Annotated in this window: 52 protein-coding genes (2 of these 52 cut by a window edge); 31 read left to right on the top strand and 21 right to left on the bottom strand. The window is 33.6% G+C overall.

Translation table 11 applies throughout. From position 1 onward, the window contains the following. The 3 genes from ACE94K_RS16340 to ACE94K_RS16330 all read left to right on the top strand — a co-directional run. Window positions 1-311 carry the final stretch of an NADPH:quinone oxidoreductase family protein gene (locus tag ACE94K_RS16340; protein WP_378174676.1) on the top strand. Its footprint begins 667 nt before the window's first position, so 311 of the gene's 978 nt are visible here — the last part of the coding sequence; the start codon falls outside the window, past its left edge; the stop codon is at window positions 309-311. A gap of 140 nt (window positions 312-451) precedes the next feature. Continuing rightward, the gene (fabG, locus tag ACE94K_RS16335; RefSeq protein WP_378174673.1) at window positions 452-1,189 is read left to right on the top strand and encodes a 3-oxoacyl-ACP reductase FabG; all 738 of its coding nucleotides are present in this window, start codon (window positions 452-454) and stop codon (window positions 1,187-1,189) included. Between the two features lie 121 nt (window positions 1,190-1,310). Further along, entirely contained in the window at window positions 1,311-1,778 is a 468-nt protein-coding gene (locus ACE94K_RS16330; RefSeq protein ID WP_378174670.1) for a MaoC family dehydratase, read from the top strand. 47 nt (window positions 1,779-1,825) lie between these two features. Here ACE94K_RS16330 and ACE94K_RS16325 read toward each other — a convergent pair whose 3' ends face one another. The 3 genes from ACE94K_RS16325 to ACE94K_RS16315 form a co-directional block, all read right to left on the bottom strand. Further along, the gene (locus ACE94K_RS16325) at window positions 1,826-2,818 is read right to left on the bottom strand and encodes a T9SS type A sorting domain-containing protein (RefSeq protein WP_378174667.1); all 993 of its coding nucleotides are present in this window, start codon (window positions 2,816-2,818) and stop codon (window positions 1,826-1,828) included. A gap of 235 nt (window positions 2,819-3,053) precedes the next feature. Further along, the gene (locus tag ACE94K_RS16320) at window positions 3,054-5,717 is read right to left on the bottom strand and encodes a hypothetical protein (protein ID WP_378174664.1); all 2,664 of its coding nucleotides are present in this window, start codon (window positions 5,715-5,717) and stop codon (window positions 3,054-3,056) included. Continuing rightward, entirely contained in the window at window positions 5,707-6,474 is a 768-nt protein-coding gene (locus ACE94K_RS16315) for a DUF805 domain-containing protein (RefSeq protein ID WP_378174661.1), read from the bottom strand. The genes ACE94K_RS16320 and ACE94K_RS16315 overlap by 11 nt, the downstream gene beginning before the upstream one ends. Before the next feature lie 171 nt (window positions 6,475-6,645). Between ACE94K_RS16315 and ACE94K_RS16310 the strand changes: the two genes are divergently transcribed. Together ACE94K_RS16310 and ACE94K_RS16305 are read left to right on the top strand one after the other, a co-directional pair. Continuing rightward, window positions 6,646-7,470 (top strand): alpha/beta hydrolase, encoded by an 825-nt coding sequence (locus ACE94K_RS16310; RefSeq protein WP_378174659.1) that lies wholly within the window; start codon window positions 6,646-6,648, stop codon window positions 7,468-7,470. Window positions 7,471-7,706: 236 nt separating this feature from the next. After that, a complete protein-coding gene (locus tag ACE94K_RS16305) occupies window positions 7,707-8,108 on the top strand; it encodes a C39 family peptidase (RefSeq protein WP_378174655.1) in 402 nt (133 codons plus the stop codon). 51 nt (window positions 8,109-8,159) lie between these two features. Here the strand turns inward: ACE94K_RS16305 and ACE94K_RS16300 are convergent, their stop codons facing one another. After that, a complete protein-coding gene (locus tag ACE94K_RS16300; protein WP_378174652.1) occupies window positions 8,160-10,040 on the bottom strand; it encodes a histidine kinase dimerization/phospho-acceptor domain-containing protein in 1,881 nt (626 codons plus the stop codon). 438 nt (window positions 10,041-10,478) lie between these two features. Between ACE94K_RS16300 and ACE94K_RS16295 the strand changes: the two genes are divergently transcribed. Further along, window positions 10,479-11,690 carry a hypothetical protein gene (locus ACE94K_RS16295; protein WP_378174649.1) on the top strand — a complete coding sequence of 404 codons (1,212 nt, stop codon included), beginning with the start codon at window positions 10,479-10,481 and terminating at the stop codon, window positions 11,688-11,690. Between the two features lie 11 nt (window positions 11,691-11,701). On the opposite strand, the gene ACE94K_RS16290 is transcribed toward ACE94K_RS16295, so the two are convergent. Genes ACE94K_RS16290 through hutH form a run of 5 tightly spaced genes read right to left on the bottom strand, consistent with a single transcriptional unit; the run spans window position 11,702 to window position 18,296 of the window. Next, window positions 11,702-12,346 carry a hypothetical protein gene (locus tag ACE94K_RS16290; protein ID WP_378174646.1) on the bottom strand — a complete coding sequence of 215 codons (645 nt, stop codon included), beginning with the start codon at window positions 12,344-12,346 and terminating at the stop codon, window positions 11,702-11,704. Between the two features lie 55 nt (window positions 12,347-12,401). Further along, on the bottom strand, window positions 12,402-13,355 hold the full coding sequence (gene hutG, locus ACE94K_RS16285; protein WP_378174643.1) for a formimidoylglutamase: 954 nt from the start codon (window positions 13,353-13,355) through the stop codon (window positions 12,402-12,404). 48 nt (window positions 13,356-13,403) lie between these two features. After that, a complete protein-coding gene (locus ACE94K_RS16280) occupies window positions 13,404-15,434 on the bottom strand; it encodes a urocanate hydratase (RefSeq protein WP_378174640.1) in 2,031 nt (676 codons plus the stop codon). A gap of 28 nt (window positions 15,435-15,462) precedes the next feature. Continuing rightward, a complete protein-coding gene (hutI, locus tag ACE94K_RS16275) occupies window positions 15,463-16,713 on the bottom strand; it encodes an imidazolonepropionase (protein ID WP_378174637.1) in 1,251 nt (416 codons plus the stop codon). A gap of 2 nt (window positions 16,714-16,715) precedes the next feature. Then, on the bottom strand, window positions 16,716-18,296 hold the full coding sequence (hutH, locus tag ACE94K_RS16270) for a histidine ammonia-lyase (protein WP_378174634.1): 1,581 nt from the start codon (window positions 18,294-18,296) through the stop codon (window positions 16,716-16,718). An 84-nt stretch (window positions 18,297-18,380) separates the two neighbouring features. Here hutH and ACE94K_RS16265 point away from each other — a divergent pair, with 84 nt between their 5' ends. Continuing rightward, window positions 18,381-19,259, top strand: coding sequence for a LysR family transcriptional regulator (locus ACE94K_RS16265; protein WP_378174631.1), 879 nt, complete (start codon window positions 18,381-18,383; stop codon window positions 19,257-19,259). Between the two features lie 38 nt (window positions 19,260-19,297). Here the strand turns inward: ACE94K_RS16265 and ACE94K_RS16260 are convergent, their stop codons facing one another. From ACE94K_RS16260 to ACE94K_RS16240, 5 genes are all read right to left on the bottom strand, one after another. Then, window positions 19,298-19,666 (bottom strand): SnoaL-like domain-containing protein, encoded by a 369-nt coding sequence (locus ACE94K_RS16260; RefSeq protein ID WP_378174628.1) that lies wholly within the window; start codon window positions 19,664-19,666, stop codon window positions 19,298-19,300. 96 nt (window positions 19,667-19,762) lie between these two features. Further along, on the bottom strand, window positions 19,763-21,070 hold the full coding sequence (locus ACE94K_RS16255) for a cryptochrome/photolyase family protein (protein ID WP_378174625.1): 1,308 nt from the start codon (window positions 21,068-21,070) through the stop codon (window positions 19,763-19,765). A gap of 1 nt (window position 21,071) precedes the next feature. Next, window positions 21,072-21,770 (bottom strand): SDR family NAD(P)-dependent oxidoreductase, encoded by a 699-nt coding sequence (locus ACE94K_RS16250; RefSeq protein WP_378174622.1) that lies wholly within the window; start codon window positions 21,768-21,770, stop codon window positions 21,072-21,074. A gap of 9 nt (window positions 21,771-21,779) precedes the next feature. After that, the gene (locus ACE94K_RS16245) at window positions 21,780-22,274 is read right to left on the bottom strand and encodes a cell division inhibitor (protein WP_378174619.1); all 495 of its coding nucleotides are present in this window, start codon (window positions 22,272-22,274) and stop codon (window positions 21,780-21,782) included. A 92-nt stretch (window positions 22,275-22,366) separates the two neighbouring features. Then, window positions 22,367-23,029, bottom strand: coding sequence for an MIP/aquaporin family protein (locus ACE94K_RS16240; RefSeq protein WP_378174616.1), 663 nt, complete (start codon window positions 23,027-23,029; stop codon window positions 22,367-22,369). A 120-nt stretch (window positions 23,030-23,149) separates the two neighbouring features. Here ACE94K_RS16240 and ACE94K_RS16235 point away from each other — a divergent pair, with 120 nt between their 5' ends. Then, window positions 23,150-23,989 carry a DUF2911 domain-containing protein gene (locus ACE94K_RS16235; RefSeq protein WP_378174613.1) on the top strand — a complete coding sequence of 280 codons (840 nt, stop codon included), beginning with the start codon at window positions 23,150-23,152 and terminating at the stop codon, window positions 23,987-23,989. Window positions 23,990-24,050: 61 nt separating this feature from the next. On the opposite strand, the gene ACE94K_RS16230 is transcribed toward ACE94K_RS16235, so the two are convergent. From ACE94K_RS16230 to ACE94K_RS16220, 3 genes are all read right to left on the bottom strand, one after another. Then, window positions 24,051-24,251 carry a helix-turn-helix transcriptional regulator gene (locus tag ACE94K_RS16230; RefSeq protein ID WP_378174611.1) on the bottom strand — a complete coding sequence of 67 codons (201 nt, stop codon included), beginning with the start codon at window positions 24,249-24,251 and terminating at the stop codon, window positions 24,051-24,053. Continuing rightward, window positions 24,241-24,606 (bottom strand): hypothetical protein, encoded by a 366-nt coding sequence (locus ACE94K_RS16225; RefSeq protein ID WP_378174608.1) that lies wholly within the window; start codon window positions 24,604-24,606, stop codon window positions 24,241-24,243. Before ACE94K_RS16225 ends, ACE94K_RS16230 begins: the two co-directional genes overlap by 11 nt. Before the next feature lie 225 nt (window positions 24,607-24,831). Then, a complete protein-coding gene (locus ACE94K_RS16220) occupies window positions 24,832-25,809 on the bottom strand; it encodes a Gfo/Idh/MocA family protein (RefSeq protein WP_378174605.1) in 978 nt (325 codons plus the stop codon). A 223-nt stretch (window positions 25,810-26,032) separates the two neighbouring features. Here ACE94K_RS16220 and ACE94K_RS16215 point away from each other — a divergent pair, with 223 nt between their 5' ends. The 5 genes from ACE94K_RS16215 (at window position 26,033) to ACE94K_RS16195 (ending at window position 32,987) form a co-directional block, all read left to right on the top strand. After that, a complete protein-coding gene (locus ACE94K_RS16215; RefSeq protein WP_378174602.1) occupies window positions 26,033-26,365 on the top strand; it encodes a hypothetical protein in 333 nt (110 codons plus the stop codon). Between the two features lie 300 nt (window positions 26,366-26,665). Then, the gene (gene fabG / locus ACE94K_RS16210) at window positions 26,666-27,412 is read left to right on the top strand and encodes a 3-oxoacyl-[acyl-carrier-protein] reductase (RefSeq protein WP_378174599.1); all 747 of its coding nucleotides are present in this window, start codon (window positions 26,666-26,668) and stop codon (window positions 27,410-27,412) included. Between the two features lie 160 nt (window positions 27,413-27,572). Beyond that, complete coding sequence (locus ACE94K_RS16205; protein WP_378174595.1) at window positions 27,573-29,603, top strand: vWA domain-containing protein; 2,031 nt, start codon at window positions 27,573-27,575, stop codon at window positions 29,601-29,603. Between the two features lie 24 nt (window positions 29,604-29,627). Further along, window positions 29,628-30,443: a prohibitin family protein gene (locus ACE94K_RS16200; RefSeq protein ID WP_378174593.1), complete on the top strand. Its 816-nt coding sequence runs from the start codon at window positions 29,628-29,630 to the stop codon at window positions 30,441-30,443. A 327-nt stretch (window positions 30,444-30,770) separates the two neighbouring features. Then, window positions 30,771-32,987: an ATP-binding protein gene (locus ACE94K_RS16195; RefSeq protein WP_378174589.1), complete on the top strand. Its 2,217-nt coding sequence runs from the start codon at window positions 30,771-30,773 to the stop codon at window positions 32,985-32,987. A 41-nt stretch (window positions 32,988-33,028) separates the two neighbouring features. On the opposite strand, the gene ACE94K_RS16190 is transcribed toward ACE94K_RS16195, so the two are convergent. The 3 genes from ACE94K_RS16190 to ACE94K_RS16180 form a co-directional block, all read right to left on the bottom strand. Continuing rightward, window positions 33,029-34,801 carry a sodium:solute symporter family protein gene (locus ACE94K_RS16190; protein WP_378174587.1) on the bottom strand — a complete coding sequence of 591 codons (1,773 nt, stop codon included), beginning with the start codon at window positions 34,799-34,801 and terminating at the stop codon, window positions 33,029-33,031. A gap of 117 nt (window positions 34,802-34,918) precedes the next feature. Continuing rightward, on the bottom strand, window positions 34,919-35,440 hold the full coding sequence (locus ACE94K_RS16185) for a hypothetical protein (RefSeq protein WP_378174584.1): 522 nt from the start codon (window positions 35,438-35,440) through the stop codon (window positions 34,919-34,921). Window positions 35,441-35,452: 12 nt separating this feature from the next. Next, window positions 35,453-36,367 carry an OmpA family protein gene (locus ACE94K_RS16180; RefSeq protein WP_378174581.1) on the bottom strand — a complete coding sequence of 305 codons (915 nt, stop codon included), beginning with the start codon at window positions 36,365-36,367 and terminating at the stop codon, window positions 35,453-35,455. 335 nt (window positions 36,368-36,702) lie between these two features. On the opposite strand from ACE94K_RS16180, the gene hisG reads away from it, so the two are divergent. From hisG to ACE94K_RS16105, 15 genes are all read left to right on the top strand, one after another. Beyond that, on the top strand, window positions 36,703-37,560 hold the full coding sequence (gene hisG, locus ACE94K_RS16175) for an ATP phosphoribosyltransferase (RefSeq protein WP_378174578.1): 858 nt from the start codon (window positions 36,703-36,705) through the stop codon (window positions 37,558-37,560). Window positions 37,561-37,655: 95 nt separating this feature from the next. Beyond that, window positions 37,656-38,942: a histidinol dehydrogenase gene (gene hisD / locus ACE94K_RS16170; protein ID WP_378174575.1), complete on the top strand. Its 1,287-nt coding sequence runs from the start codon at window positions 37,656-37,658 to the stop codon at window positions 38,940-38,942. 29 nt (window positions 38,943-38,971) lie between these two features. Next, window positions 38,972-39,829 carry a DUF3667 domain-containing protein gene (locus tag ACE94K_RS16165; RefSeq protein WP_378174572.1) on the top strand — a complete coding sequence of 286 codons (858 nt, stop codon included), beginning with the start codon at window positions 38,972-38,974 and terminating at the stop codon, window positions 39,827-39,829. A 53-nt stretch (window positions 39,830-39,882) separates the two neighbouring features. After that, on the top strand, window positions 39,883-40,932 hold the full coding sequence (gene hisC, locus ACE94K_RS16160) for a histidinol-phosphate transaminase (RefSeq protein WP_378174569.1): 1,050 nt from the start codon (window positions 39,883-39,885) through the stop codon (window positions 40,930-40,932). A gap of 49 nt (window positions 40,933-40,981) precedes the next feature. Next, window positions 40,982-42,124 (top strand): bifunctional histidinol-phosphatase/imidazoleglycerol-phosphate dehydratase HisB, encoded by a 1,143-nt coding sequence (hisB, locus tag ACE94K_RS16155; RefSeq protein ID WP_378174566.1) that lies wholly within the window; start codon window positions 40,982-40,984, stop codon window positions 42,122-42,124. 87 nt (window positions 42,125-42,211) lie between these two features. After that, complete coding sequence (gene hisH, locus ACE94K_RS16150; RefSeq protein WP_378174563.1) at window positions 42,212-42,799, top strand: imidazole glycerol phosphate synthase subunit HisH; 588 nt, start codon at window positions 42,212-42,214, stop codon at window positions 42,797-42,799. A gap of 23 nt (window positions 42,800-42,822) precedes the next feature. Continuing rightward, entirely contained in the window at window positions 42,823-43,575 is a 753-nt protein-coding gene (hisA, locus tag ACE94K_RS16145; RefSeq protein ID WP_378174560.1) for a 1-(5-phosphoribosyl)-5-[(5-phosphoribosylamino)methylideneamino]imidazole-4-carboxamide isomerase, read from the top strand. A gap of 49 nt (window positions 43,576-43,624) precedes the next feature. Next, window positions 43,625-44,134 (top strand): DinB family protein, encoded by a 510-nt coding sequence (locus ACE94K_RS16140; protein WP_378174557.1) that lies wholly within the window; start codon window positions 43,625-43,627, stop codon window positions 44,132-44,134. A 79-nt stretch (window positions 44,135-44,213) separates the two neighbouring features. Next, window positions 44,214-44,969, top strand: a complete 756-nt coding sequence (gene hisF, locus ACE94K_RS16135) for an imidazole glycerol phosphate synthase subunit HisF (RefSeq protein ID WP_378174554.1) — start codon at window positions 44,214-44,216, stop codon at window positions 44,967-44,969. 51 nt (window positions 44,970-45,020) lie between these two features. Continuing rightward, a complete protein-coding gene (gene hisIE, locus ACE94K_RS16130) occupies window positions 45,021-45,617 on the top strand; it encodes a bifunctional phosphoribosyl-AMP cyclohydrolase/phosphoribosyl-ATP diphosphatase HisIE (RefSeq protein WP_378174552.1) in 597 nt (198 codons plus the stop codon). A 167-nt stretch (window positions 45,618-45,784) separates the two neighbouring features. Beyond that, entirely contained in the window at window positions 45,785-48,568 is a 2,784-nt protein-coding gene (locus tag ACE94K_RS16125) for a gliding motility-associated C-terminal domain-containing protein (RefSeq protein ID WP_378174549.1), read from the top strand. Window positions 48,569-48,571: 3 nt separating this feature from the next. Then, window positions 48,572-49,489: a type IX secretion system membrane protein PorP/SprF gene (locus ACE94K_RS16120; RefSeq protein ID WP_378174546.1), complete on the top strand. Its 918-nt coding sequence runs from the start codon at window positions 48,572-48,574 to the stop codon at window positions 49,487-49,489. Window positions 49,490-49,492: 3 nt separating this feature from the next. Further along, a complete protein-coding gene (locus tag ACE94K_RS16115) occupies window positions 49,493-51,541 on the top strand; it encodes an OmpA family protein (RefSeq protein WP_378174543.1) in 2,049 nt (682 codons plus the stop codon). Between the two features lie 174 nt (window positions 51,542-51,715). Beyond that, a complete protein-coding gene (gene rpsA, locus ACE94K_RS16110; protein ID WP_378174540.1) occupies window positions 51,716-53,542 on the top strand; it encodes a 30S ribosomal protein S1 in 1,827 nt (608 codons plus the stop codon). A 1,100-nt stretch (window positions 53,543-54,642) separates the two neighbouring features. Beyond that, complete coding sequence (locus ACE94K_RS16105; RefSeq protein ID WP_378174537.1) at window positions 54,643-55,380, top strand: hypothetical protein; 738 nt, start codon at window positions 54,643-54,645, stop codon at window positions 55,378-55,380. 225 nt (window positions 55,381-55,605) lie between these two features. On the opposite strand, the gene ACE94K_RS16100 is transcribed toward ACE94K_RS16105, so the two are convergent. Continuing rightward, window positions 55,606-56,181 (bottom strand): porin family protein, encoded by a 576-nt coding sequence (locus tag ACE94K_RS16100; RefSeq protein ID WP_378174534.1) that lies wholly within the window; start codon window positions 56,179-56,181, stop codon window positions 55,606-55,608. Between the two features lie 337 nt (window positions 56,182-56,518). On the opposite strand from ACE94K_RS16100, the gene ACE94K_RS16095 reads away from it, so the two are divergent. The 3 genes in view from ACE94K_RS16095 to ACE94K_RS16085 are tightly spaced (at most 5 nt apart) and all read left to right on the top strand, a layout consistent with a single transcriptional unit that may run on beyond the window. After that, the gene (locus ACE94K_RS16095; protein WP_378174531.1) at window positions 56,519-57,151 is read left to right on the top strand and encodes a porin family protein; all 633 of its coding nucleotides are present in this window, start codon (window positions 56,519-56,521) and stop codon (window positions 57,149-57,151) included. 1 nt (window position 57,152) lies between these two features. Continuing rightward, the gene (gene aroQ, locus ACE94K_RS16090; RefSeq protein ID WP_378174528.1) at window positions 57,153-57,566 is read left to right on the top strand and encodes a type II 3-dehydroquinate dehydratase; all 414 of its coding nucleotides are present in this window, start codon (window positions 57,153-57,155) and stop codon (window positions 57,564-57,566) included. A gap of 5 nt (window positions 57,567-57,571) precedes the next feature. Then, window positions 57,572-57,671 carry the beginning of a diphthine--ammonia ligase gene (locus tag ACE94K_RS16085; protein WP_378174525.1) on the top strand. 629 nt of this gene lie beyond the right edge of the window, so the window shows 100 of its 729 coding nt (coding positions 1-100); its start codon is at window positions 57,572-57,574; the stop codon falls past the right edge of the window.

Raw genomic sequence — 57,671 nt, 5'->3', positions numbered from 1 at the left:
TTGCATTAAGAGGTACAGCGTGGGAAGGTAGATACCTGGTAATAGGTTTTGCTGCAGGAAGTATCCCAAAGATTCCCTTGAACCTAACATTGTTAAAAGGTTGCTCAATCGTAGGTGTGTTTTGGGGTAATTTTGCAATGAAGACTCCTAAGAAAAATATGGAAAATACTATGCAATTAATGCAATGGTTAGGAGAAGGAAAATTAAAACCACATATCCATAAGATATATCCGTTAGAAGAAGCTCCTAAAGCTCTGGAAGAAATGATGGATCGAAAGGTGAGAGGCAAAGTTGTGATTCAGTGTTCATAATCAGATTGATAACAGAATGGATATAGAGCTGTCACACTGAGCTTATCGAAGTGTTGTCGAAGCCTATCCGAAACTTGTGTTTTGTTGCACTTCGACGGGCTAAGTTTGACACCGAAATATTTTATAAATAACTAAAAAAAATGAGATTAAAAGATAAAGTAGCAATTATTACAGGTGGCGCCAGAGGAATAGGAAAAGCAGTTTCAGAATTGTTTGCGCAAGAAGGTGCAACAGTGATCATCTGGGATTTATTAACTGAAGGCGAAAGCGTTGCTAAAGAGATTGTGACAAAAGGTCAAGTAGCAGAATTTACAAATATTTCTGTGACTGATAAAGCGGCAATAGAGGCTGAAGCCGAAAGAATCCATAAAAAATATGGTAAAATAGATATCTTGATCAATAATGCTGGTATTACTAAGGATCGTACGCTTCATAAAATGAGTGAAGCCGAGTGGGATGCTGTAATTGATGTAAACCTGAAAGGTGTTTTTCTATGTACACAAGTGGTTTCTCAATATATGAAAGAAGCTGGGTATGGTCGTATCGTTTCTGCGGCATCGAATGTTGGGTTACGAGGTAATTTTGGACAAACAAATTATGCAGCAACAAAAGCAGGAGTCATTGCCATGTCTAAAACATGGACGATGGAACTTGGTAAATATGGGATTACAGCAAATGCGTTGGCTCCTGGTTTTACACTCACTGAAATGACTGAACAAATTCCGAAAGAACATCTGGATGGAATAAAATCTCAAATTCCACTTAAAAAAGCAGCGATACCGTTAGATATAGCCTATGGATATTTATATCTGGCATCAGATGAAGCTTCTTATGTTTCGGGTATATGCCTTACGATTGATGGCGGGATCTCAAGATAGAATTGATAATTTTTAGTTTTAGTTGTTGAAATTTAAGTTGTTAGGTGGGATTATAATGTTATTGTAACACTGAGCTTGTCGAAGTGTAATGTTAGATAAAGAGTTTACCAAAGAAAGAACCATGAATAAACTAATCTGTAAAAACTTTGAAGAGTTTAAAACGTACGAGGGTAAATCATTACCAATAGGGGAGTGGCTTACAGTTACACAAGAGATGATCAATGCGTTCGCAGAAGCTACACAGGATTTTCAATGGGTTCATGTGGATCTGGAACGAATCAAAAAAGAATCTCCTTTTAAAAAGCCAATCGCACACGGATTCTTGTCAGTCTCTTTACTATCTAAAATGTTAATGGATCTGATTCAGATAGAAAGTTTAGCGATGGGAGTTAATTATGGACTGAATAAAGTGCGATTTCCACATCCGGTTTTGGTGGATAGTAGATTAAGATTGCATAGCAGTATCCAAATGATCGAGCCTTATGCTGAAAACGGGCTAAAAATCACGTGGGATTGCTCTGTAGAAATAGAAGGTGTTGATAAACCTGCTTGTGTCGCAGAATTTGTGTCTTTGATGTTTGAAGGATAATACTCTTTCAAACATAAGAGATTTTTATGTTTATTAACTATTAAGTATTAACTTTTAACAAATTTAAGTGTTTGGTTATTATCAAATTTGATCAGATAGATTCCCTGTGAGTAGTTTTGAATATTAATTCTTTCATTTTTGTTAATAATACCTTCTTCTATTTTGCTACCCAGCAGGTTATAAATTTCATACTTTTTATCAGACGTTATACCAGAAAGATAGATTACATCTTTAGATGGATTAGGGAACAGTTTTAATTTCGTAGCAGATTGAAATTCATCTGTACTAAGTGTAGCTCTTGTAAACTTATAAATAGTTCCATTTGGAATTACACCATTTAGAAAAGTATTGTTATCTACTGTCGAAAGCACGACGGTTGGGTTAGTAGGGTTACCGGATAAGAAAGTGGCATTCTCTTCAATAACGTCCGTTTCAAAGTTATAAGCAGGAATTAAAACAATTGAGGAGCCAGTTTCTCCATCAAAAGCCTGACTTGGATTAGAGATAGAATTAGGACCAAAATGAATTTCTATATCATTAGATCCTTCAAATAACCACAATTGGAAATTTGTAAAATCAGTAGAAATCCCATCTGCTAATATATCCGAAAGGAAACCTACATTATTCCATTCAATTTTTAATATTCTATTTCCGGCAGAACCTTCAACCAAGTACGAGATGTTTGATAATGAACCAGTAGTGGCATTTGGATTGTTATCGTCATAAGCTCTATCGACAATATCTGCTCCATAAACAACCAATGCAGGTAGAATTCCTGTTTCATTTGGATTAGATGTTAATCCAGCTCCAAATCCCCAGTCATCGATGTAAATTTGATTTATGGTAATGTCAAAATAGTCAAAATTAAAGCCAATAGGAATTTCAAACTCAGGATCATCCCAAGGTGCTGTATTGTTTAAAGATGTGCTATTGGTTAAGTTAATATATGTACCGGTAGACGTGCTTAATTCATAAGACTGAGAGTTTACAAAGAAGGATATCCCGCAAAGAATTAATGTAAGTATTTTTTGTGTGCTCATAATTGAATAAGTAACGATTTGTATTCAAAAATAAGATCACTATTTTACTAAATCATTGGATTGTGCTTGAACAGCAGAATATTGTGGATGAATATGAGTTAATTTAGGGAATTAGGATACATCATTATTATAATCTTTTCTGAATAAAAAATGTTAATCTAGAATAAAAGAATACCCAACTGTTATAACTATTTTAGACTACTTGGAGAATCTGTGTCCATTTTTTGGAGTTATTTTATTCCTCTGAATCTTCCTCTATTTCTTCCTTTATTTCTTTTCCTTGCACGTTTAGTTGCTTGTCTAAAAAATATAAACCATTCATGGTTTCCTCATAAATTAATTCTGCAGCGCCATCTCCATTCTCAGTGAGATTGCCATTTTTATCATAGTATTTTATAGTTTGTATAAGACCTGAAGAAGCTCGGGTATATTCGTATTCTGCTATACCAATTCTGTCATTAACTAAATTAAGATCTGTGTCATAGGTACTTTCTTTAATCATTAAATCAGAGTCATTATACTCATAAGCTACCTTATGATATCCACCAGATCCCATTGTTGGCCTACTTGTTTTATCAAAGTATTCATAAGAGATAATCTGTCCGGCTTCGTTTAATGTCTTTTTTTTATAAAAAACACCGTCTTGATCATTTATGGGTTTATCAAATCTATCATAGTTTTTAAGGCCAACATAGCGTTGTTGTTTGTCGTATACGTATTCTATCGCACTTATGCCATTTTGATACGTAGTTCTTTTGTTTTTTGAATTGTAATAAGTTTCGCGTGTAATATTTCCATATTGGTTATATGTATAATGGGTAATACAGGCCCCTTTAATTAGTCTGTTTTGTGTATCAAATTCTTTAACAAGCGTATCTTTGCCAAAAAGATTATATTCATATAATGTTTTAAATACTCCATTTAATAGAGCTGGCCTCATCTTTTTATCGTAGTTGGTTCTTTCTGTAAGAAGGTTATCTTTATTATAGGTATATAGATTAAAAGTAATATTTTGGTTGGCTTTTGCCAAAACATTTTCTGATTGATAATAAGTAGTTTTTGTTTTATTGTTACGATCATCATATTCCCATCGGATGATGGCTGCATCCAGATTGTATGGCTTCAGGTTTCCTAAAGAATCTAACCTTTTTTCTTCAATTAAATTACCGTTATTATCATAAGCATACTCGTATATTTCAATTCCATCCTCTGATATTGCAAAACATTCATTTTCGTCTAAAAAGTACTCACGGATTATTTTATTATTTTTGTTTAAATATTGCTTTTTAATAGCATATCCAAAATCGTTATTAAAAGTAGTATCGTATACATCAATATTTAAAATATTGCGAATAGAGTCGTTGACGTATTCATATTTACTGGCACCATTCCTATTGTCGTCAAATGCTAAAACATAACCATCATAATATTTGGCGGTAAATTCTAATCTATTTTTATAACCATAATCCCATACTTGCATGAAGTAATCATCATTTCCAATAACTGGTAATTCCAGTGCGTTATATCTTTTAACAGAGGTGTAATTGTCATTTAGATCATAAGTGTATTTGTAAATGCAAATACCTTCTTTATTTTCTATTTGATTACCATTTATATCGAGATTCACAAATTGGATTAAATTTCCTCTTTCATCATATGTATAATGAAGATTGTACTCTGTTAAATGGGTAGCAAATCCTCCATCTTTATTGTACAATCTTGTTCTTTTTATCTTATGATAATCGTCTATAACATAATCATATATAGAAATATAATCTTTGTCATTCATGGGTTGATTTTCCAAATCAAAATTAGAAATTTTGATAGTCCTACCTTCCTTATCAAATTCTCTTCTTTCGTGAAAAACAAGATCATTATTAGTAGTTAATTTTCCATTGTTGTCATAATACGTAGAATATAGGCTCTTAGTTTTTGGATTGTATTTCCAAAAAGCTTTATGTACAGATTTGTATTCAACAGGGCTGTTATGAGCATCGTAATAGGATATAGTCATATCGTTATTACTATTCTTAACTGTTTTTGAAATAGATCTGTTTAAAACCGTATTTGGTGTCATATCACTATTGAAATAATGCATCTCAGACGTCGAATCTGTAGGTTTTATTATTTTAGTAATTGCAGTTTTGAAAAGACCTCCATTAGCAAGTTCTCCATTTTTGAAATACTTAATAATTACCTCATTGTCATTACGTTCAACTTTATAACATTTTCCGTTGATACAGTCTGTTTTGCCGATTGGGTAAGAAGTAAGAATTTGATGATCTAATGTGTGATAAACATATCTAAAGTATTCAGTTTCTTTTTTAGTAAAGTCATAGTAACTATAAATATTTGGATTTTTATAGTAGTAGGTTTCACGCAATAAATCATCAATTTTTAATTCCCAAAACCGTTGTTTTTTGTAATCCATATTATGTTCAGAAACCTCATCATATTCTCTTTGCATCTTTGCTCGCTGTAAATCAAATTTATCATACAAATCTTGAAGTGTACCCGGTGAAATATTCTCTAATCCTTTTTTCACTATTTCCTTACGTAATAAACGTGCGTGATATTCTGTGATATTAAAATGATACTGTTCATGCTTTAATAACTGAGCGTCAAATACAGAATCTTTTAACCTTTCTGATTGATTAGGATCCATAAATGCATACACCAGAGAATCCTCTTCGTTAATCATTCTTGGACAGAAAATTTCAGAGAATATAGTAGCATCGTACGCATCGTTAATTTTTTCTACTTCCTGAAAATCAGACCAATTGACCGATCGATCTGACCATTGAACCATGTCGCTTAGTTCAACTTTGTTTGTATAGCCTACTATAAAGATTAAAATTAATAGTACCAGAGAAGCATATAAATAATGTTTAGTTTTCATACGCTATTTCCTCCTCTCTTTTTTTAAAAAGTGATTTATATATTATAAAAGGAACATAGGTAAAACCCCAGAGTAGAATTGTTAAGAATATTGTATTAGCGATGTCATCCCATTGAAAAGAATAATAATTAAAAGATAAGTTATAGGCATATATGCTAAAAGCAAGTAGGGCAGCATAAGTCAACCTTTGTCTTAATAAATAAGCATTTAGTTCTGGCAAAGGACGTTTCTTATTCGCTATCAGTAATAATAAAAAGTAACAGACCAATAGTGACATAGCAATGCACAAATATCTAAAAAGGTCATTTTCTACATAATTGTTAAAAAGTTGAATAAGTAATGTATTTAATAAAGAAAAGAATAGTATTTCTGTGAGTAAGTCTATATTTGATTTCCCGGGAGGTAAGGTTATTCTTAATTTGAATGGTTTTCGTTTTGTAATAGGAGCATCAATTTCTTTAGGATTATAACCATACTTATTAGCACCGTAATTCCCTTCACCAAAGAGCATGAATAGTCCGTAAAACGGAATTATCTGAAAAAAACCACTATTACCCAAGTCGTGACAACGTTTAGCTCCCTGTGCTAAAAGGAACCAATATGATGGTATGGTCATTAATATTATAAGAGATTCAGCTTCTGGTATAATTTCGGTGATAACTCCTAACAAAAAAAAGGATGCCAGGAATATAATATAGCTTAGACCATATTCTAGTCTTCGTATCCTTCCAGAGAAGGAAAAAGGATTTTTAAACATACTTTTGGGGCGTAGGTTATTTTAATAATTTGCGAATATAATTATTTTTTAAGAAATGTGAATTTCCCCATATTTTTTTACCTTCTTTAGAGTGACATGTCAAATACAAAATATTATATTATGTAATAATTCTAGGATGTTTTGATAGCATATTTATAGTATATTTAAATCATGCAACATCACGAATTCTTTTTTGATTATAAAAAACACAAACTCTTTGGGCAATATTGGTTACCTAAAGACTGTAAAGCCATCATTTTATTGGTACACGGTATGGGGGAGCATTCTACTAGATACACCGATTATGTAATTCCTGAGTTATTAGCAAAACATATAGGTATAATTACTTATGATAATTTCGGACACGGTAAGAGCAGTGGTAAAAGAGGACATTGTCCGAGTTACGAAGCATTAATGGAGGTAATTGATATAGTATACCATAAAGCTAAAGAAACCGTAAGCGATCTTCCAATTTTTTTATATGGTCATAGTATGGGAGGGAATCTGGTAATTAATTATATATTGAGAAGCGATCTTAAGGTTGCAGGAGCCATTTTAACTAGTCCGTTTTTGCGTTTGGCATTTCAGCCGCCTGCTTGGAAAATGATGATGGGTAAACTATTTCAAAAAATAGCACCTTCAATTACATTGCCTTCCGGGTTGGATGCAAACGCTATTTCCAGGGTACCTGAAGAAGTAGAGAAGTACAAAAATGATCCTTTAGTGCACGATAAAGTGAGTCCTAATTTCTCTTTACCAATCATAAAGGCTGGTAAGTGGGTAATGACCAAGGCTTCTCAATTAGAAACTCCTATTTTATTAATGCATGGAACTGCTGATCAGGTAACAAGCTATGCTGCGAGTCAGGAACTTTCGGAACAAACAGATTATATCGATTTTATTCCATTTAAAGATGGTTACCATGAACTTCATAATGACCTGGATAAAGAAAAATTAATAACAACTGCTGTTTTCTGGATAGAGGATAAAATGTAAATATTTTAATTATTTAAGTTCTTTTTGTAAGGGCATTCATACCTGTTTATTATTGTGACGCTCTTGGTTTTTACGTACTTTTAGAAATAACAATAGTATACTTGTATCAAACCCTACCAACATTTAAATAAATACACGTAAATTATATCATGGAAGAAGTTGTTAATATCAAAAGTAAAAAAATCTCAGTATTTGATATCATTCCTGAACAGCAGATTGGCATGAGCAATTGTTAGGTGGCAGCGCTTTCTATGGCAATGCTGAGTTATGGAGTGTTTAAGTCAGAGAAGCAATTGGATAAAATTCTTGAAGCAAATAACCAAGGCTTAGATTTATTTACACTACATCCACAACTATCTTCGCATTTTAGTTATATAGATACAGAGTACAGAAGTGAGATATATGGAAACGATCCAAAATTAACCTTAGAAGAAATCCAAGGTAAAATAGATAATGATCGTCCAGTCCTTATTGGAACACAAAATTATGGTGGCTTTTTAGCACATGCACTATTAATCATAGGCTACACCGATGATGATACCGTGCTTATTATAGATCCCTGGGTAGGGTCTATAAAAGAAATTGAACACAAAGAACTTGTGAATTATTGGGTAGAAACTATAATTTTTAATAGCTAAACTCTGAAATACTTTTTTAGAACTTCACTTTTTTAAAATTTGATATTTATATCAAACCTTGTTATATGGTATTGTGAAGTAGAAAATGGTACCCATATCTTTTTTACTTTCTAACCAGATTTTACCTCCAAGCATTTCGGTGTAAGCCTTTGCAATCGATAATCCAATACCAGCTCCTTCTATAGCATAATTATTTTCTATGTCTGCCTGAACAAATCTCTCGAAAATTGCTTTTTGGCGATCTTGGGCGATACCCATACCTGTATCTTTTACGAAAAACTGTAAGAATTTCTCTTTAACTTCATAGCCAAATGAGACAGAGCCTTCTGGAGTGTATTTAAGAGCATTTTTAACCAGATTAGTAAGTATGGCATTAAATTTTTCTTTATCCGTTTTAATGACTGCATTTTCCTCGGATAATGAATTGTTATAGGATAGTTGGAGTTCTTTTCTGTCTGCTTCTGGTTTAAAAAATTGGTATAAATAGGTTACCTGTTCGTTAATGTTTACTTCAGAAAGAAAAACTTTTACTTGTCCCGACTCAATTTTAGAGATATCAATAATATCTCTAATAATATTGAGCATACGGGCACCACTTTCTTCGATTAAACTTATATATAGTTGTTGCTCATCTCCCGTAAGTACTGGTTCTTTTAAAAGTTCTGCAAAACCCAAAATTCCGTTCATCGGAGTTCTAATTTCGTGACTCATGTTGGCTAGAAAAGCAGATTTTAATCGATCACTTTCCTCTGCTTTATCTTTCATTTTATTTAACTCTATTTCATAGAGCTTCAATTCGGTGATATCAGTGGTAGTACCTACATAACCGATTATTTCGTTTTTCTCATTATATTCAGGGATTGCTTGTCCTAATACCCATTTGATACTACCATCGGGTCTTAAAAATCGATATTCTGCGTGCGACGAATCCCTTCTTTTAGCATCATCATACCATCCGGATTTCAACTTTTTTCTATCTTCGGGATGTACTGCTTTTAGCCATCCATCATCCATAGCTTCTTGCTGTGATAGACCGGAAATTTCACACCATTTTTCGTTTACAAAAGTAGTTTTGCCATTGGCTTTGGTCATAAAAATGCCAACAGGAGAAATATCTGTTAGCGTTTGGTATCTGCTTTCGCTTAATTGTATTACTTTTTCAGCCTCTTCAAATTTTTGACGATAGGTAAGAGAGTGATAGACATCTTTGAAACTGGAATACATGTTTTCTGAGGCTTCCTTTTGCACGTATTTTAGATATATCGTGAATAATATTCCATAATAAAAACTCATGGTTATTTTGGATACCAATCCTGAAATAAGGAAATTCATAATGCTATCAGAATTCCAAAAACCAATCACACTAAACAATACGGCATCAAAGACAAGGACAAGCAGCATAGTCAAAAAGACCCTAAAAAATAAGCTTTTTATATGTTTGGAAATGTATTCGAATATAAAAATCACTAAAATTGAATCCACAAACAGTAATAACGTTCCATAAACCAAAAGAAAAACATTAGTATTAAAGAAATCTGAAAGCATTGTAAAGGATACTTGATGCATGCTCGAATCCTGTAAATTTATTCCGAAAAGTAGGAGTAGGATAACAATCATAAGATTGGCAGTCACCAATGCATAAATAAGTCTTCTGGTTAATAATGCATCTTCTTTTATATAAAATATTAATACAGTAAATAAAGTAACTGAAAACAGAACAGATGAACCAGGAGAGACAGTAATACCATCAAATATTTCAAAATACATCGTGGTAGCGGTAAATACCTGGATAAACTGAAACATACCTAAAGCGGTAAATAATAGACCATTTCCCGTAACTTTTCGAAAGTGGAATAGGACAAGAACTAAGAAGGAAACAACGAATCCTTGCAGAAGAAAAATGGATATTTGATAATAATTAATTGCTTCCATAAAATATAAAGCATCACCTATACATTAAAGTAGCTAAACTATAGTTTGCTATTGGTAGAGGCTGAAAGATGATCAATGTGTGCAAATCCGTAAAGGGAAATTTATTTAATCTGTATTTTTCGAAGATACAAAAGTAATTGGATTTTGGGGGTTTAAAAAAAGCTAAGTTTGTCAAAATGTATTGGGTACATAAAAAAAAGATATTAATTCTTTTATTAACCCTATTTTCAGGGGTAATTATTGTCTTTTAAAACGATACTTTTGATAAGTAAGTCCATCTATTGTATTTAATTAAATAGGATTTTTGATCAAAAGTTGTTGCTTATCTGAATGTGTGATATTATGAAAACTGGTATTCTTTTAACAAAACTCTTTTTTTGCATCTTTATTTTTGGTTGTAATTTAGAAAAAAACGAAAAAGAGAGGCAATTCAAATCTTTGGCAGATCAACAAGACCAAACACATCCCGGTACCGGTGAAGCAGATAGAAAAGAGGTGAAGCTAACATCCCAAAGAAAAGCTCCCGCCTATCCTTTATTTTCGCTAGTTAAAAATATAAAAGCATCTTCAACTCTTAGAAGCCGTAACGTTTCTGCGTTCTCTTATCATCCAACAAACTTATATGATAAATCTATTGAAACTGCCTGGTTCGAAGGTGTCGAGGGTGATGGTATAGGAGAATATATTGAAATGGAATTTTTTACACCTATCGATATTGCTACAATCACAATTAGTAATGGATACGGAAAATCTGAATCTTTATTTGATAAAAATGGAACTGTAGAAGAATTAGCAATAGTAACGGAGGGCAATCGTACAATTATCAAACTCGAAAAAGTTTCTGAACCTCAGCAATTTGATTTGTTTTTAAAAAACGTTTCAAAAATGAAGTTTATCATTAGGTCTGTCTATCCAGGTACAAAGTATAAGGATACCGGTATTTCAGAGATTAGCCTTGAAAGTGAATTGTATTTTAGGTCCAATGCAGGTATAGCCGAAAAAGAGCTTTTGGATTTACACAAGTATTATCGGTCATACTCCGGAGGGGATTATGATAATCCAAAACATAAGTTGATCCATCGCTTGTCTCCTGATCAATTTGAAAATTTTTTGAACTCTGAATTCGAACCGCCGGTTTCTAATGCTGATATGGCAGATAGACTATATTTCATGACAGAAGAAGTTTTACAAAATCATAGTCTGATTCCAGTTTTTCTAAATGTTGCCTCAAAAAAAAACAGAAGTGTGTTTTATGCATATGCGTCAAGGGATCCATATGTAGCCGTTGCCGAAAAAATCTGGAAAGATAACCCGTCTGGGATCCCATTTCTCAAAAAACATTGGGAGGAGAAGTCATATGAGCGATTCTATTATATACTAAGTTTAGGAGATACTCGGGTTATTCCGGAGTATTTGGAGATTATTAAACTCGAAGGGATATGGCATGAAGCTTGTTGTGAGCTAATGCCTTCGGAAATTTTGATAGCAAAGGGAGATTGGTATACTTCTTTTAAGATTCAGAGGTTTTTAAATGAGAACGGGATGACAAGCGAGGAGGATGCTATTTCTGAATTTGGCACCTCAGTTTATCCTGAATTATCAAAAGCTGCTGACTCCCTGTATATTCGTTTTGGGGAGTATGGAGGCTAAGGTTTTAATTTTTACACTCTCTTTTTTTTCGAGATTTTTCTTCTCCAATAAATTACAAATAGTAAGGTAATAGCAGAAGGGGTTAACCAAACCCATAAGGTACTCGAATTTAATGCTGCTAATAAAAATGCGGTAACCGCAGCTCCATAAGCACCCGACATCTTGCCAATATGATTAGATAAATAAGCTGTAGGGTTTGTTTTAAAGGTTTTATAAAGCTTAATGTCCCTTATACTAGCCATAATACCAAAACCACCAAAAAACAGAAATAAAGTACTTTTGGGTATCTCCTGAAGGCGATGATGGATACCTACAGCAACCATTCCTATAAAAACTACCCCCATAACACTGGTAATCAAGATATCTGTTATACCTAAAATATGATTTTTCTTAAACCGAAGTACACGATTTCCTGAAACAACCAGATAGATGGTAAAAATAGAAAGAAGATGGAGAAGTAGATTTTCATGGTTGGGTAACAGTGTAATCGGAATTGCTATGGCAGCACTGATCAGCATGGTGATCGAAAACACAATGCCTGCTTTTTTATGATAAAATCTTCCTTTTTTGCCAATGATACTTATAAGGCCTGATACTAATGCTATTGCACCAAAGAAAGCGTGAATGTAAATAAGTATAAGTACTGTTTGCTCCATTGGTGATACCGAAATATCGCATAAAGATAAATAAATGGGAAAACAGTAAAGAAAGTTATTTAGAAGAAATAAACTTCATAATGTAGTAAGCCAGTCTTGCTGCTAATCGGGCAGTACAATTATCGATATCATACTTTGGGTTCAGTTCTACAATATCAGAGCTGATTAATTTACCGGATTTGCAGATTTGTTCAATAACGACTAAAGCAATATCTACGGAAAAACCAAATGGAGAAGGAGCACTGACTCCAGGGGCAAACGCAGAAGAGAATCCATCTAAATCAATAGTTAGATAGATGTGATCTACTTTACTCATAAAAGTATCAATTATTGATGCAATATGCGTTTTATTCTCTAAAGTAAAATCAATATTATTCATATATACTACTCCGAGTCGGTGAGCTGTTTCAAATAGCTCTTTATTGTTTGATTCTTCCTGAATCCCTAGACAAAGGTATTTGAAATGATCGTTCTCCTGAGCAATTTGATAAAACGGCGTTCCCGAATTCCCTTCATTTTTTATCGCTCTTAAATCAAAGTGAGCGTCCAGATTAATGATTCCGATAGTAGCATTATTCAAGTGTTTTTTAATTCCGTTAAAATGTGCGTACGCTAAATCATGACCACCCCCTAATATTATTGTAAAATATTTATTATTAAGTATTTGAAATACTTTATTTGAAGTGTAAGTTTGAGTGTATTCCAACTCGTTTTGGTTACAAATAATATTACCAGCGTCTATAATTTGGGTATTTTTATCAAAATGATTTGACAATGATGCCATCATTTTTCTGATAGCATCCGGAGCTAATGCTGCACCAACTCTTCCTGAGTTTCTTCGAACTCCTTCATCACAAGCATATCCTAAAATAGCGAAAGAAGTAGTTTGATTTTCAGGAAGTTCTTCGTTTTCTAAATCAATAAAACTTACTCTTTCGCGTAGATATAATTGATTCTCTGAAGATCGTCCCGTCCAAACGATAGTATCAGTCTTTTTGTAATTGTTCATTGGGTGTAATAAGCTTGTGTGTAAAATACTATATAAATGTATAAGTTGTTATAATAAATCATCTAAGACATTGTCATTTAAGATGTTAGGAATTGTTACTTTAAGTTTTGGTGTACGTTTCATTTCTCTTTTAATAGCGAATAGAGCTTCTTCATTTCGTGCCCAACTTCTGCGAGAAATACCGTTATTTACATCATAAAATAACATATTTTTTAGTTTTCTCGAAGCTTCATCAGATCCATCTAATAAGAGTCCAAATCCACCGTTGATCACTTCACCCCAGCCAACTCCGCCACCATTATGAATAGAAACCCAGGTGGCTCCTCTAAAACTGTCTCCAATAACATTATGAATCGCCATATCTGCAGTAAATTTACTACCATCATAAATATTACTGGTTTCTCGATATGGAGAATCTGTGCCGCTTACGTCGTGATGATCTCTACCCAACACAACAGGAGCTGTTATATCTCCTGTTTTAATGGCTTTATTAAACGCCTCAGCAATCTTTGCCCTCCCTTCGGCATCTGCGTATAGAATTCTGGCTTGAGAGCCTACAACAAGCTTATTTTGCTTTGCCTCTTCGATCCAAGTAATGTTATCTTGCATTTGCTGCTGTATTTCTTTCGGAGCTTCTATCTTTATTTCTTTCATAACCCGTAAGGCAATTTTATCTGTTTTATCCAAATCATCAGGATCGCCAGAGGTACAAACCCATCTAAATGGACCAAAACCATAATCAAAACACATTGGACCTAGAATATCCTGTACGTAAGACGGATATTTAAAATCAATTCCGTTTTTGGACATAATTTCAGCACCGGCACGCGATGCTTCTAAAAGAAATGCATTTCCATAATCAAAGAAGTAAGTACCTTTTTCAGTATGTTTATTAATTGCTTTTGCATGTCTCCTTAGTGATTCCTGAACCTTAATTTTGAAGGTTTCCGGATCACTGGCAAGCATGTTGTTTGCATCTTCGTAGCTCATATCTACCGGATAGTATCCGCCGGACCATGGATTGTGTAAAGAAGTCTGATCAGATCCCAGATGTACATAAACCTCTTCTTCATAAAATCGCTCCCAGACATCTACAATGTTACCCTGATATGCTATAGAAACTACTTCTTTATTTTGCATGGCTTTTCGGGTTCGTATTACCAAATCGTCTAATTGATCAATAATTTCATCCACCCAACCTTGTTCATATCGTTTTTGTGCTGCATCCGGATTTACTTCTGCACACACAGTGATGCATTTGGCAATATTACCTGCTTTTGGCTGGGCACCACTCATTCCACCTAAACCTGCAGTTAGAAATATTTTTCCAGCAGAATTTTCATCTGGTTTCAGTGTTTTCCTGAAAGCGTTCATCACCGTAATAGTAGTTCCGTGCACGATACCTTGCGGTCCAATATACATATAACTTCCTGCCGTCATTTGACCATATTGAGTAACACCTAAGGCATTGTATTTTTCCCAGTCATCGGGTTTAGAGTAATTTGGAATCATCATTCCATTTGTAACGACTACTCTAGGTGCTTCTTTTGATGAAGGAAACAATCCCATAGGATGACCAGAATACATATGTAAGGTTTGATCTTCCGTCATTGTGGCCAGATAATGCATCGTAAGAAGATATTGCGCCCAATTCTGAAATACAGCTCCGTTTCCGCCGTAGGTTATTAATTCATAAGGATGTTGTGCTACAGCCGGATCGAGATTATTCTGTATCATCAACATAATTCCGGCAGCTTGTTTGGTTTCTGCAGGATACTCGTTGATGGGTCTGGCGTACATTTCATAATCCGGCATAAATCGGTACATATAAATTCTACCCAACTCATCGAGTTCTTCCAGAAATTCTTTAGCCAATTCCTCGTGCCAATCAGTGGGGAAGTACCTCAACGCATTTCTAAGAGCTAGTTTTTTCTCTTCGACGCTTAAGATTTGCTTTCGTTTTGGAGCTCTGCTTATCTTGGAGTTTAAAGTTTTTTTTGAAGGAAGATATTTGGGAATACCTCCTAAGATTTGGTCTTTGAAAGTTGTCATATTATATGCTGTAATTTCTAATCCCATTTAGGATTATTGAAATGTTTTTTTGTTTTTAATGTTCTGTGTATACTACCTCTCCACATTTCCATACTTGTGAAGGAGCAAGTTTGCCTTGGTGATATAGGATTTCATTGTAATGATCTGTAGAAAAGAGGCAAAAATCTCCTAACATTCCAGGGGCTAATTTGCCACGGTCTTTAAGTTTTAAGGCTGCTGCCGCTCTGTATGTGATTCCTGCTAAAACTTCGGCATTACTTAATTTTTGAAAAGCCCCTAAGATACATGCCTGTGTCAGCAAATCTCCCATAGGAGCTGATCCCGGATTCCAGTCACTGGCAATGGCTAAGGCGCCTCCGGCATCAAGAATCTTTCTTGCAGGTGTAAAATCACATCCTAAACCTAATGAAGCTCCGGGTAAAGCTACTGATATAACATCACTATGAGCAAGCATCATAATCTCTTTATTGCTACTGGCTTCTAGATGATCCGCACTTATGGCATTAACTTTTATCGCAATTTCACTACCACCAGTAGTGAACTGATCCGCATGAACCACAATATCGAATCCCATTTCTTTGGCTTTTTTTAAATATGGTTCTATATCTTCTTTAGAAAATGCACTTTGCTCTACAAAAGCATCAATTCTGTTGGTAAGGTTTTCTTCTTTTAGTAGAGGAAATAGCGTTGATGCCATTTCATCGAGGTATTGCCGATGATTTCCGTTATAATCTTTGGGCAACATATGAGCAGCTAAACAAGTAGCGATGAGATCTGATTCTAAATGTAAGTTAGCTTCTTTTAATGCTCTTAACATCTTAAGTTCTTCTTTTATAGAAAGTCCATAACCACTTTTTACTTCTACAGTGGTGATTCCATTTTTAAGAAGATGATTGGCCCTTTTTACAACAGCATGACAAAGTTCTTCTTGGCTCGCTTTTCTGGTTTGAGTTACTGTATCCCAAATTCCTCCCCCTGCTTTCGCTATCTCTAAATACGACTTACCAGCATTGCGCATTGCATAGTCATTTGCTCTCGAACCTGAGAAACAAATATGAGTATGAGCATCAATAAATCCGGGAACACAAACGTAATTCGATTGTAATTCTATGATTTCTGCTTCAAAACTTTTGGCAATTTCTTTTAAATCAATAAAGTTTCCAATAGAATGAATACGATCATCTTCGATCAGTATACCCGCATCAAGGATTACAGGGAGCTCATCGTCTTTTAAAGCGCCCTTAATTGGTAATCCATCCAAGGATATCAATTGTTTGACAGGACCAATAAGTTTATACTTTGTCATAATTAATACGTTTCAAATTGAGCAGAGAACATCGTCTCCAGAGATACATTCTCTTTTTTGGCGACATTATTCGCTAAGGTGATTATTGTTTTGTTTTTGATGATATCAATACCTTTTTCTATATCATCCGAAAAAACACGGTCTTTTTCTGCAAAAGAGACTTCTTTTCTGATGGTTTTGTGAATTTCATCCAAGATAATTCCGGATTTCATTGGTTTTCTAAATTCAAATGCCTGTGCCGCTGTCAATAATTCTATAGCCAATATTTTTTCAACATTATCAAGCACTCTTAGTGCTTTTCTTCCACCAATAGATCCCATACTTACGTGATCCTCTTGTCCCAGAGATGTTGGTATGCTATCGGCGCTAGATGGAAAACATAATCCCTTGTTTTCACTAGCCAAAGCAGCAGTGGTGTACTGTAAAATCATATAGCCCGAATTAATACCAGTATCTTTCATGAGCAATTTTGGAACTCCAGGTGAATTACCTTCTAATGCCAGATATATTCTACGATCAGAGATATTACCAATTTCTGATGCTGCCAAACACGCATAGTCTATAGCCATCGCTAACGGTTGACCATGAAAACTTCCGCCACTTATCGTAAGTTCTTCATCAATGATTATGGGGTTATCAGTTACAGAATTTAGTTCCGTTTCTAATAATTCTTTAAGATGAAGCCAAGCATTTCTAGAGGCTCCGTGTACTTGTGGGATACAACGTAGTGAATATGGATCCTGAACGCGATCACAATCAATATGATCTTCCATAATCTCGGAACCTTTAAGTAACGATTTCACTCTGGAAGCTACATGGACATTTCCTTTGAATGGGCGTAATTCGTGTAATTCATTATAAAAAGGTTTTACAGAGCCTTGTAATCCTTCTATCATCATGGCTCCTATGATATCCGCTTGCGAAAGACAACTATGTAGCTTTTCTACGACTTTTACAGCGTGCGCCGCTATAAACTGTGTTCCATTGATTAAAGCAAGGCCTTCTTTTGGACCAAGGTTCAAAGAAGTTAGTCCAGTTTCTTTAAATAAAGCTGAAGTAGCTATCGCATTATCATTGTAAATTACTTTTCCTAAACCAATTAAAGGCAGGAACAGATGGGAGAGTGGTGCTAAATCACCTGAAGCACCTACTGATCCTTGAGAAGGAACCACAGGAATCACATCATTGTCAATATGCCAAAGTATACGATCCAACGTACTTTCTGCAATGCCGGAATATCCTTTGGATAAAGATTGAAGTTTAAGAATTAGCATGATTTTGGCGATTTCCTGATCAATAGGTTCGCCAACACCTACACTGTGACTTTGTAAAATATTAGATTGAAGTATTTTGGTTTCTTCTTTTGAGATCATAGTCGTACATAAAGGACCAAAACCGGTATTGATACCGTATACCGGATGACCTTTATCTACAATATTTTCGACAACCTGACGACTGTTCCTGATCTTTTCTCTGGAGGTTTCAGAGATGATTCCTTTGATTTCTCCAGAGGCAATTCTAATAGCAATACCGCTGGTAAGATGATCCTCTCCAAATCGAAATTGTGATGATATTTTAGGCATTATATGTTATTCATGTTTGTTTACACTAAGATAATTAGTATTTTTAATACTCATAAATACTAATTTTGTCAATGATTAATAACTATGAGTTATCAATTAGAATTACGTCATTTTACTTACTTTTTGGCTGTGGCCGAAGAGTTACACTTTAGAAAAGCAGCAGAAAGACTGTTTATTTCTCAGCCTGGTTTAAGTAGGCAAATCAAGCAAATGGAAGAAATAATTGGTGCAGAACTATTTATTAGAAACAAAAGAAATGTTAGCTTGACAGTAGCAGGAGAATATCTCAAAAAGGAAATTGCTTATATTTTTAATCATATTGATTTTACTGTCAAACAAACAGCACTCATTGATAAAGGGAGCGAAGGAGAAGTTAGAATAGGTTTTTTAGGATCCGCTATCCAAACAGTAATACCTGATCTTTTGGTAAAGGCGGATAAGAAATATCCTAAAATACAGTTTAGTTTAGAAGAAATGTCTAATTATGATCAGGTAAAAGGTATCGTTAGTGATGAATTGGATATAGGATTTGTAAGATTAGCCAGAGTTCCTGATGGTGTATCTATCAAAGCGGTACAAACGGATACATTTTCATTGGTATTACCCAAAGATCATTTTTTAGACAAAAACAACTTCATTAATGTAGCTCAGGTTGCTGATGAACATTTTATTTTATTTTCTTCAGATTATAGTTCGATATACTACGATAAAATTATGAGTATTTGCGAAGACAAAGGATTTACGCCTATTGTTTCTCATAAATCGGTCCATGCCCAAACGATTTTTAAGCTAGTAGAAAGTGGGTTAGGAGTGGCCATTGTTCCCACTTCTCTGCAGTATGGTTTTGATTTGAATGTGAAGTTTCTAGAAATTCCTGATATACCACAAAGAGCTGAACTCTCTGTTATCTGGAAAGAAGATAACCGTAATCCAGCTTTAGAAAAGGTAAGGAGGTTTTTGTAGAAAAAAACCAGGCCTTGAGAGCCTGATTTTTAATTTCATTATTGCGTTGGCATCGAATAAAAGAATTGCTCTTCAACTATTTTACCATTATTTACATTGTAGATGGCCAATTCTTCCATTTGCATTCTTCCTTGTCCTTTAAAAGTACAATCCATTGTCATTTTACACGTAAAATGATTTTCTGCAACCACAGGATCAGAAATTTCTCCTCCATGAAATTCTTCTACACTAGCGTACCAATCTTGACTTTTTTTGGTTACAGCATCTTTTCCTTGTACTATAGCATTTGGCGCTCCCGGCATTTCTTTACTTACTATATTGTCAGCATATAGTTCTTTTAAAGCTTGCATATTTTCCCCTTTACGGCAGAGTTCTACTAAACGATTGGCTACTTCTTGTGTGTTCATCGTGTTGAAGTTTAATGATTTATAATTGATTTGCAATGCTATGAAATTACAAAAAACTTCAATTTCTAATTTTAAAGAAATGTTATAATTTAGCGACTAAGCAACAGCTTCTTTATAGACTTCAAGGCACCGCTCTCTCGCTTCTTTATGATCTACCATTTTTTTTGGATAGTCCTCAGTATCAAATTCTTCTATCCAGGTTTTGATGTATGTTTTATTTTTATCAAATTTTTCAATTTGAGTAGTTGGATTAAAAATTCTAAAATATGGAGCCGCATCTACGCCAGATCCCGCAGCCCATTGCCAATTTCCTACATTGGAAGACATATCATAATCCAGCAATTTTTCTGCAAAATAGGCTTCGCCCCATCTCCAATCTATTAATAAGTGTTTGCATAAAAAACTGGCAACCAACATTCTTACCCTATTGTGCATATAACCGGTCTTATTTAGTTGACGCATGCCTGCATCCACAAGAGGATAGCCGGTTTTTCCATTTTTCCATTTTTCAAATTCATCTTCATTGTTTCTCCATTCTATTCGATCATATTTAGACCTAAATGCCTTATCTTTTGTTTCCGGAAAATGCCATAGAATTTGCATGAAAAATTCACGCCAAATCAGCTCGGACCAAAACACTTCATTTTGTTCTGCAATTGCTTTTTTGATCATTTTACGAATACTCACCGTGCCAAATCGTAAATGAGGTCCTAATCTCGAAGTACCATCTTCTTTTGCAGGAAAATTTCTAGTATCCTCATAATTATCAATTAGCGTTGGAGTTACTACATAATCAGGTACTTTTATAGAAGATTTCTTAAAACCCATATCAGATAAAGACAAATTGGGTAGTCTTGTGTTTTCAATAAGATTATCCAAATATTGGCTGGTATAATGAATTTTTAGTTTGGATGCATCAAATTCTTCTTTCCACTTATTCTTATATGGTGTGTATACTACATAAGGATCTCCATCTGATTTAACAACCTCGCTTTTTTCGAAAATAACTTGATCTTTATAAGTTTTAAATTCAATAGAATTATCTTCTAATAATTTTTTGATAGTTTCATCTCTTTCTTTCGCATAAGGTTCATAATCACGATTGGTGAATATTTTACTGATATCATAGTCTTTAACTAATTCTTGAAAAATTTCAGATGGTTTGCCGTGAAAAAAAGCTATAGAACTATCATGATGCTCTTGTAACTCTTTCCGCATATTTTGAAGCGTTTCATAAATGAAAGAGACTCTGGCATCATCTTCAGGTAGTTTACTTAAGATTTCGCTATCAAAGATAAAAATCGGTAATACCGGTCTGTCATCTTTTAAAGCTTCGAGAAATCCTATGTTATCATCGAGTCTTAGATCTCTTCTAAACCAAAAAACATTTACTTTTTGAGACATACTAGCTGACATTTAAAGTAGACATTCCACCATCAACACCCAATACTTGACCTGTAATCCAGCTACTTTCGTCACTTAATAAAAACTTAGCGATATTGGCGATATCCTCAGCTTCACCTACACGTTTTAGAGGATGGCGTTCATCCATTTTTTCTCTTTTTTTCTCATTTCCTAATAATCTTTCTGCTAATGGAGTGTCTGTAAGAGATGGAGCAATAACATTGACTCTAAATTTAGGAGCATATTCGGCTGCTAACGCCTTTGCAAAACCTTCGATTGCACCTTTTGCTGCAGCTACACTGGTGTGGAAAGGCATACCTACCTTTACAGCAACAGTGCTAAAAAAGACTAAGCTAGCTTGTTCTGAATTTTTTAGCTGGGGTAAAATAGAATGCATTATTTTGATCAAAAACATAAAATTAATCTGCATATCTTCTTGGAAAGCATCTGGACTAAGCATCTTAAAAGGCTTTAGATTTATGCTTCCGGGACAATAAACAAATCCATCTAATTGATCAGGTAATTTGGTAGTGTCAATTTCATCAGTAGAAGCGTCATACGGAATATGAGTAACCTCAAGGTTTCCTAAATTTTCTGATGTTCGAGATGCTATATAGATATTATGATTTTTATAAAGTTTTAATGCAATTTCGAATCCTATTCCATGACTTCCACCGATAAGTAATATATTTTTTCTCATTTTTTTAGTTTATACCAGTTCTACTTGTTTTTCTTTTTGATGCTTGAACTCACCAAATAATTCTATTAATTTTTTTTCTCTGTACTCAAATATTTCTTTCAGTTTGGGCTTTACCAAGAAAGGATGTACGAGTTGTCCTAATATACCAAGAGGCACTTTATAATCAATAATATCTTCCATCTCAACACCTCCCGGGATTTCTTTGATGAAATGTTTATGATGCCAAAGAGCATAAGGACCAAAACGTTGTTCATCTACAAAATATTCTTTATCTGCCACATGCGTGATTTCGGTAACCCATTTAGTTTTTATTCCCACAACTGGAGTAACGATATATTGAATAATTTGCCCGGCATACATTTTTTTTTCTGCACCGGATATTATTTGAAATCCCATATAATCAGGAGTAATTGTCTTTAAATTTTTGGGATCTGAAAGGAAATCCCAAGCTTCCTGAAGGGATATTGGCAGATTTTGTGTGGTTTGTAAAGTATATATTTTCATTTTGTACCTTTTAAAGATAAAGGTACAATCATTTTGTTTAATAACTTAACTAAAAAAGTTAAACAAAAAATAAAATTTTGAATCTTTCTGTATTAGCAGTCTTTACAACAGTTGTCTGCTTTAATCAATTTGCAAGTCATTACGGCCAATACAGCTCCGATTATAGGAGCTGTCATATACAGCCATTGATGTTCCCAATGTGTTGATAACAAAGCAGGACCAAGAGACCTTGCAGGATTCATAGAAGCATTGGTCATAGGGCCTGCAAACATAGCTTCAAGAAGCACTACCCCCCCGATAGCAATACCGGCCATCATACCAACTTCTTTAGATCCTGTTGATACATTGATAATCACCAGCATTAAGAAATAGGTAAGCAGTAATTCTAGCACAAATGCTCTGAGATCATCAAAAGAGGGCAAGGTACCACCCAGAAATTCACTTTCCGGGAAAAGAAAAAGAAGAATGCTACTGGCTGCAATAGCTCCTATACATTGCGCAATAATGTACTTAGGAACTTCTTTCCATTCAAATTTTTTAGCATAAGCAAAACCAATAGTAACTGCCGGATTAAAATGAGCACCAGATATATCTCCGAATGCATAAATCATTGCCATGACAATTAATCCCCAAGTTACCGCAATACCAACATGAGTGACATCACCTCCGGTCACTTCATTGATGGTCATAGCGCCGGTACCACAAAATACCATGGTAAATGTTCCTATTGTTTCTGAAATATATTTACGTGTCATAGAATTTGAAATGATGGCAAAGATAGCACTACTTATTTTAAGTTTTTGTTAACTCTTAATGTAGGTGTAATTATTAATTTCGCTACAGGTAAACTAATTAATAGACTAAATATAAACACAATGAAAAAGATCATCTTATTCGTATCAGCAGTATTGATCTCCTTAGGTATACAAGCCCAGGTAGAAACCCCACAACCAAGTCCCTTTTCTAAAATAGAGCAAGTGGTAGGATTAACCGATGTTTCGGTTGAATATTCTCGTCCAAGTATGAAAGGACGTACTATTTACGGAAATCTTGTTCCTTATGATAAATTATGGAGAACAGGTGCTAACAAGAATACGCAAATTACATTTAGTGATGATGTAAAAGTGGGAGGAAGTGAGTTAAAGAAAGGGGCATATGCTATTTTTACAAAACCAGGGAAGGAAAGTTGGGAGGTTATCTTTTACAGTGATACAGAGAACTGGGGTACTCCTAGAAACTGGGACGATAGTAAAGTTGCTGCTAAGGTGAATGTGAAATCAACTAAGATACCTATGAATGTAGAAACATTTACCATTATGTTTAGTGATTTTACAATGAATAGCGCACTCATTAATATTTTATGGGAGAATACTGAAGTAGCTCTAAAATTAGAAGTTCCAACGAAAAAGAAGGCAATGGCGAGTATTGAGAAAGTTATGGCAGGCCCATCGCCAAATGATCACTATCAGGCTGCAGTTTTTTATAAAGATGTGGAAGAATACGCGAAAGCTAAGGAACATATCGAAAAAGCAGTTGCTGGTAGAGCAGATGCTTTCTGGTATCACAGACAACATTCTTTGATTTTAGCCAAGACCGGAGACAAAGAAGGGGCAATAAAAGCTGCAAAAACTTCGTTAAAGTTAGCAGAGGAGGCTAAAAATGCTGATTATGTAAAATTAAATAAAGATTCCCTTGCAGAGTGGGGAGCTAAATAAACACTCTTTTTTTTCACACAAATTGAAAAGCGCTCTTTTATTAAGAGCGCTTTTTGTTATTTTAATCTTCGTTATCTAAAAAGAAAATCTGTTCTACGGGCTTACCAAATAATCTGGCAATTTTTAAAGCAAGAACAGTAGAAGGCACATATTTATTTTTTTCCATTGCGTTAATAGTTTGTCTACTAACACCAATTTTTTCAGCCAAATCTGCCTGAGTCAAATCGTGGATGGCTCTTTCAATTTTTATCTTATTCTTCATCGCCTGACTTTTTATATACTAAATAATTGAATCGGGCAATAAATATGATTATCGGAGTAAACATATTGAAAACTAAAACGTTGAAATAACTAACGCCATAAATAAATACCGTAGCAAATATAAGTACTACATAATTTAGTAGAAACGCCCATTTTAAAGAGCTAAGTCTTAAATTTGATATAAATTCATCTTCTATTTTTTCCTTAGAAAAGCTTACCATCAATCCACCAATAATGATAAGCAATGTTATTATCTCATCTATAATATCGTTTTCTAAAATTCGAATAATTTCTCGTGATCCTTCATTAGAGAGGAAATCTTCGCTCCATAATGCAATCACTTTGACTATGAGCAAATTTGATTCAAAATCAAATCTAAGTAATGTGAGCCATAAGACTATACCCCCAATTAAAATGCACCACCCAGGTTTTTTAAATTTGTTTGATAATAAAAAATTCATAACTGTTCGATTTTTAATTAATAGATAACAAATGTATAATATTTTTTACTTAAAGTAAAGTTTATTTTACATTTTGTAATTTATTTTTGTCATTATACTGTATTTAATCTTATCATAAGATTAATATTGAAGATTGATTTTATCTCTTATTGTATCTAATAGTTGAATTAATTTAAGGCTTTTGTCAAAGGTCATTATAGTACTTTCGGTATTTCCTAAAGCAAGCATTTCCTGAACATGTATAGCTTCAAAACTATATCCATTAGTCATTACAGGAAACTCATATAATTCTGAAACTCCATCTTTTCTGATAGAGACAGAAGAAGGTTCGTGAAAACGACTATGAATTGTAATGGTTCCTTTTTCTAACTCAATGAATGCTTCAGTATCTGTTTTTTTGGTAATCGAAGAATATAAGGATGCTTGGATATTGTTTTTGTAAGTGAGTAGCATAGTACAATTTTCATCAATACCATTTTCGTTAAAATTGGCGTTTGCTTCAATTTTATTTGGGTAACCAAGCAAAGTTAGTGTGGTAAATAAGGGATAGATTCCTACATCCAAAAGACTTCCCCCACCGAGTCTTTTATTAAAGACTCTATTTTCAGGATCATAAGTACTGGCAAAACCAAAATCTGCTTTCATTTTTTTTACGTCACCCAATTCATTAGTTTGAATCATTTTTAATACGAATTGGTAATGTGGTAAAAAATATGTCCATAAGGCTTCCATAAGAAAGATAGAATTGTCCTTGGCAACTTTTATCATTTTCTGAACTTGATTTTTATTCATTGCAAATGGTTTTTCGCATAGAACGGCTTTCTTTAGTCTTAGACACATAATGGTATTTTCATAATGAAATACATGAGGAGTGGCAATATAAACAATATCAATTTGAGGATCTTCTGCAAGTTCCTGGTAGCTTCCGTAATAGGAATGTGCATTATAAATATGCGCAAATTTTTTGGCTTTCTCCAAATCTCTACTTGCTACAGCAGATAATCTTGCATTGGGTATAACAGTGATGTCTTCTGCAAATTTATGTGCGATTTTACCACAACCAATTATTCCCCAGTTATATAATATTGTTCTCGTCATTTTTTAAGAATAAAATTGAAAAATAATTAAGGGTTTTTTCCCCATTATTTTATTTTTGACTCTACTTATATTTCAAAATTTGTTATGATTTATTGACAAATCTTTTACGAATCGTTTAAATGTTTAACATAAATATAAAACATGTACAGATATTAGCTGTTTTTTTTGATGTGCAATTTATTATTGGTAAATTTAAAATACTCACTTTCAAAACCTAACCATTATGAAAAATCAAACTACTCCAAAGGAATCGCGAAACCATCAAACGCATACGCTCAGGCTGAGCCGTATGAAAAATGAGCTCTCTGCAATGCTTACCGAATTGCATTCGTATCGCTGTGAACCTTGTACACCAGATATGCATAAAGAATTTTTAGAACTCGATGATAATGGGCGTAGATTAAAACATACGATTCATAAGGCCATAGAATTGTTGAAAGGACCTATTCGATTTTCAAAAGAAATAGGTGATGAAATTTATGATGTGATGAAAAGATACCACAAATTTCAAAAGAATTTGTATGCATATATGTCTGAAGCTATTGTTCATCATTAGTTCGAATAAAGAGCTGATGTATGTAAACCGTTCCACCTCGATGTTATCATCGAGGTTTTTTTTTGGTTAGATTAACTGTTCTAAAAATAATAATGATCCTATTATTAGCTTTCTACAGAGTCAAATTACGCTACACAAGATTTAGGCAAAATTTGGAATAAAGCTTTTATTAATAAAAGCATAGAGAAATCGAAAGTTTTATTGTTGGTGACCTATTAGTAATTCTTATATTTGAAAACACAAAATCACATATATCATATGTAGTATGGTATGGTATACCAAAAAAATATTATAGAGCGAATGAATCTCTTACAAGGTAAAACTGCCATTATCACTGGAGCAACTCGTGGTATTGGAAAAGGAATAGCACAGGTTTTTGCAAAACAGGGTGCGAATGTTGCATTTACATATAGTTCTTCTGTAGATGCAGCAAAGGATTTAGAAAAAGAATTGAATGATTTAGGTATTAAAGCAAAGGCATATCGAAGTAATGCTGCTAGTTATGAAGAATCTGAAAACTTGATAAAAGATGTTTTAGAAACTTTTGGGAGTATCGATATACTGGTTAACAACGCGGGTATTACGAAAGATAATTTATTAATGAGAATGAGCGAAGAAGATTTTGATAAAGTGATCGAAGTCAATCTTAAGAGCGTTTTCAATATGACCAAGGCAGTACAAAGAACAATGCTTAAGCAACGTAGCGGAAGTATTATCAATATGAGTTCTGTGGTTGGTGTAAAGGGTAATGCAGGTCAAGCAAATTATGCTGCCTCTAAAGCCGGTATTATAGGATTTTCCAAATCAGTTGCTTTAGAATTAGGATCCAGAAACATACGGAGTAATGTCATAGCACCTGGTTTTATCGAAACTGAAATGACCGGAAAATTAGACGAAAAAGTGGTAGATGAATGGAGAAAGGCAATTCCTTTAAAAAGAGGAGGAGCTCCAGAAGATATTGCAAATGCTTGTTTATTCTTAGCAAGTGACCTAAGTGCATATATTACTGGACAAGTCCTTAATGTAGACGGAGGAATGCTTACCTAAAAAGGGTTCTCAAACTGTGACAAACGATTTCGAAGAGTTTTTTAATAAGTTTAAGACCTTTTTAATTAAATGTGATTATTTTCAGGGTTGAAATTAACTATCTTTTAATATAGAAAAAGGTTTCAATATACCCGAAAAATTTACATCGTAATTAACAAGAATGCAGATACAAAACATAGGATTGATCATAGCAGCAGTAATAGTAGCATTAGTTATTGCACTTTTTCAATATGTATACAAAGCAAAGAACGGAACCAAAAGAAATCTGTTCTTTGCTTTTTTACGTTTCCTTAGTGTACTTGCATTGTTAGTTTTATTAATTAATCCAACTTTTAGAAACAATACCTACTATATACAAAAGCCAAACTTAGTAGTAGCGGTTGATAATTCATCTTCAATAAAACATTTAGGTCAAGGTCAATCTGTATCTCAGTTGATAAACGATATGCAATCTAGTGATGACCTTGCGGATCGATTTAATATCCAGTATTATTCCTTTTCTGATGAGATTAGCGATACCCTATCTCTAAAATTTGATCAGAAACAGACTAATATTTCTAAAGCTCTTGATAATCTTGATCAAATATATAAAAACTCTACGGCGCCTATATTATTAATTACTGATGGAAATCAGACATATGGAAGAGACTATCAATTTAAAAGTAATGCTTATAAACAACAGATTTATCCTATTGTTGTGGGTGATACTGCAAAAGTTATGGATAGCAAAATCCAACAACTTAATGTAAATCGGTATGCCTACCTCAAAAATAGATTTCCTGTAGAAGTAATTCTAACCTATACAGGTACTAAGGATGTAAATACGAGATTAGAAATAAAATCAGGTCGAAATGTAATATACACAGCGCCAGTTTCTTTTTCTAAAGAGGATAATTCTAAAGTTATCAACTTTACATTGGCTGCTGGTACTGCGGGAGTGTTAAAGTATAGCGCAAAATTAATTCCATTAGACGGAGAGAAAAATACGATTAACAATAGCAAAGATTTTGCTGTAGAAGTAATTGATCAAAAAACAAATATATTGTTAGTAAGCGATATCGTACATCCGGATTTGGGAGCGATAAAAAAAAGTATTGAAAGTAATGAAAGAAGAAGTCTGAGCATTGTCAAACCATCCGAAGTTCAAGATATAGACGAATATCAATTAGTAATATTATATCAACCAAACACAAAATTTAATGGTGTTTATGAAAAGATAGAATCTTCAAGAAAGAATCTCTTTACCATAACAGGTTCCAAAACTGATTGGGTATTTCTTAACAGTATTCAAAATGCATATAAGCAAGAAATAACAAGGCAAACAGAATATTATCTCCCTAGGTTTAATGCTAATTATGGAACATTTTTGTCAGAAGATATAGGTTTTGATGGATATCCACCATTAATAGGTACATTTGGAGAGATACGCATGAATGCCTCTTTTGATGTTTTACTAAATAGAAACATTGATAATATTAAGACCGAAGAACCTCTCCTAGCTACTATCGAGGAGAATGGGATAAGAGAAGCAGTTTTGTTTGGAGAAGGTATATGGCGATGGAGGGCACAAAATTATTTGGATAATAAGAATTTTGAAAGTTTTGATGATTTCTTCGGAAAATTACTACAGTATTTAGCTTCCAATAAGCGTAAAAGTAGATTAAATACTATTTCAGAATCCTTTTATTATGGTAATGCCAGTATCAAAATTAAGGCTGAATATTTTACAAAAAACTATGAATTTGATCGTAGAGGAAGTCTTAAAATCGTGGTAAAAAATAAGGATACAGAAATATCACAGACGATACCGATGCTATTAAAAAACAATGCGTATGAGGCGGATCTTAGTAATCTATCTTCTGGTAATTATGATTTTACGGTTTCTGTAACAGGCGAAAATATTTCACGCTCAGGTAGTTTTACTATTTTAGACTACGATGTAGAACAACAATTACTGAATGCAGATGTAACAAAACTTAGACAAGTAGCGACTAATACGAAAGGAAAAGCCTACTTTTTGAATCAAAATGATATTGTGATTAAGGATCTCATTGAAGATCAGCGATATCAACCGGTCCAGAAACGCAAAGAAAATATCGTATCTTTAATAGATTGGAAGTATCTTTTGGCGATTATCATATTCTTACTAGCGATAGAGTGGTTTATGCGAAAATATAATGGGCTTATTTAAAATTTAAAAAACTAAACATTTATTATGGAAAAATTACCTAAAATAGGATTACCTATTCTAATTATTATTGTATTAACGATTGTCTTTATTTCAAAATCAACAGTTACTATAGGCTCTGGAGAAGCAGGGGTATTATATAAAACGTTTGGAGGTGGAGTTGTAACAGATGAACCTCCACTAGGAGAAGGTTTTCATCTCGTATTACCTTGGGATAAAGTGATTGTATACGAAGTAAGACAGCAAGAAGTTTTTGAAAAAATGCAGGTACTTTCTTCTAATGGTCTGGAGATAAAACTGGATGCATCTGCTTGGTTTCAACCAGAGTACGAGAAATTAGGATTATTGCACCAACAAAAAGGTGAAAATTATGTGCAAAGAATATTATTACCAACCATAAGATCTGCAGCGCGTAGTGTGGTAGGTAGATATACTCCAGAGCAATTGTATTCTAGTAAAAGAGATGTTATTCAGAAAGAAATTTATGAGGAAACAAAGAAAATTGTTGGAGATCAATATGTTCAACTAAATGAAGTGCTGGTGCGTGATGTTACTTTACCGCCAACAATTAAAGAAGCGATTGAACGTAAACTTAAGCAAGAACAAGAATCTTTGGAGTATGAGTTTAAATTGACCAAAGCACAAAAGGAAGCAGAAAGGCAAAAGATTGATGCAGAAGGTAAAGCAGTTGCTAATCAAATACTTAGTGCATCACTAACAGATAAGATTCTTAAGGAAAAAGGAATTCAAGCCACTTTAGAGTTGGCAAAATCGTCTAACGCAAAAGTTGTTATAGTAGGTTCTGGAAAAGACGGGATGCCTTTAATTTTGGGTAATCAATAAAAATAATATTGCTGATTTCAAGTGTAACCATCTTGCCAAAAGTGTAAGATGGTTTTTTTGTATCTACATTCGGGTGAGTGTAAGGTTATGAAACTTTTGATTTTTCAGAAACGAAACAGATATCAACACCATAAAAATAGTTTTAAGTTTCTGCTTTATGGTGAAATAAGTATATCTAACTATCTTATTATCTTTTGATTATACCTTAAAAAAACAGCGTTTCTTTATTTTAAACTCAAAAAAAACGTATTTTTAGCTCCGACAGTCCTCTTTTAAACCTTTTTTCAAAATATTTTTGGTAAGAACTTTAAGCCGTATTTACCCCATATGAACGAACGACAGGATACAACATTATCCAAAATTAACGATTTACTAGAACAATCCTTTAAATTAAGAGTTAACAATCTTAAGGAAAGTACTAATCTTGCTACCCAGGCATTAGATTTAAGTGAAAAAATTGGTGATCAACTATCTATAGGGAAAAGTTTAAATATGCTTTCTTTATTTAGTATGATTTCTGGTAGAGGTAATGAGGCATTATGTCTGGCAGAAAGAGCAATTATCTGTTTTGAAACATTAGGCGATGAAAGAGGTGTAGCTGATGCAAAATATAGTATAGCGGGTATTCATTATAAAACAAACAATTATCATCTTGGGATGATTTACCTGATTGATGCCTTAGTTATCTATCAAAAATATGATGATTGGTATAATCAATCCCGTACACAAAAATCATTGGGTACCATTTATGAAATTTTAGGAGATGAAAACAGTGCCTCAGAAGCGTACAGAATAGCTATTGAAACAGCAAAAAAATGTAAAAACTGGAATCTGGAATCTAATGTATACAATCCGATGTCGGGAATTTTGCTTAAAAAACACAAGCCTGAGGAGGCTTTCAAAATGATAAATAGATCAATAGCACTCAAATTAAAAACAGGAGATGATCGTGGACTTGCTTTTGCTATTTATGGTCGGGGAAAGGTATATTACTACAAAAAAGAATATGATAAAGCCAACATAGACTTTAAAGAGGCCTTATCAAAGCATGAAAAATACAACGAGGTTTTTGGTATAGGTATGACCAAACATAAATTAGCACAATTGTATCTTGAAACGGGAGAGAAAGAAAAAGCCAAAGATATATTGAAAGAGGTGGTAGCTTTTGGTGAAGAATATAATCTCTCCAGAACAAAATTTAAAGCTAGTCATCTTCTTTATGAAATTTATAGAGCTGATAACGATCATAAAAAAGCACTAAAGTATCTTGAAAACTACTTAATCGAGAAAGATGCCTCGATTAACTCTCAGACGCTAAAGGTAATTGGAAATTATGAACGTATTTCAAAAATAAAATACGAACAACAAGAAGAAAATCTTCGTCGTGAGAAAGAAGCCATTATTTTAAAAGAAAAGCAAACAGAGGAGACTGCAAATATGCGTCAAGCGTTCCTTTCTGCAATGAGTCACGAGATAAGAACACCACTTAATGCCGTTACAAGTATTATTTCTTTGCTAAAAGAAAGGGCAGACGCAGATGATCAAAAGCTATTAACTTCTTTACAATTTTCATCAAAGAATTTGATGCGTATTATCAATGATATTTTAGATTTTTCTAAACTAGATTCTGATAAAATGGAACTAGAAATGCATTCAGTTAATTTTGAAGAGCTTATTTACAATATTAAAGAAACTTATGTTGGAATGGCTCTTGAAAAGGGAATTGATTTAAATGTTCATATTGATGTGGCCCTGTGTAAATTTTATATACTCGATGAGACTAAATTGTTCCAAATTCTAGGTAATTTGGTTAGCAACGCAATAAAATATACTAATAAAGGGTCTGTGAGTATAGATATTGAATTAATATCTTCATTAAAAAGTAAAGATACCATTTCTTTTAGTGTGAAAGATACAGGCGTAGGTATTGCCAAAGAAGAACAGGTCAAACTTTTTGATAGTTTTTATATTCCTTCTACGGTCACTACAAGAAATAATGGTGGAACTGGTCTCGGCCTCGCGATTGTTAAGAAAATAGTAGAGTTGTATGGGAGTAAGGTGACGTTAGCTAGTCAAAAAGGTAAAGGCTCTATCTTTCAATTTTCGTTGGTATTGAAACAAGCACAAACCATCGTAAAAATTGATCCAAAACAAACAAGTCAGTTATCTGGTAAAATTGCCATTCTTGCAGAAGATAATGAAGTAAATGCTTTAGTAATGGGGCAGTTATTAAAAAAATGGGGGATTCATATAAAGCGTGTTAAAAATGGTCAAGACGCTGTAAAAATTGCAAAGGAAGGAAAAGTTGACTTTATTTTAATGGATATTCATATGCCGGGAATGAACGGATTTGACGCAGCCAAATTGATTAGAGGTTCTGCATTAGATAATCAACAAACACCAATCTATGCTCTTACCGCAGATGTCACTGCCGTTAATAACGATGATTATTTAACCTATTTTGATGGCTTTTTATGGAAACCTTTACAGATAGATAGATTATTTGACACTTTAGTTAATAATAACAAAGCTGATAGCAAGTAATACGGTGAGAAAGACAGACAGATCTATGATTTGATGAATACTTACTTTTTTCTAATTTTTAGTAATACTAAAACTGCTGTAATTGTAATAGCAGAAAGAATTAAGGCTCCTGTCATATTTCCGTAAATAAAATATCCTGTAGCGAATAGTGCACAATATACCAGTAAAACTCCTAATAACATAGAAGCCAGATCTACCGTGAATTTATCAGTAGTTTTATCCAAAGTGATATCGGTTTGGGCGATCTTAGATTTAAAACCGTTCCATCCAATTCCATATGGTTTTACTTTATTATAAAACTTGCTCAAAGTATTGTTATTTGTTGGTTTGGTTATCAATGTAGCCGAAATCCAACTTAGGGTAGTAAAAACGACCCCAATTACTAATTCTTGATATCCTTCAAGTCGGGAACCAAATACAGATTCGTGACCAAATTCAAACCAAAGTGCAATTACAAATGAAACAATCATACCTGTAATTTCGCTGTAGGCGTTTATGCGCCACCAAAACCATCTTAAAATAAAAATTAATCCTGTTCCGGCTCCTATTTGCAAAAGAATATTAAATGTGCTTAAAGCACTTTCTAAAGCTAATGCTATCAACGCCGCAAAAAACATTAAAATCACTGTACTTAGACGTCCAATGTTTACCAATTTTTTTTCACTTGCTTCTGGTGCAATGAATCGCTTATAAAAATCAATGGCAATATAAGAGGAGCCCCAATTTAAATGTGTTGAGATGGTACTCATAAATGCTGCAACCAACGAGGCAGCTACAAGACCCAATAGGCCACTTGGTAATTTTGTTAACATAGCAGGATAGGCCAAATCATGTCCCACGATATTTGGATCAACGGTTGGAAACGCTTCTTGTATAGACGTTAATTCTGGAAATATCACTAATGAAATTAAGGCAATCAATATCCAGGGCCAAGGTCTTAATGCATAATGTGCAATATTAAACAACAGCGTAGCTCCGATTGCGTGCTTTTCATTTTTAGCAGAAAGCATTCTTTGGGCTATATATCCGCCTCCTCCAGGTTCTGCACCGGGATACCAGACACTCCACCATTGAACAGCAATCGGTATGATTAATAATGGAATTAGAGACTTAGTATCGCTAAAATCCGGTAAGAAATTTAATTTGTCACTTACGTTGCTATGTTGCAATAAATTTGACAATCCACCAACTTCAGGGAGATTGATCAAATAGTAGGCAGCTGCTATGGATCCTACCATGGCAACTATAAACTGCAGGAAGTCAGTAAATATAACACCGCGTAAACCTCCTAACGCACTGTAAATCACTGTTATTACAGAAGCGTATAAAACGCATTGTAGTGGCGGTAACCCAAACAATATACCTCCGATCTTTATAGCTGCTAAACAAACAGAAGCCATAATCATTACATTAAAAAATACTCCAAGATAAATTGCTCTAAAACCTCTTAAAAATGCAGCAGCTTTGCCACTGTATCTAATTTCATAGAATTCTAAATCTGTTAAAACCTCAGATCTTCTCCACAATTTTGCATACACAAAAACTGTGAGCATACCGGTAAGTAAAAAAGCCCACCATACCCAATTACCAGAAATTCCGTGTTGTCTTACGATATCCGTAACAAGATTAGGAGTATCTGCAGAGAATGTGGTAGCCACCATAGAAATACCCAGCAACCACCAAGGCATATTTCTTCCTGATAGAAAGAATTCTTTGGCATTTTTACCAGATTTCTTTGAAACAGCAATTCCAATAATAGCAAAAATGATGAAAAAGGAGATAATAATGATCCAATCTAAATTAGATAATGACATAAAAGAGAGATTAGTTAGATTTCGTAAATCTAATACTTTTTTGTTATCTATTTAGATCAAAAAATAGCCTTTGTTGATGCAATGCACAAAGGCTATTTAAAAAGGTAGTAATACTTTCTATTTATTTTTCAGTTTTTCTGCCTGGGCAGTCCAGTTATCGCGCTCGATACGGCCTGGAAAAAACTGTATCAAGTCAGTCACAGTATCAATATCCTCTTTCGTAAATCTGCTTATTTGATCAAAAGTATAAATACCAATGCTGTTTAATTTCTTTTCAATAAAAGGACCAACACCACTAATCAATTTAAGATCATCTTTTTGTGATTCATCTGCTTTTCCAAAGCTATCAAAATTTAGTTTTGGTTTATCATCATCAACATCAGGTTTTGATTCGACTTCACCAGATGTGATGGCTTTAGTTGTATCATCGGTTCTAGTCGAAATAGGGGCAACGAAAGTAGTATTTGCCTTTTGGTATTTACTATTTCTAAGTTTTTCCTTTTCTCTTAAACATTGATCTAATTTTTCTTGAAATTTATTTTTAAGGCTCCATCTAGATAAAAACCACCCAAGCAAGAATGCAAGAAACAGTAATATTATTAGACATATCCAGTTTGCTTCATTTAAAAAATCTAACATAGTCGTAGTTATTTAGTTTACAATTATTTCTATTCTTCTGTTTTGTGCCCTGTTTTCTTCGGTATCATTTGGAGCAATCGGGCTTGATTCTCCTTTAGATTCAGCAGTAAGTTTTTCTAAAGCGATACCCTGTGTAGCCAGATAATTTTGAACATTTTGTGCTCTCTGCAGCCCTATAGATTGATTAGCTACCTCATCACCAACATTATCCGTGTGTCCAGTTATTAATACTTTTTTGTTAGGATATTTGATCAAATAGTTCTTAAGTTCCAAAGCGTAATTTTTTAATGTAGCATCTGGTTTAAAATCCTTAGATCCAAAATCGGAGTATAAGGTTTTATTAGCTATTCCCTTTTCAATTTCTTTCAATCTGGATTCATCTATTTTGGCAAAATTCAAAAGAATACCTCCTTTGTAATTTCCATCAGTATCGTAGTCGTAGTCATATAATTTCGCTTTAGTTACGATGCGATCTCCATTAATTCCGGCTTTTATCAATAAGTCTTTTAGATAGTTCGCTCTAGCTAGTCCAAGTTCTTTTTGATTTGTGTTCTCTGTTGCTGTTTCATATCCGTACACTAATAACTCCTGATCCTGATTTTGTCCGAGATAGCTTGCTATCTTGGCCTCAAAGCCTTGAATACCATTTGGAATATAAATGTCACCATTGATATTATTGATTCTGAGATTTTCGGGATATCTAAACACATCTGCGTTTTGGATATCCTTAGCATAAAAGCCGTGAGCTAACTCGAGACTATCTTCATAAGCCTTTTTGGCTTTTGCCTCGGCTTCGGGATCAATAGATTCTTCCATAACAGAAGATCCCTTATTTCTATCTCCAAGACACCAATTACAGGAGTAGTACCACCACATTCCCAACAAGGCGAATAAGATAAAAATAAGGAACGAAATTAAATTTTTCATATGTTGATGATTAGTGTTATTCTATTAAAGTTATAAAAATGTTTTAATTAAATTATTATGATAGAGTGATTTATGATTTGAAAAAAGATGAATAGCAAAAATTTTAGCTGAAATACATTTTAGAAAAAAAATTTTTTTATAAATTCGCACAGTATTTCAAAAGACAATGAATAATATTCTTTTACATCATCATCATTCTTACATTCTCGCCCAGGCGTGGTAAGTTGATATGTGTATAAGTAAATCATATATAATAACCCGTTTGAGCATTTTCAAACGGGTTTTTTATTTTAAAACTTGTTTTGAACTGACCAAACACAACAATAGAAAAGATAATGTCAAAAATTAAAATTGCGATTCAAAAGAGTGGAAGACTTAATGAGGATTCTGTTCAGATTTTAAAAGATTGTGGGATTTCAATCGATAACGGAAAAGACCAACTAAAAGCAGCCACCAGAAACTTCCCTATGGAAGTGATGTTCCTTCGTAATGGTGATATTCCTCAATACCTCAGAGATGGAGTGGTAGATATTGCCATCATTGGAGAAAATGTTTTAGTTGAAAAAGGTAAAGATATAGACATTGCAGAAAGATTGAATTTTTCTAAATGTAAAGTTTCTTTGGCGGTTCCTAAAGACGTTGAATATAATTCTATCAAAGACCTTGATGGAAAGAGAATTGCTACCTCGTATCCCAATACAGTAAATGAATATTTAAAAGAAAAAGGCATTACTGCTGATCTGCACCAGATTTCAGGTTCTGTAGAAATTGCCCCAAATATTGGTTTGGCTGATGCTATTTGTGATATAGTTTCCAGTGGTAGTACTTTGTTTAAGAATAATCTAAAGGAAGTTGAAGTGATGCTGACCTCAGAAGCAGTATTGGCTGTTTCTCCAAAAATTAGCGATGAAAATAGAGCTATACTAAAAAAGTTACAATTTAGAATACAGGCAGTACTGAAGGCCAGGTCTTCTAAATATGTATTGCTCAATGCTCCTAATGATAAAATTGACCGAATCGTAGATATTCTTCCGGGAATGCGAAGCCCAACCGTTCTTCCACTTGCAGAAAAAGGATGGAGCTCTATCCATACGGTGGTAGAAAAGAATAAGTTTTGGGATATTCTAGATGAACTAAAGGCTGAAGGAGCAGAAGGTATTTTGGTATGCCCAATCGAGAAAATGGTATTATGATTTTTGAAATACGAAATACGAATTACGATCTAATGAATAATTAAAACAAATACCTAAGTTCTCTCTCCTTGGAGAGAGGATTAAGGTGAGGGGTTATGAATAAAATATACAATCCAGAAAGGAATACTTGGTCAGAAATTCTAAGACGACCTACACAAACGGTGGCAGATATTGAAGACACTGTATTGAGTGTTTTTAAAGAAGTGAAAGCAGAAGGAAATAAAGCTATTAATCGATATACCAAGAAATTTGATAAGGTTTCCTTAGATTCGATATTAATCTCTGAAGAAGAAATCGATAAGGCTAAGCAATTAGTAAGCAAAGAACTTAAAGAAGCTATTGTACTTGCCAAATCTAATATTGAAGCTTTTCATGCTGCGCAAAAAACCGATAGAATATCTGTGGAAACTACAAATGGAGTTAGTTGCTGGCAGGAAAAAAGACCCATACAAAAAGTAGGATTATATATTCCCGGCGGGACAGCACCATTATTTTCTACGATATTGATGCTGGCAGTTCCTGCAAATATTGCTGGTTGTGCCGAAATAGTTCTATGCTCTCCTCCTGATACAGAAGGAAAAATCAATCCGGCTATTTTATATACTGCGAATCTTTGTGGTGTAACTAAAATTTTTAAAGTTGGAGGAATCCAGGCAATTGCCGGAATGACGTTTGGGACAGAAACTATCCCACAAGTATATAAAATTTTTGGTCCAGGAAATCAATTTGTTACTGTGGCTAAACAATTAGCTACAAAATTTGGAGTTGCTATTGATATGCCCGCTGGTCCTAGCGAGTTACTAGTAGTTGCAGATGATACAGCAAATGCTTCATTTGTCGCTTCAGACCTGCTAAGTCAGGCAGAACACGGTAAAGATAGTCAAGTGATTCTGGTATCGACTTCAAAAGAACTTATTTCAGAAGTAGAAAAAGAAGTAACGAGTCAATGTGATGTGTTACCAAGAAAGGAAATTGCAGAGGCGGCTATTGCGAATTCTAAACTGATTTATGTAGAAAGTGATGTAGAAGCATTGGAGTTAATCAACGAGTACGGTCCTGAACATTTTATAGTGTGTGTGGCAGATCAGGATTTCTATGTGGATAATATTATCAATGCAGGTTCTGTATTTATTGGTAATTACACTCCCGAAAGTGCTGGAGACTATGCCTCAGGTACGAATCATACACTACCAACTAATGGATATGCTAAACAATATAGCGGAGTAAATTTGGATAGTTTTATGAAATCTATGACATTTCAGAAAATATCAAAAGAAGGAATTAAGAGTATAGGGAATGCTATAGAGATCATGGCAGAAGCAGAAGGATTACAAGCACATAAAAATGCTGTTACTATAAGATTGAATAGTCTGAAAGATTAGATACGTTTTGGTTAATTGAATGTAAAAAGATGAGTTGTAAAAATTGTGAATATGCTTTAGCTGAAACAGCGGATTACTGTCAGGACTGTGGCGCAAAAGTTGTTACAGAAAGGCTTACCGTGAAGAGAATGTTTCTGGAATTCCTTGATAAGGTTTTTGGTTGGGATAATACGTATTTAAGAACCTTAAGAACAATGGTGGTAGCACCAGATAAAGTTGCTAAGGATTACATTGATGGAGTTCGGAAGAAATTTATGCCTCCATTTACGTTTCTTTTAATCGGTCTTACTATTGCGACGCTCGTTTTTAATTCTTTTTCAGATAAGTATACTGAGTTTTCAACTGGAATGTTTGGTGAAAGTTTTTATCGACTTCAATTTGACGGTGCTAAAGAAAAAAACGATTCCCTCAAAAATTTAGAAAGTGAAAATGAGGAGAAAGCGTTTGAAGCTTTTATGAAGGAGCAAATAGAGGGTCAAAAAAAGACGCAAGGTATACTGCTAAAATATTTTAACCTTTCCGCTTTTCTATTAATGCCGGTGTATACTTTTATAGCATTTCTAGTTTTTGGAAGAAAGAAATACAACTTTGCAGAGCATTTGGTAATTAACTGTTATGTACAAGGATTATCAATGATGACAATTACTTTTTTGTTTATAATCGCATTAATGATTCACCCGTACATATTTACGTCAAATGTTTTAATTGCAATTTTTTATTATTCATTTACTTATAAAAGGTTATGTAATCTTTCATTAGGTAGAATCTTATGGAAATTTATAAAATTCTTATTAATCTTAATAATTACATTTATAATATTTATTCTGTCAGCAGGAATTATAGTGGTCATATTAGATAAGGTTTTTGGAATAAACTTGTTAAATTAAGGTTAGAAAATTAAATATGAGATCCTGAAAGCAGTTTAGGATGATAATAGAAAATGAACAAAATACAATTCAACATAGATAGAATAACACGTGAAAACGTAAAAGGATTAAAACCGTATTCTTCAGCACGGGATGAATACGTTTCTGATGGCTCCGAAATGATTTTTCTGGATGCTAACGAAAATCCTTATGAGAACGGGGTAAATAGATATCCTGATCCTCAACAGCGCAGTTTAAAGTCTGTGTTGGCAAGTCAAAAAGGAGTTTCGTCACAAAATATACTTTTAGGAAATGGAAGTGATGAAGTATTAGATCTTTTGTTTAGAGCTTTTTGCGAACCTAAAGTAGATAACATAATTACATTGCCACCAACTTATGGAATGTACAAGGTACTAGCAAACATTAATAACATTGAGGAAAAAGAAGTGTTGCTAACCCAAAATTTTGAGCCAAATGTATCCGAGATTTTAGAAGCTGTGGATGCCAATACCAAAATTATCTTCTTATGTTCTCCCAATAACCCAACCGGCAATTCTTTTGCAGAAGATAGTATTGTCAATATTCTGGATAATTTTCAAGGGTTGGTTGTTATCGATGAAGCTTATATTGATTTTTCATCAAAAGAAAGTTGGATTAACAAAATCGAAACGTATCCAAATCTGATCATCACACAAACATTGTCTAAAGCATATGGTATGGCTGGTATCAGGTTAGGATTATGTTATGCTTCAGAAGATATCATCGCGATCCTGAACAAAATTAAACCTCCGTATAACGTTAATGAGCTTACCCAACAAAGAGCATTAGAAAGAGTAAAAAATGTAGATCAGGTAAAAGAAGAGGTGGCTAATATTTTAAAAGAAAGAAAAAAACTTACGACTGTATTGTCTGAGATTGATTTTATTGAAAAAATATATCCAACGGATGCGAATTTTATTTTAGTAAAAGTAGATAACGCCAATTTGAGATACGATCAATTATTAAAGAAAGGTATTGTTATACGTAACAGAACAACACAACCGCTTTGTGAAAACACCTTGCGACTTACCGTAGGAACAGAAATTGAAAATAACGAATTAATAAAAGCTTTAAAAGAATTATAAAAAAATCCTTATTTCTTCTGTTTGTAATGGAGGACTAGGGTAAGGGCTTATGAAAAAGAAAGTATTATTTATAGATCGAGACGGTACTTTGGTTTTAGAACCTCCCGTAGATTATCAATTGGACAGTTTGGAAAAACTGGAGTTCTATCCAAAGGTCTTTCAGTATATGGCTAAAATTGCTAATGAATTAGATTATGAATTGATAATGGTCACTAATCAAGATGGATTAGGAACAGATTCCTTTCCGGAAGATACGTTTTGGCCAGCTCATAATAAAATAATGACTGCATTCGAAAGAGAAGGTGTAGTATTTAATGCGGTTCATATTGATAAAACATTTCCACACGAAAATGCAAATACTCGAAAACCTAGAACCGGTTTGTTAACTCAGTATTTTGATAAAGAAAAGTATGATTTGGAAAACTCATTTGTTTTAGGCGATCGAATAACGGATATGGAATTGGCAAAAAACCTTGGTGCAAAAGGTATCTTTTTGTCTGAAGATCCACAACTGGGAGCAGATGAAATAGAGACTGATACAAATGCTATCGCCGAAAGTATTGCATTAACATCTACAGATTGGAAAGAGATTTATGAATTTTTAAAATTGGAAGATCGAGTAGCTGAAATTACTAGAAATACAAACGAAACTAAGATCTTTATTAAACTTAACCTAGATGGTTCTGGTAAAAATGATATCTCTACAGGGTTACATTTTTTTGATCATATGTTAGATCAGATCGGGCGTCATGGTGCAATGGATTTAACGGTTCAAGTGGATGGAGATTTACACGTGGATGAGCATCATACAATAGAAGATACAATGATTGCATTGGGAGAATTGTTTCATAAAACCTTGGGTAATAAATTAGGAATCGAACGCTATGGCTTTTGTTTGCCTATGGATGATTGCTTAGCACAGGCTGCAGTTGATTTTGGAGGTCGTCCATGGTTGGTTTGGGATGCCGATTTTAAACGGGAGAAAATAGGCGATATGCCAACAGAAATGTTTTTCCACCTTTTTAAATCATTTACAGATGGAGCTAAGTGTAATTTAAATATTAAAGCAGAAGGAGATAACGAGCATCATAAAATAGAAGGTATCTTTAAAGCGTTTGCCAAAGCTATGAAGATGGCAGTGAAAAGAGATGCTAATAAAATGTTTTTACCAAGTACGAAAGGAATACTTTAGTTAATTACGAATTAAGATAGACGAATTACGAATTAAGATCTCGTAAATCTGAAATCACAAATCTAAAATCACAAATCTAAAATCAAATTGAAAATAGTAATCATAAATTACGGGGCAGGAAATATACAATCCATCAAATTCGCAATTCGACGATTAGGGTATGAAGCGATTTTAAGCGATGATCCTGAGGAAATCAAAGCTGCGGATAAAGTTATTTTTCCTGGTGTTGGTGAGGCAAGTAGTGCTATGAAAAAACTCAGAGCCTCAGGTTTAGATACATTAGTACCTCAATTAAAGCAACCTGTTTTAGGAATTTGTTTAGGGATGCAGTTGATGTGTAGCTACACAGAAGAAGGAGATACTGAAGGATTAGGGATTTTTCATACTGATGTAGTTCGATTTAATCACGGTGTAAAAGTCCCGCAAATAGGATGGAATCAGATTGAGTCATTAAAGTCTCCATTGTTTCAAGGGGTAAAAGAAAAAGAATATATCTATTTAGTACATAGCTATTACGCACCCGTAATGGAAGAAACCATTGCCCAATCAACATATGGAGTTACTTATAGTACTGCTCTACAAAAAGATAATTTCTATGGAACCCAGTTTCACCCTGAAAAGAGTAGTGTTACAGGTTCAAAAATTCTAGAGAATTTTCTTGAATCTATCAACTAAAGACTAACAACTATTAACTAAACATGAGAATAATACCAGCAATAGATATCATAGACGGAAAATGCGTTCGCCTCTCCAAAGGAGATTATGATACTAAGAAAATATATAATGAAAACCCTTTAGAAGTTGCCAAGGAGTTTGAAGACCACGGAATTCAATATTTACATTTAGTAGATTTAGATGGAGCAAAGTCCAAACATATTGTTAATCATAAAATACTAGAGCAAATAGCGTCTAAAACAAACTTAAAAATTGATTTTGGAGGCGGTTTAAAAACCGATGAAGATTTAAAAATAGCTTTTAATAGTGGAGCGAGTCAAATTACTGGTGGTAGTATTGCTGTAAAGAATCCTGATATTTTTAAATCTTGGTTATCAAAATTTGGTAACGATAAGATTATTTTGGGAGCAGATGCACAAAATGAAAAGATTGCTGTCAGTGGTTGGTTAGAAGAAAGCGATAAAGAGTTGATTCCTTTTGTTAAAGAATATCAAAAAGAAGGAGTTTCATATGTAATCTGCACAGATATTAGTAAAGACGGAATGTTAGAAGGACCTTCGTTTGAGCTGTATAAAAAAATATTGAATCAATGCGAGGTTATAACTAACGATTCTCAAATCACTTCAAAAATTAAATTAATAGCTTCTGGAGGCATTTCAACTTTTGATGAATTACCAAAGTTGGCTGAGATTGGTTGTGAAGGAACAATTATCGGAAAAGCAATTTATGAAAACCGAATCAGTTTGAAGCAACTAGAGAATTACATTTTAAGTTAAGATACCTCACAGGTTTTAAAAACCTGTGAGGTATCTTGAAGAGGTAATTATGAATAAGGAAATAGCAAAAGAGTTTAAAGAACAAATCATCTATAGGTTAGATGAAAGTGTCAGGATGATTACTATAAGCCTTGAGCAATTGTCTGAAGACCACATCTGGAAACGGTTTAATGAGTCATCCAATAGTATAGGTAATTTGATATTACACTTATGTGGAAACATTACGCAGTATGCTATTGCGTCTCTAGGTAATCAAGAAGATAAACGTGATCGCGATGTAGAGTTTAAAGCTTCGGATGGTTTCTCTAAAGCACAGCTATTATCAAAACTTAAGAATACAGTTGAACAAGCAAAAACAACATTGTTAGACTGTTCTTTTTCAGAATTAATGAGAAAAAGAGAAGTACAAGGATTTAGTTTTTCGGGAATAGGCATCGCGATTCATGTAACAGAACATTTATCATATCATACGGGACAGATAGCTTTTTGGACAAAACAATTGAAAAACAAAGATTTAGGTTTTTATGATGGTATAGACCTTAATATTAAAAATGAATAAGTAATTAGTGGTTGTCAAATAGTATACAGTACATAAATAATCAAGCAACAACTAATAACTATAAACTATTAACAAAGAAATGCTGACAAAAAGAATTATACCTTGTTTAGATATCAAAAATGGGCGTACCGTAAAGGGAGTTAATTTTGTTGATTTAAGGGATGCAGGTGATCCTGTAGAGTTAGCTGATGCCTATTCTAAAGCAGGAGCTGATGAATTAGTGTTTTTAGATATCTCTGCCACCGAAGAAAGGAGAAAAACATTAGCGAACTTAGTATTGCACGTTGCAGAAAAAGTAAATATACCTTTTACTGTTGGTGGAGGGATTTCATCTATCGAAGATGTTGATATTTTGCTTCAGAATGGAGCAGATAAAGTATCCGTAAATTCATCCGCTGTGAAAAACCCACAGTTGATTAATGATTTAGCGGGAAAATTCGGAAGCCAATGCATTACCGTTGCAATAGATGCCAAGCAAATTAATGGCGAGTGGAAAGTGCATTTGGTAGGAGGAAAAGTACCAACAGAGCTTGATTTATTCGAATGGGCAAAAGAAGTGGAAGATAGAGGGGCAGGAGAAATTTTGTTTACATCTATGGATAATGATGGGACCAAAGACGGTTTTGCAAATGATGCTTTAGCTAGATTATCAGAGGAGTTGAATATTCCGATTATAGCCTCTGGTGGTGCAGGAAATATCCAACACTTTGTAGACACCTTTAAAGAAGGTAAAGCAGATGCGGCTCTTGCGGCGAGTGTTTTTCATTTCAAAGAAATAGAAATAAAAGATTTAAAAAAGGAATTACGATCAAACGACATTCCAGTAAGATTATAAACGATTTGTCTTTCAAGCGGAGGCTGGAATCTAAAAGCTAGTAATAGAATAATGGAAATAAATTTTAATAAAAACAACGACGGACTTGTTCCTGCAATTATTCAAGATGCAACTACCAAAAATGTTTTGATGCTGGGTTATATGAATGCAGATGCCTATCAGAAAACGTTAGATACAAAAAAGGTTACCTTTTTTAGTAGAACCAAAAACAGGTTGTGGACAAAAGGTGAGGAGAGCGGAAATTTCCTAAATCTAGTGGAGATTAAGAATGATTGTGATAAAGATACGTTGCTGATAACAGTTGATCCTGTCGGTCCGACTTGTCATAAAGGGTCAGATACCTGCTGGAACGAAAGTAACGAACAGTCTTTTGGTTTTCTTACGAAACTGGAAAACACGATACAAAATAGAAAGGAAAATCAAGATGATGAAAAGTCCTATGTGGCTTCATTGTTTAGAAAAGGAATTAATAAAGTAGCTCAAAAGGTTGGAGAAGAAGCTGTAGAAGTGGTTATAGAGGCTAAAGATGATAACGAAAAATTGTTCTTAGACGAAAGTGCAGATCTGCTTTTTCATTATTTGATCTTGCTCCAGGCAAAAGGGTATAAGCTCAATGATATTGTAGAAGTTTTAAAATCAAGAGGATAAATACACATAGGTGTGTTGTGAATTCAATATGTTTTTTATCGTTTAATCTGGTTTAATTAACATTTTTTTATAGTTTTGCCAACTTTTAAATATTCTATGTCGTGTTTTTTGTTTTTTGATGATAACAAATACCAGCATTACGACACTTACATATAAACCAATAAATTTTGAAAACATATAAAACAAAATTACTATTTATTTTATTGATAGTATTTGGAAGCTTTGGCGCAGCGATAGCTCAATGTAACCAAACCCAAACCATATCAATATGTGATATGGAAACCATCGATTTTGATAATGATGGTAATCCAGATGGGATTGTTAATCTTTACGATGAATATACCGCTATAACCGGTCTAACTATTCAAAATGGTGTTTGGTCCGTAGATCCTAGATTTACAGTTGCTTTAGATCCATCTACCGGTAATGTTGCTACTTGGGCATTACAACGTTCTACCGAAACACAAACTATAAATGATTATACGTTTCAGTTAAGAAATTCGGATTGTGGGGATGACATCGCTTTAACTATAAACATTATTCTAGGACCATATTCAGGTGTGGCATTACCTTCTTTCGGTACTTTAAACGTAAATGCTGAAGGTTGTGGATTAGGAGGATTTAATCTATTTAATACTTTGGTTTCTGATAATGCGTTTCCGCCTCCACACTTAAATGGAACTTGGTCTTATAATGGTTCCAGTCCAAATTTTGTTGCAATATTTGAATCTTCATTATTGGTTGATATTCCATATCAGCCCGGATTACCATTAGTAGATCAAGAGGTTTTTGAATTAACATATACCGTCCCAGGGATTGGTCCTTGTGATGCCGATGCCCAAACAACAGTTAGGGTATCTATGATTAGACAGGTAGATTCAGGTGCTTCTGAAGGAACAGATATTTGCGAAGATGATATGTTAGCTGGTGTATATGATCAGGATATTAACCTTCGGGATGACGAATATTTGCGTAATGAAGATATTGAAGGGATATGGTTACCGGATGAAGATCCAACTGGACAGATTTCTAACGAGCAGGATTCTATCATTAATTTGAGAGCTGTTTATAATGATTTGATAGATAACGGCAATAATTTACGATACGGTTGTGAAACTTTTAATTTTTATTATAAAGTAAATCAAAGATCTGCTGTTTGTAGAAGTGATAGTACCGCAGTATCATTTACATTTTATGAACAACTAAGACCCTTTAGTCAGGAAGATGCTCCTTTTCAGATCTGTGCAAGTGAACCAGGTGGTGTAAATTTGTTTGACCTGTTGACTTTTACTACAGAGAATAATACTGAGTTTATCTACACTAATGAAAATTATGTGAATTGGCGATTAGTTTCAGGATCATCAAACCTTGGATTAATTGATCAGGGTTCAATTGATTTTAGTCACGAAGGTTTTGTGGTTACAAATGGAGCCACGCCCGGAACATATGTTTTTGAATACGGAGTAAGCCCCAAAATTAATTGTAAAGAACCTCCGGAAGTTTGTAACCCATTTATCACATTAGTTAACCCAAACCACTGTGAGCACCCTTGTGAAGTCGAAACCGCTCTGGTAACTGTAGAGATATTTCCTTTTGATTATGCCGGAGAAAACACCAGTGGATTGTCTTTTTGTGAAACAGATATAACCATTGATTTAAGAAGTCAACTCCAATCTAATGGTGCCCCGATTGCAACAACAGGAACTTGGACTGATGCAGATGGTGGTAGTATTGATAATTTATTTACTATTCCTCCAATCACTGATTCTCAAATTTTCACATTTACCTACACCACAAATACGATTAATGGATGTACGGATGAAGCAGTTTTATCATTTACAGTATTTGAAGAAGCCAATGCAGGTAATGGAACAAGCATAACACTGTGTTCAGATAATTTAACCTTAACTCTGTTTGATCTTTTGGAAGGTAATCCGGATACTACTGGAATTTGGACAGGCCCTTTTGGATATACCTCACCTGATCATTTGGGTATATTCGATGCTTCGGATATAATGCTACCTATTCTTGGTCCCGGTGATTATATTTATACAGTCGAAGGAAATGATGGTTGTTCGGGAATGGACCAGGCAACGGTGACTATAAATATAGTCGACCCTGTACAGATAGGTAATGATAGAAGTGATTCTTTTTGTGAGATAGACGGGCGGGTCAATTTATTTACAATATTAGATAATGATACACCAAGAACAGGAAGTTTTCAGGATATAGAAAACACTGGAGCACTAACACCAGAAGGAGTTGTAGAGTTTGATTTACTACCTAATCCAGATAACGAAATCAACAAAATATATAATTTTAGATATGTAATACCAAATACTGCTCCTTGTGATGAATCGTCGCTAAATGTAGAAGTACAAATTATAGATTTACCGGAGCCCAACGTACCGGATCAGGAGTTTTGTATTCTGGATGCAAAAAGATTAGATGATATAGAAGTGGATGTGTTAAATTATAATTGGTATCCGACCCTGGAAAGTGATATGCCAATAATTGATAATCCATTATTATTTGATAATCAAGTATTTTATATAGCAACTGTAGATGCTGATAATTGCGAATCCGAAAGAGTAACCGTCAATATTAATATATTGAATATGGGAGAGCGATTTTCTAATGGAGATTTATGTACATTGGATTTTCAGGATGGAGTATCACCGGATGGAAATAACCAAAATGATACTTTTGACTTGTTTATAGAAGGTGAGTTTAATATTCCCGTAGCTTTTCCGGATTTTGATTTAAAAATTTATAACAGATACGGAGCTGCAGTTTATGAAGGTAATCTCAATACCGAACCGTTTAGAGGAGAGAGCAATGTTTCCTTACGATTAGGGGATGACCTGCCTTCAGGCACCTACTTTTATATTTTTACTCCCAATTTTGAAAACAATTTTCCAATTCAGGGAAGTTTTTACCTAAGCAGATAAACAATGAAATCACGATTTATTTTTGGTATAGCGATAGTTTTCTGCTCGGTATTGTATGCACAGCAGGAACCACAATATTCTCAATATATGTATAATATGAGCACGGTTAACCCTGCTTATGTAACAAATCAACCAGGGTTGATCTCTACTGGTTTACTATATAGAAAACAATGGACCGGGATTAATGGTTCACCAGAAACAGCAAATGTTTTCGGAAATATCCCATTGAATGAAAAGATTGAGTTAAGTATTAATTACGTAAATGATCAAATTGGTGAAGCAATTCGAACCAATAACAATTTTTTCAATATAGATTTTGCATACATTACTCGTATTTCGGATCGTTTTAAACTTTCATACGGATTAAAAGCCGGTATTAATAGTTTTAAATTAGATGCTTCTGGTTCTGATGTGGCAGATGATCCCGCGTTTGCAGACAATAATTCTTCATTACAGCTTAACCTTGGAGCTGGTCTTTTCTTATTTTCTAATAATTTTTATGCGGGTATTTCGTCTCCTAATTTATTGCCAAATGATGTTGATATCAATGGAATTGGAGTCTCGCAGTCAAAAACACATTTGTACGCAGTAACTGGTTTTGTATTTGATGTGGTGGATGAGGTTAAATTAAAACCTTCTATGGTAATCAAACAAGTATTGGATTCTCCTTTAACATTTGATGTTTCTTTAAACTCTCTGATTTATGATAGATTCGAGTTAGGAGTTTCGTATCGCTATGAAGATGCATTTATTGCATTAGCAGGTTTTAACATCACAAAAAATCTTAAAGTAGGGTATTCATATGATTTTAGTACGAGCGAACTAAGCGGTTATAATAATGGGAGTCATGAAGTTATTTTACTCTATAACTTCGACTTACTCAAATTCGGTAATAAATATACATCTCCAAGATTTTACTAGATTATGAAAATTAAAATACTACTTGTATTAGCATTGATGGTTACGCAGATAACTTTTTCACAAAGAAAAAGCAGAGCGGATCGTTTTTTCGAAAATGGAGATTATGTCAATGCAGCTTTACAGTATGAAGAAGAATTGAATCAAGAAGGGCACACTAAACATATTCTGGAGAATATTTCTACATCTTATTATAACACCTTTCAGTTTAAAGAGGCGTATCGATATCTAAAGGTTCTGACCGCAGGCAAATTTTATGGAAAAGATAAGAGTTATGATAACGCTTTCAATTTTATGATGCATCAGGTATTATCGGCATTAGGGAAGTATGAAAATGCAGTTGATTTCTTAGCTCTATATTATAAAAATGAAGGAAAAGAATTTAATAAGTCTGATGCTATTTCTGAAATAGAAGCTTTTAAACTAAAAGATGATGATTATACTATAACATCGGTTGGTTTTAATTCGGATGCTTCAGAGTTTGGAGCGATTAAAAAGGATAGCCTCATTTATTTCTCATCAGACAGAAAACCTAATGGAGTATTAGATAAAAATTATAGATGGACACATCGTCCTTTTTTGGATATTTACGCTGTAAAAGTGGATAAAAAGAATACACCTGTTTCAGATATAGAGACTATTTCAGGAGAAATAAACTCCAAACTACATGAAGGTAATTTTTGTTTCACATCGGATGGGAATACCATATATTTCTCTAAAAGTAATTCTGAAAAAGGGAAAAAGAAATTTGATAGTCTAAGGACTAATGCAGTCCATTTATATAAAGCAACAAAAGTAGATGGTGTATGGCAGACACCAGAAAAATTAGCATTTAATGATACAAGCTATTCTACAGAACACCCTTGGATTTCTTCTAATGATAAAACGTTGTTTTTTTCATCCAATATGCCTGGTGGATATGGAGGTTTTGATATCTACTCCGTAGCGATAAATGCCGATGGAACATACGGTAAACCTATCAATCTCGGTGAGACTATAAATACTCCTAACAGAGAACAATTTCCTTATGTATCAAAGGATGGGCACTTGTTTTTTTCTTCTAATGGACATTTAGGACTTGGGATGATGGATGTTTTTGTTTCTGAATTAAAAGAGAATAAGTATACAAAACCGATTAACTTGGGAGCTCCACTTAATTCTAGTTATGATGATTTTTCTCTAACGTATTATAATGAAACAGATGGGTTTTTTGCTTCAAACAGAAAAAACAAATCAGAAGATGATATCTATTCCTTTTCTCAGATTGGAGAAATATTTTTGAAGGAATACGAGGCTAATTTTACAGTAAAGGACTTTGCTACAGATAATTATATTCCTAATGCAGCGATTACAATTTTTGATTTAGACGATCAGTTATATGAAGATACGTTAGACAAAAAAGAGTTTATTACACTGTCTTTGTTTCCTGGAAAGTATGCATTTAAAGCTTCAGCAGATGGTTACAAAACCAAGGAAAAGCCTGTTGTAGTTAAAGAAAAAGAAAACGAAACATATGTTATCTATTTAGAGAAAGAGATCACTACTGTTTCAGATAACACTACGACTAAAGGGGATGAAAGCGTTTCTCCTTCTGATAACGATGTTATCAAAGCACCTAAAGAGCTAACTGCCGAACAATTACGAAAACAATTACTAAGCGATAAAGTAGGTCCACAGGTTATAGAAAAGAATGGTAAGTTGTATTTTGATCTTCCTCCGATTTATTTTGACTATGATAAATGGAATATCAGGGCTGATTCTAAAAAAGTATTGGATGATTTTGCTTTAAAGCTTGAAAAATATAAAACAGTATACATTAAGATTTCTTCTCATACTGATAGTAGGGGTACTGATTCTTATAATCAGGTTTTATCAGAAAAAAGAGCAGAATCTACCCGTAATTATTTGGCGTTGGTTGGTTATGTAAATGCCAGAAGGATGCAGTTCGAAGGATTTGGAGAATCTATACCATTAATTAATTGTGAAAGTAAAGTTTGTACTGAAGAAGAACATCAGATAAATCGTAGAAGCGAATTTGAAATAATTAAGTATTAAGGATTTTGATATTATTTGCAATATCTTGTTTTCTAATAAATTAAATTGTATTTTTGCACCCCTTTTTAGCGAGTAAGAGAATAGAAAGGATTGAAAAAATAATTTAATTTAACGCTTCTGTATACATTTTCGCATTGATTCTCAAATAAGTACAGGATACAAATTTTATCTTCAATGTCTGAAGAAACAAAAAACACAGACGTTCAGGAAGTAGAGGCTCCAAAGGCAGCTCCAGCTGTATCTCCTCAACAAGAAAATCCTGAGCAATTTTTAAAAGATTTTAACTGGCACAACTACGAGGAAGGTATCGACCCAATCGCAGATTCAAAGCTTGAAGAGTTTGAAAAGCTAGTTGCAGAAAACTTTGTTGACACCTTAAATGATGAAGTAGTAGAAGGAACTGTTATCAATATTACAGATCGTGATGCTATCATTGACATTAATGCAAAGAGTGAAGGTGTTATTTCATTAAATGAATTTCGTTACAACCCGGATCTTAAAGTAGGTGATAAGGTAGAGGTATTAATTGATGTGCGTGAAGACGCTACAGGTCAGTTAATCTTATCTCACCGTAAAGCTCGTGTGATCAAGGCTTGGGATAGAGTAAATAATGCTCACGATACTGGCGAAATCGTAAACGGTTTTGTGAAGTGTAGAACGAAAGGTGGTATGATTGTAGACGTATTCGGTATCGAAGCGTTCTTACCGGGTTCTCAGATCGATGTGAAGCCAATTCGTGATTATGATGCATATGTTGGTAAAACAATGGAATTTAAGGTGGTTAAGATCAACCACGAGTTCAAAAACGTTGTTGTATCTCACAAAGCACTTATCGAAGCTGATATCGAAGAGCAGAAGAAAGAAATTATTGGTCAATTAGAAAAAGGTCAGGTATTAGAAGGTACTGTTAAGAATGTTACTTCTTACGGTGTATTTGTTGATCTTGGAGGAGTTGATGGACTTATCCACATTACTGATCTTTCTTGGTCTAGAATCAATCATCCAAATGAGATTGTTGAGCTTGATCAGAAATTAAACGTAGTAATCTTAGACTTTGACGAGGCTAAGACACGTATTCAGTTAGGTCTTAAGCAGTTAAAAGCACATCCTTGGGAAGCTCTTGACAATGACTTAAAGGTAGGAGATAAAGTAAAAGGTAAAGTAGTTGTAATCGCTGATTATGGTGCGTTTATCGAAGTAGAAGAAGGAGTAGAAGGTTTGATTCACGTTTCAGAAATGTCTTGGTCAACACATTTACGTTCTGCGCAAGATTTCGTAAAAGTAGGAGACGAGGTAGAAGCTGTTATCCTTACTTTAGATAGAGAAGAACGTAAAATGTCTCTTGGTGTTAAACAATTAACTCCAGATCCTTGGACTGATATTACTACAAAATACCCAGTCGGTTCTAGACACACCGGTATCGTTCGTAACTTTACTAACTTTGGAGTATTTGTTGAGTTAGAAGAAGGTATCGACGGACTAATTTATATCTCTGATCTTTCTTGGACTAAGAAAATCAAGCACCCATCTGACTTTACAAATGTTGGTGACAAGCTTGAGGTTGTAGTTCTTGAATTGGATGTAGAAGGACGTAAATTAAGTCTTGGACACAAACAAACTGAGGATAATCCTTGGGATAAGTATGAAACAGAGTTTGCTGTTGGAACTAAGCACACCAATACGATAGCAGAGATTGTAGACAAAGGTGCTACTATCGAGTTTAATGAGGATATTGTTGCTTTTGTACCATCTCGTCATCTAGAAAAAGAAGACGGTAAGAAGCTTGCAAAAGGAGATGAAGCAGAATTCCAAATCATTGAGTTCAACAAAGAATTCAAAAGAGTTGTAGCTTCTCATACTGCTTTATTTAAAGAAGAAGAAGCTAAGATCGTGAAGCAAGCTGCTAAAAAAGCCGCTGCAAGTTCATCAGAAAAAACCACACTTGGTGATATTGATGCATTAGCAGATCTTAAAGCTAAAATGGAAAAAGGAGGTAACTAATTCTCTGGATTTCAATACAAACTATAGACCGCCTAAGCTTTAGGCGGTCTTTTTTATTACTAGAAGAGTTAATAAGTGTATAATGGCTCATTAGAAGATCCCAGGTGGAAGTTATTGACACTTATATCCAAGATTTTGATACATGCTATTCTTTCTTTAGTATTTTGTAGTCCTTTCAATTTATTAAATTAATGTATAGGGAAAGCAAATAATCTAAATATCTTGCAAACAAAAAGGAATATCATTATGGACTTTATCTTTTTCGTTAATTACATTTACAAAGATTTATGTTGTTTCCCTAAGTACTAGAATTGAGCTGTCCACGTAGTTTGTAATATCTACTAAGTATAAGAAACTGCTTTTTTTGAAATCAATCTTTAGTTTTTAATAAAAAGGAAAACAATACACATAAGGTGTTAGAAGTGTTTTTTTACGGATTAATGAAAAGATAAGGATGGATGTCTAAAAAGAAAAACAAATTTGAATCAGAATATTAATTGGATATTGCTGTATTACCAAAGCAGTTTTATTGGCTAAGTCTAATTACTTTTACCGAAGATAATGAAATGATAAGAGATTTAAACCTTTGGTATTCTGTTTTTTTAGTTTTTTTGTAAGATATAAGTTAGAAAAGAGAGGAATAATATATGTAAGTAAAAACCCATCATAAAAACAATTATGATGGGTTCTGTTTTTTTTCTTATCAAAGAAGGTTGTTAGAATTTATATACCAATCCTAAATTGATGTCATCAAGATTAACTCCAAAAGTAAATGCATCAGTTGAATCTGCACCATTTATATCTGGTTTTGCGGTAGCGTATCCTATAGCTCCCCAAAATGCTTCAAGAGCAAAATGATCGCTAATAAAATAGCTTACACCTGGTCCAACATTAAGTCCGAAACCATTAGCTTTTAATTCATTTGGTCCTTGTACTGTTTTAGAACTTGCATATTCGAAATAACTTTGTTGAATAACTTATTGAAACAACATATTTAGCAAAGTATAACCTTGGGGGAAGTGGGGAAAAAATAACTAATTTTTAACAAATTTAAACTCTGGAAATTATAATTTTAAGATATTAACTAAATCTATATATTCATGAAAAACGTTTTTTATTTTTTATTTATCACATTGGTTGCGGTTTCCTGTTCCAAAGAGTCAATTAATAATGAGGATGAATCTGATACCTTTTCTTTTGAAAAAATCAATATTATTTTACCTGATGGGAATGTTTTGTCAATCGAAAATTTAAATAAGGAATTCTCTAAAAATAAAGACTTCGAGGAGCTTCAAGCCTTCTTAGATGAAAATAAGGATTTGGTCATTGCAGATTTTGATGACGGAATGATTCGAATATTTTATGGTTATGATGAGGCTAAAGCTTATTATTTGAAAGCTATGGAGTTCGATTCTAATAAACAAAATTTCAATAATAAATCTTCTCAGATTTTTGGTGAGGTTAATGTTTATGACGGTAATAATAATACTGGTCAGCAGGTGACAATCCGAATGAGTTATGGGATTGGCAATAGAGTAACTTATCAATTTCCTAGATTAAATAATATGCGTACCCAATATAACCAAGATGGCACTGCTATTGGTCAAGTCGTGAACATGGATAATAGGATTTCTTCATTGAAAATCAGAAATTATGGATTAATAGTCCTCTATAATGATCCTTGGTATAATGGTAGTACATATTTGTTTAGTAATAATCCCGACATTAATGGTCAACCTTATGAAAGGTCAATTAATTTACCTTCTCATCCTTTTTCGACTGTTTTTAATAAAAATAATGTTCACAGTTCATTGCAGACAACTATTGATTTAAACTAAAGAAAAAAACAGATTTGAATTAGAATATTAGTTGGATATTGCTATATTACTAAAGCAGTTTTACTGGGTAAGTCTAATTACTTTTATGGTAGATATACTTAATCATTTGTAGTTCTGTTTTTTAGTTCTTTCTGTGCCATAAGTTTTAAAGCGAGGAACATTTTAGCTGTAAGTAAAAACCCATCATAAAAACGATTATGATGGGTTTTTTACCTAATAAGTTTGTTAGAATTTATATACCAATCCTAAGTTAATATCATCAAGATCTAGGCCTATTGTGAAAAGATCAGTTGAATCTGCGGCACCATCGGCTTTAGCTGTAGCATATCCTAATGCTCCCCAAAATGCTTCAAGAGCAAAATGATCGCTGATAAAATAGCTTACACCTGGTCCAACATTTATACCAAATCCGTCAGTAGTAGAATCGGTTGACGCTATTTCTGTTTTAGCAGATACGTAATCTAATCCAAGTTCACCGAAAATAGAAAACTTGTTAGAAGGTGTGAAGTAGTATCTACCAAAAGCACCGGCATTCAGTGCATTAATTTTGGTTTCTCCACCGCCAACTTCAATTTTTTGAGTTGTATAACCAAGTCTGGCTCCTACGGTAATATTTTCGGTAACAAAAAAACCGACTCTAGGTGTAATACTAAAGGTATTATTCTTGTTGTCTCCGGTTGATTCAGAGTCGTACCCGAAAGATCCAGATACAAAAATGTCTCCCTTGGCGAACCCTCCATCTTGGGCATTAACAAATGTCAACGTAAATACTGCAATTGCAGTTAAAATTAATTTTTTCATAATAATTGTTTGTTTAAAGTTGAGGCAAATCTAAGCAAAATTTGATAGATAGGTTTCACGGTTTTCAGGTAGTTTTTTACCAGTTTATTCCCCGTTTAAAGGGAGGTCTACCGTATACTATTGATTATCAATATTTGATTAAGCAAAAAGTGATTTTTGTTTCATAGTGATAAGAGTTACTTTAACAATATTTTAAGCTTTTGTCTGATTAGAAATGCGATATTTTTCAATACCAAGAGAATGATAACTTCGCTATATTATGTTTGGGTTTTTTCTTAACAAGTGCATTCAAATAAAAAAATAAAACTACTTTTGGTATTAATCTATATATACAGATATGAGGAGAACCATTTTTTTGCAGATACTTATCATTTTTGGTTTTATTTCTGTCAATGCACAGAAAATAGATGATGCAGATCCATTATATGCAAGGGCTGGATTTAAAGGAGGGCTTAGCTATTCCAGTGTTTTTGGGGATATTGATAATGCTAGTGGTAGATTTAGAATTCATTTAGGAGCTGTTGTAGAATACCCAATTACCAGTAAATTTTTTCTTCAGGGAGAACTTTTATATTCAGCACAAGGATATAAGGTGGATGTAAATAATAGGGAACAAAAAGTAAGTTTAAATTTCATATCTCTTCCCATTGTAGCCAAATTTCAGCTACATGAATCATTGAGTTTAGATACAGGTATTCAAGTGTCTATTTTAAGCAATGTAAGAAATGATGATTTAGAAGACAATGATCCTTTCTTTGATTCATTCAATAACCTTGATGTCAGTGGGGTATTTGGGGCTACCTATAAATTAGAGAGTGGACTTTTTTTTCAATTACGTTATAATTTGGGATTTACTATACTTAATAACAATACAGTGGCAAACCCCAATAATAGAAACTCTGTAGCACAACTATCTGTTGGATATTTATTCAAGACTAAAAATAATCGAAGAATCATACGCGAGCAATAATATGAAGCTTTTAATCATAAATGGACCTAATTTAAATCTTTTAGGTAAAAGAGAACCAGGAGTGTATGGAAAACAATCTTTTGAAGATTTTTTTTCAGAATTACAGATGAAGTTCAGAGATGTTGAATTAGGCTATTTTCAATCTAATATTGAAGGAGAGCTAATTACTAAGATTCAGGAAGCAGATGGTGTGTACGATGGTGTTATTCTAAATGCAGGAGCTTATACACATACTTCTATCGGAATCGGTGATGCGATTAAAGCAGTTTCGGTTCCGGTAGTAGAAGTTCATATATCCAATACGTTTAGCAGAGAAGAATTTAGGCATCAATCTTTTATTTCTCCTAATGCAAAAGGTATTATTCTCGGTTTTGGTTTGCAAAGTTATGTATTGGCAATTCAGAGTTATCTTTAGGGTAGATGAATAAAGCTTATTTTAACTGGAGCAGTGGTAAGGATTCTGCTATTGCACTTTACTTAATTTCTAAACGGAAAGAATTTAAGGTTACTAAATTATTCA

Origin of the sequence: Aquimarina besae (assembly GCF_042434905.1) — a bacterium.
GTDB lineage: Bacteria > Bacteroidota > Bacteroidia > Flavobacteriales > Flavobacteriaceae > Aquimarina.
The sequence above is the reverse complement of the archived record's forward strand: the minus strand, read 5'-3'. Positions and strand labels throughout refer to the sequence as shown.

Coding starts and splice junctions, on each gene's coding strand:
- ACE94K_RS16180 (WP_378174581.1), bottom strand. CDS start 36,367: ATGAAAAATTTAATTTCGTTCCTTATTTTTATCTTATTCGCCTTGTTG.
- ACE94K_RS16140 (WP_378174557.1), top strand. CDS start 43,625: ATGAATAAGGAAATAGCAAAAGAGTTTAAAGAACAAATCATCTATAGG.
- ACE94K_RS16115 (WP_378174543.1), top strand. CDS start 49,493: ATGAAAATTAAAATACTACTTGTATTAGCATTGATGGTTACGCAGATA.
- ACE94K_RS16290 (WP_378174646.1), bottom strand. CDS start 12,346: ATGGAGCAAACAGTACTTATACTTATTTACATTCACGCTTTCTTTGGT.
- hutI (WP_378174637.1), bottom strand. CDS start 16,713: ATGACAAAGTATAAACTTATTGGTCCTGTCAAACAATTGATATCCTTG.
- ACE94K_RS16120 (WP_378174546.1), top strand. CDS start 48,572: ATGAAATCACGATTTATTTTTGGTATAGCGATAGTTTTCTGCTCGGTA.
- ACE94K_RS16300 (WP_378174652.1), bottom strand. CDS start 10,040: ATGGAAGCAATTAATTATTATCAAATATCCATTTTTCTTCTGCAAGGA.
- hisD (WP_378174575.1), top strand. CDS start 37,656: ATGAATAAAATATACAATCCAGAAAGGAATACTTGGTCAGAAATTCTA.
- ACE94K_RS16235 (WP_378174613.1), top strand. CDS start 23,150: ATGAAAAAGATCATCTTATTCGTATCAGCAGTATTGATCTCCTTAGGT.
- rpsA (WP_378174540.1), top strand. CDS start 51,716: ATGTCTGAAGAAACAAAAAACACAGACGTTCAGGAAGTAGAGGCTCCA.
- hisA (WP_378174560.1), top strand. CDS start 42,823: ATGAGAATAATACCAGCAATAGATATCATAGACGGAAAATGCGTTCGC.
- ACE94K_RS16250 (WP_378174622.1), bottom strand. CDS start 21,770: ATGAGAAAAAATATATTACTTATCGGTGGAAGTCATGGAATAGGATTC.
- ACE94K_RS16200 (WP_378174593.1), top strand. CDS start 29,628: ATGGAAAAATTACCTAAAATAGGATTACCTATTCTAATTATTATTGTA.
- hisB (WP_378174566.1), top strand. CDS start 40,982: ATGAAAAAGAAAGTATTATTTATAGATCGAGACGGTACTTTGGTTTTA.
- hisIE (WP_378174552.1), top strand. CDS start 45,021: ATGGAAATAAATTTTAATAAAAACAACGACGGACTTGTTCCTGCAATT.
- ACE94K_RS16215 (WP_378174602.1), top strand. CDS start 26,033: ATGAAAAATCAAACTACTCCAAAGGAATCGCGAAACCATCAAACGCAT.
- ACE94K_RS16260 (WP_378174628.1), bottom strand. CDS start 19,666: ATGAACACACAAGAAGTAGCCAATCGTTTAGTAGAACTCTGCCGTAAA.
- ACE94K_RS16330 (WP_378174670.1), top strand. CDS start 1,311: ATGAATAAACTAATCTGTAAAAACTTTGAAGAGTTTAAAACGTACGAG.
- ACE94K_RS16245 (WP_378174619.1), bottom strand. CDS start 22,274: ATGAAAATATATACTTTACAAACCACACAAAATCTGCCAATATCCCTT.
- ACE94K_RS16190 (WP_378174587.1), bottom strand. CDS start 34,801: ATGTCATTATCTAATTTAGATTGGATCATTATTATCTCCTTTTTCATC.
- ACE94K_RS16315 (WP_378174661.1), bottom strand. CDS start 6,474: ATGTTTAAAAATCCTTTTTCCTTCTCTGGAAGGATACGAAGACTAGAA.
- ACE94K_RS16320 (WP_378174664.1), bottom strand. CDS start 5,717: ATGAAAACTAAACATTATTTATATGCTTCTCTGGTACTATTAATTTTA.
- hisF (WP_378174554.1), top strand. CDS start 44,214: ATGCTGACAAAAAGAATTATACCTTGTTTAGATATCAAAAATGGGCGT.
- ACE94K_RS16325 (WP_378174667.1), bottom strand. CDS start 2,818: ATGAGCACACAAAAAATACTTACATTAATTCTTTGCGGGATATCCTTC.
- aroQ (WP_378174528.1), top strand. CDS start 57,153: ATGAAGCTTTTAATCATAAATGGACCTAATTTAAATCTTTTAGGTAAA.
- fabG (WP_378174599.1), top strand. CDS start 26,666: ATGAATCTCTTACAAGGTAAAACTGCCATTATCACTGGAGCAACTCGT.
- ACE94K_RS16310 (WP_378174659.1), top strand. CDS start 6,646: ATGCAACATCACGAATTCTTTTTTGATTATAAAAAACACAAACTCTTT.
- ACE94K_RS16255 (WP_378174625.1), bottom strand. CDS start 21,070: ATGTCTCAAAAAGTAAATGTTTTTTGGTTTAGAAGAGATCTAAGACTC.
- ACE94K_RS16240 (WP_378174616.1), bottom strand. CDS start 23,029: ATGACACGTAAATATATTTCAGAAACAATAGGAACATTTACCATGGTA.
- ACE94K_RS16220 (WP_378174605.1), bottom strand. CDS start 25,809: ATGACGAGAACAATATTATATAACTGGGGAATAATTGGTTGTGGTAAA.
- ACE94K_RS16100 (WP_378174534.1), bottom strand. CDS start 56,181: ATGAAAAAATTAATTTTAACTGCAATTGCAGTATTTACGTTGACATTT.
- ACE94K_RS16185 (WP_378174584.1), bottom strand. CDS start 35,440: ATGTTAGATTTTTTAAATGAAGCAAACTGGATATGTCTAATAATATTA.
- fabG (WP_378174673.1), top strand. CDS start 452: ATGAGATTAAAAGATAAAGTAGCAATTATTACAGGTGGCGCCAGAGGA.
- hutH (WP_378174634.1), bottom strand. CDS start 18,296: ATGCCTAAAATATCATCACAATTTCGATTTGGAGAGGATCATCTTACC.
- hisC (WP_378174569.1), top strand. CDS start 39,883: ATGAACAAAATACAATTCAACATAGATAGAATAACACGTGAAAACGTA.
- ACE94K_RS16095 (WP_378174531.1), top strand. CDS start 56,519: ATGAGGAGAACCATTTTTTTGCAGATACTTATCATTTTTGGTTTTATT.
- ACE94K_RS16280 (WP_378174640.1), bottom strand. CDS start 15,434: ATGGGATTAGAAATTACAGCATATAATATGACAACTTTCAAAGACCAA.
- ACE94K_RS16265 (WP_378174631.1), top strand. CDS start 18,381: ATGAGTTATCAATTAGAATTACGTCATTTTACTTACTTTTTGGCTGTG.
- hutG (WP_378174643.1), bottom strand. CDS start 13,355: ATGAACAATTACAAAAAGACTGATACTATCGTTTGGACGGGACGATCT.
- ACE94K_RS16195 (WP_378174589.1), top strand. CDS start 30,771: ATGAACGAACGACAGGATACAACATTATCCAAAATTAACGATTTACTA.
- ACE94K_RS16205 (WP_378174595.1), top strand. CDS start 27,573: ATGCAGATACAAAACATAGGATTGATCATAGCAGCAGTAATAGTAGCA.
- ACE94K_RS16105 (WP_378174537.1), top strand. CDS start 54,643: ATGAAAAACGTTTTTTATTTTTTATTTATCACATTGGTTGCGGTTTCC.
- ACE94K_RS16165 (WP_378174572.1), top strand. CDS start 38,972: ATGAGTTGTAAAAATTGTGAATATGCTTTAGCTGAAACAGCGGATTAC.
- hisG (WP_378174578.1), top strand. CDS start 36,703: ATGTCAAAAATTAAAATTGCGATTCAAAAGAGTGGAAGACTTAATGAG.
- ACE94K_RS16230 (WP_378174611.1), bottom strand. CDS start 24,251: ATGAAGAATAAGATAAAAATTGAAAGAGCCATCCACGATTTGACTCAG.